General features: G+C 61.7%; 42 protein-coding genes. 20 read left to right on the top strand and 22 right to left on the bottom strand.

Going from position 1 to position 45,761, the window contains the following annotated elements; translation table 11 throughout:
- Positions 1-81 precede the first annotated feature (81 nt).
- From rho to AC1RQ9_RS13805, 3 genes are all read right to left on the bottom strand, one after another.
- The gene (gene rho / locus AC1RQ9_RS13815) at positions 82-1,392 is read right to left on the bottom strand and encodes a transcription termination factor Rho (protein WP_217319360.1); all 1,311 of its coding nucleotides are present in this window, start codon (positions 1,390-1,392) and stop codon (positions 82-84) included.
- 376 nt (positions 1,393-1,768) lie between these two features.
- A complete protein-coding gene (locus AC1RQ9_RS13810) occupies positions 1,769-3,082 on the bottom strand; it encodes an outer membrane beta-barrel protein (protein ID WP_485987437.1) in 1,314 nt (437 codons plus the stop codon).
- A 174-nt stretch (positions 3,083-3,256) separates the two neighbouring features.
- Positions 3,257-4,222 (bottom strand): magnesium transporter CorA family protein, encoded by a 966-nt coding sequence (locus AC1RQ9_RS13805; protein ID WP_193733141.1) that lies wholly within the window; start codon positions 4,220-4,222, stop codon positions 3,257-3,259.
- A 197-nt stretch (positions 4,223-4,419) separates the two neighbouring features.
- Between AC1RQ9_RS13805 and trpB the strand changes: the two genes are divergently transcribed.
- The 4 genes from trpB (at position 4,420) to AC1RQ9_RS13785 (ending at position 8,913) form a co-directional block, all read left to right on the top strand.
- Entirely contained in the window at positions 4,420-5,649 is a 1,230-nt protein-coding gene (gene trpB / locus AC1RQ9_RS13800) for a tryptophan synthase subunit beta (RefSeq protein WP_193733140.1), read from the top strand.
- Positions 5,646-6,482, top strand: coding sequence for a tryptophan synthase subunit alpha (gene trpA, locus AC1RQ9_RS13795; RefSeq protein WP_485987436.1), 837 nt, complete (start codon positions 5,646-5,648; stop codon positions 6,480-6,482). The genes trpB and trpA overlap by 4 nt, the downstream gene beginning before the upstream one ends.
- Positions 6,483-6,699: 217 nt before the next feature.
- Positions 6,700-7,569 carry an acetyl-CoA carboxylase, carboxyltransferase subunit beta gene (accD, locus tag AC1RQ9_RS13790; protein WP_485987435.1) on the top strand — a complete coding sequence of 290 codons (870 nt, stop codon included), beginning with the start codon at positions 6,700-6,702 and terminating at the stop codon, positions 7,567-7,569.
- A gap of 21 nt (positions 7,570-7,590) precedes the next feature.
- Positions 7,591-8,913: a bifunctional folylpolyglutamate synthase/dihydrofolate synthase gene (locus tag AC1RQ9_RS13785; protein ID WP_485987434.1), complete on the top strand. Its 1,323-nt coding sequence runs from the start codon at positions 7,591-7,593 to the stop codon at positions 8,911-8,913.
- Positions 8,914-9,242: 329 nt separating this feature from the next.
- Here AC1RQ9_RS13785 and AC1RQ9_RS13780 read toward each other — a convergent pair whose 3' ends face one another.
- The 5 genes from AC1RQ9_RS13780 to AC1RQ9_RS13760 all read right to left on the bottom strand — a co-directional run bounded on the left by AC1RQ9_RS13780 (position 9,243) and on the right by AC1RQ9_RS13760 (position 12,583).
- Entirely contained in the window at positions 9,243-10,658 is a 1,416-nt protein-coding gene (locus tag AC1RQ9_RS13780) for a sugar porter family MFS transporter (RefSeq protein WP_485987433.1), read from the bottom strand.
- Positions 10,659-10,702: 44 nt separating this feature from the next.
- Entirely contained in the window at positions 10,703-11,224 is a 522-nt protein-coding gene (locus AC1RQ9_RS13775; RefSeq protein WP_485987440.1) for a hypothetical protein, read from the bottom strand.
- Positions 11,225-11,303: 79 nt separating this feature from the next.
- Positions 11,304-11,801, bottom strand: coding sequence for a transcriptional repressor (locus AC1RQ9_RS13770; RefSeq protein ID WP_193733135.1), 498 nt, complete (start codon positions 11,799-11,801; stop codon positions 11,304-11,306).
- Positions 11,802-11,863: 62 nt separating this feature from the next.
- Entirely contained in the window at positions 11,864-12,004 is a 141-nt protein-coding gene (locus AC1RQ9_RS13765; RefSeq protein ID WP_227672680.1) for a hypothetical protein, read from the bottom strand.
- An 84-nt stretch (positions 12,005-12,088) separates the two neighbouring features.
- Positions 12,089-12,583 carry a flavin reductase gene (locus AC1RQ9_RS13760; RefSeq protein WP_193733133.1) on the bottom strand — a complete coding sequence of 165 codons (495 nt, stop codon included), beginning with the start codon at positions 12,581-12,583 and terminating at the stop codon, positions 12,089-12,091.
- 123 nt (positions 12,584-12,706) lie between these two features.
- Here AC1RQ9_RS13760 and AC1RQ9_RS13755 point away from each other — a divergent pair, with 123 nt between their 5' ends.
- From AC1RQ9_RS13755 to AC1RQ9_RS13745, 3 genes are all read left to right on the top strand, one after another.
- Positions 12,707-13,762 carry an enoyl-CoA hydratase/isomerase family protein gene (locus tag AC1RQ9_RS13755; RefSeq protein ID WP_485987432.1) on the top strand — a complete coding sequence of 352 codons (1,056 nt, stop codon included), beginning with the start codon at positions 12,707-12,709 and terminating at the stop codon, positions 13,760-13,762.
- Positions 13,763-13,793: 31 nt separating this feature from the next.
- On the top strand, positions 13,794-15,224 hold the full coding sequence (locus AC1RQ9_RS13750; RefSeq protein ID WP_485987431.1) for a protein adenylyltransferase SelO family protein: 1,431 nt from the start codon (positions 13,794-13,796) through the stop codon (positions 15,222-15,224).
- A 109-nt stretch (positions 15,225-15,333) separates the two neighbouring features.
- The gene (locus tag AC1RQ9_RS13745) at positions 15,334-16,770 is read left to right on the top strand and encodes a sugar porter family MFS transporter (RefSeq protein WP_485987438.1); all 1,437 of its coding nucleotides are present in this window, start codon (positions 15,334-15,336) and stop codon (positions 16,768-16,770) included.
- Positions 16,771-16,945: 175 nt separating this feature from the next.
- On the opposite strand, the gene AC1RQ9_RS13740 is transcribed toward AC1RQ9_RS13745, so the two are convergent.
- A complete protein-coding gene (locus AC1RQ9_RS13740; RefSeq protein WP_485987429.1) occupies positions 16,946-18,943 on the bottom strand; it encodes a S9 family peptidase in 1,998 nt (665 codons plus the stop codon).
- Here AC1RQ9_RS13740 and AC1RQ9_RS13735 point away from each other — a divergent pair.
- A complete protein-coding gene (locus tag AC1RQ9_RS13735; RefSeq protein ID WP_485987427.1) occupies positions 18,942-19,709 on the top strand; it encodes a DedA family protein in 768 nt (255 codons plus the stop codon). The two genes, AC1RQ9_RS13740 and AC1RQ9_RS13735, sit on opposite strands and share 2 nt — an antisense overlap.
- On the top strand, positions 19,706-20,647 hold the full coding sequence (locus AC1RQ9_RS13730) for an SDR family oxidoreductase (RefSeq protein WP_485987425.1): 942 nt from the start codon (positions 19,706-19,708) through the stop codon (positions 20,645-20,647). Before AC1RQ9_RS13735 ends, AC1RQ9_RS13730 begins: the two co-directional genes overlap by 4 nt.
- A gap of 93 nt (positions 20,648-20,740) precedes the next feature.
- Here AC1RQ9_RS13730 and trmB read toward each other — a convergent pair whose 3' ends face one another.
- The 6 genes from trmB to AC1RQ9_RS13700 form a co-directional block, all read right to left on the bottom strand.
- Positions 20,741-21,445 (bottom strand): tRNA (guanine(46)-N(7))-methyltransferase TrmB, encoded by a 705-nt coding sequence (trmB, locus tag AC1RQ9_RS13725; RefSeq protein ID WP_485987423.1) that lies wholly within the window; start codon positions 21,443-21,445, stop codon positions 20,741-20,743.
- A 257-nt stretch (positions 21,446-21,702) separates the two neighbouring features.
- Positions 21,703-22,890, bottom strand: a complete 1,188-nt coding sequence (gene metK / locus AC1RQ9_RS13720) for a methionine adenosyltransferase (RefSeq protein ID WP_193733126.1) — start codon at positions 22,888-22,890, stop codon at positions 21,703-21,705.
- A gap of 147 nt (positions 22,891-23,037) precedes the next feature.
- On the bottom strand, positions 23,038-23,829 hold the full coding sequence (dapB, locus tag AC1RQ9_RS13715) for a 4-hydroxy-tetrahydrodipicolinate reductase (RefSeq protein WP_485987422.1): 792 nt from the start codon (positions 23,827-23,829) through the stop codon (positions 23,038-23,040).
- Between the two features lie 182 nt (positions 23,830-24,011).
- A complete protein-coding gene (gene dnaJ, locus AC1RQ9_RS13710) occupies positions 24,012-25,139 on the bottom strand; it encodes a molecular chaperone DnaJ (RefSeq protein ID WP_193733124.1) in 1,128 nt (375 codons plus the stop codon).
- A 189-nt stretch (positions 25,140-25,328) separates the two neighbouring features.
- Positions 25,329-27,242 (bottom strand): molecular chaperone DnaK, encoded by a 1,914-nt coding sequence (gene dnaK / locus AC1RQ9_RS13705; RefSeq protein ID WP_485987421.1) that lies wholly within the window; start codon positions 27,240-27,242, stop codon positions 25,329-25,331.
- 187 nt (positions 27,243-27,429) lie between these two features.
- Positions 27,430-28,035, bottom strand: a complete 606-nt coding sequence (locus tag AC1RQ9_RS13700; protein WP_485987420.1) for a nucleotide exchange factor GrpE — start codon at positions 28,033-28,035, stop codon at positions 27,430-27,432.
- Positions 28,036-28,279: 244 nt separating this feature from the next.
- Between AC1RQ9_RS13700 and AC1RQ9_RS13695 the strand changes: the two genes are divergently transcribed.
- Positions 28,280-28,990 carry a response regulator transcription factor gene (locus tag AC1RQ9_RS13695; protein WP_010508610.1) on the top strand — a complete coding sequence of 237 codons (711 nt, stop codon included), beginning with the start codon at positions 28,280-28,282 and terminating at the stop codon, positions 28,988-28,990.
- Positions 28,991-28,999: 9 nt separating this feature from the next.
- A complete protein-coding gene (locus tag AC1RQ9_RS13690; protein ID WP_193733121.1) occupies positions 29,000-30,778 on the top strand; it encodes a stimulus-sensing domain-containing protein in 1,779 nt (592 codons plus the stop codon).
- On the opposite strand, the gene pqqE is transcribed toward AC1RQ9_RS13690, so the two are convergent.
- From pqqE to pqqA, 5 genes are read right to left on the bottom strand one after another with little or no spacing between them, the layout of a single operon-like run.
- Complete coding sequence (gene pqqE / locus AC1RQ9_RS13685) at positions 30,759-31,865, bottom strand: pyrroloquinoline quinone biosynthesis protein PqqE (RefSeq protein ID WP_485987419.1); 1,107 nt, start codon at positions 31,863-31,865, stop codon at positions 30,759-30,761. The two genes, AC1RQ9_RS13690 and pqqE, sit on opposite strands and share 20 nt — an antisense overlap.
- Positions 31,862-32,146, bottom strand: coding sequence for a pyrroloquinoline quinone biosynthesis peptide chaperone PqqD (gene pqqD / locus AC1RQ9_RS13680; RefSeq protein ID WP_193733119.1), 285 nt, complete (start codon positions 32,144-32,146; stop codon positions 31,862-31,864). Before pqqD ends, pqqE begins: the two co-directional genes overlap by 4 nt.
- The gene (pqqC, locus tag AC1RQ9_RS13675) at positions 32,143-32,880 is read right to left on the bottom strand and encodes a pyrroloquinoline-quinone synthase PqqC (RefSeq protein ID WP_193733118.1); all 738 of its coding nucleotides are present in this window, start codon (positions 32,878-32,880) and stop codon (positions 32,143-32,145) included. The genes pqqD and pqqC overlap by 4 nt, the downstream gene beginning before the upstream one ends.
- The gene (pqqB, locus tag AC1RQ9_RS13670) at positions 32,877-33,800 is read right to left on the bottom strand and encodes a pyrroloquinoline quinone biosynthesis protein PqqB (RefSeq protein ID WP_485987418.1); all 924 of its coding nucleotides are present in this window, start codon (positions 33,798-33,800) and stop codon (positions 32,877-32,879) included. The genes pqqC and pqqB overlap by 4 nt, the downstream gene beginning before the upstream one ends.
- A gap of 55 nt (positions 33,801-33,855) precedes the next feature.
- Positions 33,856-33,936: a pyrroloquinoline quinone precursor peptide PqqA gene (pqqA, locus tag AC1RQ9_RS13665; protein ID WP_010508617.1), complete on the bottom strand. Its 81-nt coding sequence runs from the start codon at positions 33,934-33,936 to the stop codon at positions 33,856-33,858.
- 296 nt (positions 33,937-34,232) lie between these two features.
- On the opposite strand from pqqA, the gene AC1RQ9_RS13660 reads away from it, so the two are divergent.
- Entirely contained in the window at positions 34,233-35,495 is a 1,263-nt protein-coding gene (locus AC1RQ9_RS13660; RefSeq protein WP_485987417.1) for an AI-2E family transporter, read from the top strand.
- On the opposite strand, the gene AC1RQ9_RS13655 is transcribed toward AC1RQ9_RS13660, so the two are convergent.
- Positions 35,492-36,259: a Crp/Fnr family transcriptional regulator gene (locus tag AC1RQ9_RS13655; protein WP_485987416.1), complete on the bottom strand. Its 768-nt coding sequence runs from the start codon at positions 36,257-36,259 to the stop codon at positions 35,492-35,494. The two genes, AC1RQ9_RS13660 and AC1RQ9_RS13655, sit on opposite strands and share 4 nt — an antisense overlap.
- Before the next feature lie 229 nt (positions 36,260-36,488).
- Between AC1RQ9_RS13655 and AC1RQ9_RS13650 the strand changes: the two genes are divergently transcribed.
- The 7 genes from AC1RQ9_RS13650 to AC1RQ9_RS13620 all read left to right on the top strand — a co-directional run bounded on the left by AC1RQ9_RS13650 (position 36,489) and on the right by AC1RQ9_RS13620 (position 43,476).
- Positions 36,489-36,953, top strand: coding sequence for a hypothetical protein (locus AC1RQ9_RS13650; RefSeq protein ID WP_485987415.1), 465 nt, complete (start codon positions 36,489-36,491; stop codon positions 36,951-36,953).
- A gap of 119 nt (positions 36,954-37,072) precedes the next feature.
- The gene (locus tag AC1RQ9_RS13645) at positions 37,073-37,858 is read left to right on the top strand and encodes an OmpW/AlkL family protein (RefSeq protein WP_485987413.1); all 786 of its coding nucleotides are present in this window, start codon (positions 37,073-37,075) and stop codon (positions 37,856-37,858) included.
- A gap of 4 nt (positions 37,859-37,862) precedes the next feature.
- Positions 37,863-39,230, top strand: a complete 1,368-nt coding sequence (gene hemN / locus AC1RQ9_RS13640) for an oxygen-independent coproporphyrinogen III oxidase (RefSeq protein ID WP_485987411.1) — start codon at positions 37,863-37,865, stop codon at positions 39,228-39,230.
- Between the two features lie 54 nt (positions 39,231-39,284).
- Complete coding sequence (locus tag AC1RQ9_RS13635; RefSeq protein WP_485987410.1) at positions 39,285-39,926, top strand: 2OG-Fe(II) oxygenase; 642 nt, start codon at positions 39,285-39,287, stop codon at positions 39,924-39,926.
- Positions 39,927-40,072: 146 nt separating this feature from the next.
- Positions 40,073-41,713, top strand: coding sequence for an electron transfer flavoprotein-ubiquinone oxidoreductase (locus AC1RQ9_RS13630; protein ID WP_485987408.1), 1,641 nt, complete (start codon positions 40,073-40,075; stop codon positions 41,711-41,713).
- 72 nt (positions 41,714-41,785) lie between these two features.
- Positions 41,786-42,535: an electron transfer flavoprotein subunit beta/FixA family protein gene (locus AC1RQ9_RS13625; RefSeq protein WP_485987407.1), complete on the top strand. Its 750-nt coding sequence runs from the start codon at positions 41,786-41,788 to the stop codon at positions 42,533-42,535.
- Positions 42,536-42,537: 2 nt separating this feature from the next.
- Complete coding sequence (locus tag AC1RQ9_RS13620) at positions 42,538-43,476, top strand: electron transfer flavoprotein subunit alpha/FixB family protein (protein WP_485987406.1); 939 nt, start codon at positions 42,538-42,540, stop codon at positions 43,474-43,476.
- Positions 43,477-43,547: 71 nt separating this feature from the next.
- Here the strand turns inward: AC1RQ9_RS13620 and AC1RQ9_RS13615 are convergent, their stop codons facing one another.
- Positions 43,548-43,751: a hypothetical protein gene (locus tag AC1RQ9_RS13615; RefSeq protein ID WP_193733108.1), complete on the bottom strand. Its 204-nt coding sequence runs from the start codon at positions 43,749-43,751 to the stop codon at positions 43,548-43,550.
- 523 nt (positions 43,752-44,274) lie between these two features.
- On the opposite strand from AC1RQ9_RS13615, the gene AC1RQ9_RS13610 reads away from it, so the two are divergent.
- On the top strand, positions 44,275-45,708 hold the full coding sequence (locus AC1RQ9_RS13610; protein WP_485987405.1) for an MATE family efflux transporter: 1,434 nt from the start codon (positions 44,275-44,277) through the stop codon (positions 45,706-45,708).
- Positions 45,709-45,761: the final 53 nt, after the last annotated feature.

Raw genomic sequence — 45,761 nt, 5'->3', positions numbered from 1 at the left:
CCCAAAAAACTTCTCCTTTCAAAAACAAAAAACCCCGGCTTTGCAGCCGGGGTTTTTTTAATCCGTCACGAAACAACCCGGTCAGGTATTCATCGCGTCGAAGAAGTCGTGGTTGGTCTTGCTGTATTTCAGCTTGTCCAGCAGGAAGTCCATCGCATCCATGGTACCCATCGGGGCAAGGATACGGCGCAGAACCCACATCTTGGCCAGATCGGCCCGATCGACCAGCAGTTCTTCCTTACGCGTGCCGCTCTTGGTGATGTCGATGGCGGGGAACGTACGCTTGTCAGCCAGCTTGCGGTCAAGGATCAGTTCGGAGTTGCCCGTGCCCTTGAACTCTTCAAAGATGACTTCATCCATACGGCTGCCGGTATCGATCAGCGCGGTCGCGATGATGGTCAGCGAACCGCCTTCCTCGATATTACGGGCCGCACCGAAAAAGCGCTTGGGACGCTGCAGCGCATTGGCGTCCACACCACCTGTCAGCACCTTGCCCGATGAGGGCACGACAGTGTTGTAGGCACGGGCCAGACGCGTAATGGAATCCAGCAGGATCACGACATCGCGCTTGTGCTCGACCAGGCGCTTGGCCTTTTCCAGCACCATTTCGGTGACCTGCACATGACGGGTCGCGGGTTCGTCAAAGGTGGAGGACACGACCTCACCCCGCACGGAACGCGCCATGTCCGTCACTTCTTCCGGCCGCTCGTCAATCAGCAGCACGATCAGGAACACTTCGGGATGATTTGCGGAAATGGAGGACGCGATGCTCTGCAGCATCACGGTCTTGCCGGTACGCGGCGGGGCGACGATCAGCGCGCGCTGGCCCATGCCGATGGGCGAGACAAGGTCGATTACACGGGACGTGAAATCACGGTTCGGGGTCTTGCCCTTCCCCTTTCCATTGGCGGGCGGCTCCGCAGCGCCCCCCACAGCCGAATTCTCGACTTCCATCTTCAGGCGGCGTTCAGGGTAGAGCGGCGTCAGGTTATCGAAGTTGATCCGCTGGCGCACGGCCTCGGGCGGTTCGAAATTGATCGCGTTGACCTTCAGCAGGGCGAAATACCGCTCCCCGTCGCGCGGGGCGCGGATCTGACCCTCGACCGTATCACCGGTACGCAGGCCGAAGCGGCGGACCTGACTGGGGGAGATATAGATGTCATCGGGGCCCGGCAGGTAATTGGCTTCCGGTGAACGGAGGAAGCCAAATCCGTCAGACAGAATTTCAAGCGTACCGTCCCCATAGATGGCCTGATCATTGTCAGCCAGCGTCTTGAGGATCGTGAACATCAACTCCTGCTTGCGAAGAGAAGATGCGTTTTCAATGTTCAGACTTTCAGCATAAGCCAGAAGATCTGCTGGGGATTTGGCCTTGAGTTCGGCGAGTTGCATGCAGGATATGCCTATAAGTGGGCAGTTCACGAAAGGAAAGAGAAGCCAGCAATCAGTGTGAGAAGGCGCGCCGATAAGGGGCCTCTGACCATATTCTGATGAAACGGTTTGATGCAGCTTAACTGAGAGGTGGGAATCCCGGGGCCGCCATGAAATGGCATGCTCTGGAATGCGCAGACCATATGCCTTTAATCACGTGGCGTCAAGCATACGCACGCCCCTATGCCACGGAATCCCGGCATCATCGCGATGATTATACTGTCATCGCCCCTGTAACGCGCCATGATGTCAAAATATTCGCATGCCCCCTACCGGGGCTGACCGCGTCTGCACTGATGGATGCATGCGTTCACGATACTGCCTGAAGGCTGCGTGTTCAGAACCCGATGACCGCATCCCCACCAAAGGTGAACATGCCATTGTTGCGTCCGCCATTGAACGGCATGGTGCCATTCAGCGCCCGGTCAAACCGTATTTCGGGACGCAGCATGAAAACCCCGACATGATGGCCAAGCTGGGGACGGTAACTGACGCCCAGCGTCATTTCGCCATATGTCGTGCCATGGCTGGAGGCCGATGGCCCGGGCACGACCGCCCCCCCCGTTCCGGCCAGTGCCTCCATGTAGGAATTGTTTCCGCGGAAGGTCGCAACCATGGCGTTGTTGTTGTCGCGGTATATTTCGCCACGGTAATTGAAGGTCAGGTCGCGGTTGATGCGGTAGCTGAGGAAGCTTACGAAACTTTCCGCATCCACCCCCGCGAACTGCCCGCGCGCGCCGATGCCACGCGTGCCCTCGTCATGCAGGTAATTGAATTCCGCCGTCAGGCTCAACCGGTCATTCACCTGATAATAGGCGCTGATATCATTCCAGAACCGCTGGGTATGATCGGCTTCATAATGGCCAATGGCGCGCCACGAATTTTCCGGCCCGACACGGCTCAGTTCCACAATACGCAGTTTGCCATGCGCAAGGTTATTCAGGTTGAAACCGAAATATCCGGCTGGCGCGCTGTTGTTGTCCGCATGCCCGAATGATGTCTGGTTGCCGGTATCAATGCCGAATGTCACATCCACCATGGGTGTCACATGCCAGTTGAACATCGCGCCCACATGTTCAAACGGCACGGAATATTCGGATGTATAGGCCAGCGTGTAAAAGGGCCGGGATGTCGGATCCAGTCCTTCCACCCCCATCGGGGCCTGCAGGATCCCCGCCTGCATGTCCAGCCCGCCATGCGTCAGCCACGGCAGATGGACATCCATGTGCGCCTGCGCGGGGATCAGCTGGTAGCGTGCGTTCCATTCCCGGTCACTGATGCCCAGGACCTGATAATAGCGTGCGTCCGACCCGTACATGCCCTCCAGCGTGAAACCGACCTGGTATGTGTTCCGGTGCGGATCGATCGCCTTGTTCAGCGTGAATTCGGCCTGGTTCAGTTGGACCTGATTGGCATGATCGGCAAGGAAGTCACCATAGTTGTAACCGGGCTGGGGACGTGCGGGATTGGCCATGATCCCGCCTTCGACCTGCGCACTCAGGGTAATGTCACCCAGCCACCGGGCAAAGCCCGTGTTGCCGTCATGCCGCAGGCTGGAAAAGACATGAACCTGCGCACGCGCCACGGTGGGCAGTCCACCCAGCAGCCCGGTGAGGACCACAAAACATCCCAGCGTACGGTTCGGTTTCATGATGGTCTTTATTCCTCCCCGGCATCGGCATACCCGGGCAGGCACCGATTATCCGCGCGCGCTCCGGCATTCATGAATTTTCTTTTATTTTGTTTCCCTCATCATTGAAACCTAAATCATTGAAATGATTCGATAATATAATAATCATGAAGACGATATGTCAGGAAATGATGCCTATTTTCCCAGCCACCCACGCCGCCAGAACCAGATCAGCGGCAACACCACCGTGGCTGCCATCAGGGCAAGGGAATACCAGTAACCGTATTTCCAGTTCAGTTCGGGTATATCATGGAAGTTCATGCCATAGATGCCCGCTACCAGCGTGGGAGCCACGCCAATAAAGCTGACCACGGTCAGTATCTTCATGCCATTATTCTGTTCGATGCTGATAAATCCAAGCGTCGCATCCAGCAGGAACTGCACCTTGTTGGCCGTCTGGGATACGAAGTCGTTCAGTGAACGGATATCGCGCCCTACCGTGGCCAGCCGCGACTGCAGCCGTTCAGACAGATCATGGCGCTTGTTTTCCCCCAAGAAGATGGAAATCCGTTCCAGCCCCAGCAGGCTGTCGCGCACGGATGAACTCAGGTCACCCGACCGGCCAACCCGGCGCAGCATGTTGCGCAGCAGCGCGCCCGCCTGCGCCTGGCTTGGTTCCTCGGACTGGAATACATCCTTGGACATGCCATCAAGCGCCTGCCCCAGATGTTCCAGGATATCGGCCAGCCGGTCCACGATGGCTTCCAGCAGCATGATCCCCGCCTCGTTGGCGGCCAGGGGTTCAGCCTGTCCCGCCACGTCCCGCGCAACCACGTCAAACGCGCTGAACCCGGTATAACGGATGGTCAGGAGCCGACCGGGCATGAGTACGAAACCCACGGGGGATACGAAAAAGTCATCCGGCGTCTTGCGCACCAGTGGCGTGGAAAGATAGACGCCAGTCCCTTCGGTAAAGAGGCGTGATGAACTTTCGATCTCATCCAGCTGCGCACGGGTGGGCACACGCAGGCCCGTTACCTCGGCGGCAAGGGCCTCCTCCTCCTCGGTGGGACTGAGCAGGTCCAGCCAAGCCGCACCTGTTGCATCCTCCGCAGTCGTAACGGTCCGGGCCGGCGCACCGGGACGATGGGCTAGAAACATGGGCGGTCTTTCTGTGGTTCGGGTCGTTGTTCATCCATCATGCGACAGCAAACATGTCAAATCATGACATGCCCCACGATATGGCAGGGGGCTGGTATTTTACCGCCATCCGGTCCAGAACCGCCTGATACGCGGCCCGGGACGGCTGCATGATGATACCATTGAGCCACGCACCTATTTCTTGCGGAGTAGCGAAGTTGAGCGCAACAGACACACAGGCAGGCGCCAACAGCCTGCGCAGCGGACCGGACGGTCGCGGCCGTTTTGGAATTTTTGGCGGCCGTTTTGTCGCCGAAACCCTGATGCCGCTCCTGCTGGAGCTGGACGGCGCGTACAAGGCGGCGCAGGCGGACCCCGAATTCCGGCGGGAACTGGATTATTACCTCAAGGATTATGTCGGTCGTCCCAGTCCGCTGTGGTTCGCGCGCCGCATGACCGAACAGCTTGGCGGCGCGAAAATCTACATGAAGCGCGAGGAGCTGAACCACACCGGTTCCCACAAGCTCAACAACGTCATGGGGCAGATCCTTCTGGCCCGCCGCATGGGCCGCACCCGCATCGTGGCCGAAACCGGCGCGGGCCAGCATGGCGTGGCCACCGCGACCGTGTGCGCGCTGTTCGGCATGAAATGCGCGATCTACATGGGTGCCACCGATGTCGAGCGCCAGAAGCCCAACGTGTTCCGCATGCGGCTGCTGGGTGCCGAAGTCGTGCCCGTTACCGCAGGTGCCGGCACGCTGAAGGACGCGATGAACGAAGCCATGCGCGACTGGGTGACCAACGTGCATGACACCTATTTCCTTGTCGGCACGGTGGCGGGGCCGCATCCCTATCCGCAGATGGTGCGTGATTTCCAGTCCATCATCGGCGTGGAAACCAAAGAACAGATCATGGCCGCCGAAGGCCGCCTGCCTGATACGATCGTGGCGGCGATCGGTGGCGGGTCGAATGCCATGGGCATCTTCCATCCCTTCCTTGATGACCCCGAAGTCCGGCTGATCGGTGTCGAGGCCGCGGGCTGCGGGCTGGACAGCGGACGCACCGCCGCCTCCATCGAACGCGGCAAGCCCGGCGTGCTGCACGGCAACCGCACCTATCTTCTGCAGGATGAAGACGGGCAGATCACCGAAGCCCATTCCATCAGCGCCGGTCTGGACTATCCCGGCGTTGGTCCCGAACATTCATGGCTCAGTGACATCGGGCGCGCCGAATATGTGGGGGCAACCGATGAAGAGGCGCTGGACGCCTTCCAGCTGTGCACCCGGACCGAGGGTATCATCCCCGCACTGGAAAGTGCCCACGCCATTGCCTACGCCGCGAAGATCGCGCCCGAGATGGGCAGGGACAAGATCATTGTCATCAACATTTCCGGCCGGGGGGACAAGGATATCTTCACCGTCGCCGAACATCTGGGAGTGAAACTGTGAGCCGCATCGCCCGCCGCTTCGCCACCCTGCGCCAGCAGGGCCGTGGCGCCCTGATCCCCTATGTCGAGGCCTGCGACCCGGATTACGACACGTCGCTTGCCATCCTGCGCGGCATGCCCGGTGCGGGTGCGGACCTGATCGAGGTAGGGGTGCCCTTCTCCGACCCGTCAGCCGATGGCCCGACCATCCAGAAGGCCGCGCTGCGCGGGCTGAGGGGTGGTTCTTCCATGAAGCGCGTGCTGGAAATGGTCGCGGCCTTCCGCGCAGGCGATGACGAAACCCCGATCATCCTGATGGGCTATACCAACCCCATCGAGGCCTACGGCCCCGAACGCTTCTGCGTGGATGCGAAAGCCGCGGGCGTGGACGGCCTGATCGTCGTGGACATGCCGCCGGAGGAAGCCGACCTGCTGGCTGGGCCTGCGGCTGCGGTCGGTCTGGACATCATCCGCCTTGTCGCCCCCACCACGCCGGACGACCGGCTGCCGGTGGTGTTCAATGGCGCGTCGGGCTTTGTCTATTATGTCAGCATCACCGGGGTGACGGGCACGCGCACCGCCAGTACCGATGAACTGGCCCATGCCCTGCCCCGCCTGCGCCGTGCCACCGACCTGCCCATCGCCATCGGCTTTGGCATCCGCACGCCCGAACTGGCCGCAAACGCCGTGCGCGCGGCTGACGCTGCCGTCGTGGCCTCCGCCCTGCTCAACACGCTTGAGGGCACGCTGGATCCGGATGGCCGGGCGACAGCCCGCACCGTACCTGCGGTACTGGAACAGCTGCGCGGGCTGGCGGATGCGGTGCATGCTGTAAGCAAACCGGGCTCAAAATAATACATTGATGAAAAACAGAAGTTTTTGGGTGCCGTCTTTTTTCAGAAAGATGGCGCCTTCTGAAGCTTTTTGAAAAAAGCTTCACCAGAAACTTTCTTATGGTTTGCAGGGTGTTTCACGGATGGCTTTCCGCGACACCCCCTGCAATGACAATCTGGCCCAATCGTTCATCTGCCTGTATGGAACAGGCCTCCAGAAAGCTTAAGGGAGAGGCAACATGAGCTGGCTGACCGAATATGTCCGTCCCAAGATCCGCGGCCTGCTCAAGCGGGAAGTGCCGGACAACCTGTGGACCAACTGCGAATCGTGCGAGCAGATGATCCTGACCAAGGACCTGCACAAGGCGATGAATGTGTGCCCGCATTGCGGCTACCACATGCGCGCCACCGTGCCCGAACGGCTGGAATGGACGTTTGACAACGGGGAATATACCCGCATCGAACTGCCCAGGGTGCCGGTTGACCCCCTCTCCTTCCGTGACCGCAAACGCTACACGGACCGGCTGAAGGATGAACGCGCCAAATCCCAGCTTGATGAATCCATGGCCGTGGCCCATGGGCAGATCGGCGGACATAACGCGGTTGTCGCCGTCATGGCGTTCGAATTCATCGCGGGCACGATGGGTGCGGCACTGGGTGAGGCCTTTCTGGCTGCCGCCCGCCTTGCCATCCTGCAGCAGTCGCCGCTGATCGTCTTTACCGCATCCGGTGGCGCACGCATGCAGGAAGGCATGATCAGCCTCATGCAGATGCCGCGCACCACCGTGGGGGTACAGATGCTCAAGGAAGCGGGGCTGCCCTATTTCGTCGTGCTGACCAACCCGACCACGGGGGGCGTTTCCGCATCCTTCGCCATGCTGGGTGATGTGCAGATTGCCGAACCCAATGCCCTGATCGGCTTTGCCGGGCAGCGCGTGATCGAGGACACGGTGCGCGAAAAGCTGCCCGAAGGTTTCCAGCGTGCGGAATACCTGCTGGAACACGGCATGCTGGACATGGTGGTCAAACGCGGCAACCTGCCCGCAACCCTTGGGCAGCTGATCGGGCAGCTCAACTACCGCCACATCGCGCCGCGACCCGCGGCCTGACCCCGAACAAGGGCGCACCCCATGAATGCTCCCGCGCTCGGGCCGGAATTCGTTGGCCGGACAGGGCAGATACTTGAACGGCTGAACCGTCTGTATCCGGCCCTGATCGACCTGTCGCTGGCCCGGCTGGAAACGCTGCTGGCGCGCCTTGGCCACCCCGAACGCCACCTGCCACCTGTCGTGCATGTGGCAGGCACGAACGGGAAAGGCAGCACCTGCGCCCTGATGCGCGCCATAGCCGAAGCAGCGGGATGGCGGGGGCATGTGCTGACATCGCCGCATCTGGTGCATGTGACCGAACGCTTCCGCATTGCGGACAAGATCGTGACGGAACGCGAACTGGCAGGCGTTCTGGAAGAAATCGAACAGGTCAATGCGGGCGCGCCCATTACGGTGTTCGAAGTCCTGACGGCGGCAGGTTTCATGCTGTGCGCGCGCCACCCCGCCGACCTTGCGATTGTCGAGGTCGGGCTGGGCGGACGTCATGACGCCACCAATGTGCTTGAACGTCCGGCGGCATGTGCGATCACAGCCATCTCGATGGATCACGAGGCCTTCCTTGGCAATACGCTGGGGGCCATCGCGACCGAGAAGGCAGGCATCATCAAACCGGGTATTCCCGTCACCACCGGCCGCCAGCCAGCCGAGGTCATGGACGTACTCGTGCGCACGGCCCACGCGCACGGCAGCCCCCTGTGGCGGCGTGACCATGAATGGTCCATTACCCCCGCGCCAGATGGCGGCAGCCTGCGTTACCATGACCGTCATGGTGCGCTGGACCTGCCCCTGCCCGGCCTGCGGGGTGCCCACCAGGTCGACAATGCCGGTCTTGCCATCGCTACCCTGCGCGCCAGTGGCCTGCCCTTGCCACAACAGGCATGGGCGGGGATTGCACAGGCCCGCTGGCCCGCACGGATGCAGCGCCTGTCTGGCGATCTGGCAAGCCTGCTGCCTTTGGACTGGGAATTATGGCTTGATGGCGGCCACAATCCCGGTGCGGGCGAAGTGCTGGCACAGGTGATGGGAGAATGGACGGACCGTCCCACGCATTTGATCATAGGCATGAAGCAGACCAAGGACGCCACCGGCTTCCTGTCGCCCCTGCTGCCACGTGCGGCCTCCATTCAGGCCGTGGCGGAAAAGGACCAGCATCTGGCGCAGCCTGTGGCGGACATTATCGCGGCGGCTGGTGGCCGGGCCGAGGCTGGTCCCACCCTGCATGCCGCCCTGACGCATCTGGCAGCCACCGCGGGGCCGGATGCCCCACCCGCCCGCGTCATCATATGTGGCAGCCTGTATCTGGCCGGTGTTGCCCTGCAACTTGATGGCTGGCAGCCCGACTGACGGACCAGCCCCTGCAGACGCAGCCCCTCCGCAATAGAAACCGTGTTGAAAAGGGTATCTGCCTGCGGGTTGATGCCGGACGGACCGGTCACGAAAGCTTCACCAGAATATAAAGAAGTTTTTGGTGAAGCTTTTTTCAAAAAGCTTCGAAGAACGTCGTCTTTTTGAAAAAAGGGGGGCATCCAAAGACTTTTATTCCGAAATCATTTCCACTTATCCAGTACCACAGGCCGCTGTGCCGGTACGGACAGACAATAAAAAACGGGTGCAGCCATGAAGGCTGCACCCGTGCACCATATCGACCACGGTACAGATGCCATCCGGCCTGCTTACTTGCTGTCAGGCAGCGGCCTGCCCTGCCCGATTTCACGCAGCGGCAGGCCCGCCATAAGACGCTGCTCGATCTTTTCCAGGGACATGCCACGTGTCTCCGGGATGAAGCGCCACGTCACCAGCACGAAAAACAGGTTGAATACGGCAAACAGCCAGAAGGTCGGCCCATTCCCCATCCATTGCAGCAGCGACAGGAAGCTTGCCCCCACGATCATGTTGGCGATCCAGTTGGTCAGCGTGGAGATGGAAATACCCAGGTCACGTCCCTGAAGCGGCTGAACCTCCGAACACAGCACCCAGATCAGGGGACCGGCGGACATGGCAAAGCCGGAAATATAGATCAGCAGCATGAAGACCGAGATGATCTGTTCCGTCTGCCCCAGATTGTGCCGGTTCAGCATGAAACCAAGGCAGCCCATGCCCACGGCCATGATGATGAAGCCGGTATACAGGATGGGCTTGCGCCCCCAGCGGTCCACCAGGCCAATGGCGATAAAGGTGGCCAGCATGTTCACCAGCCCCACCATGGCGGTGCACCACAGCTGCGCAGGCCCGACGTAACCGGCCAGCGCGAAGATCTTGGGGGCGTAGTACATCACCACATTCACACCCGCGAGCTGCTGCATGACCTGCAGCGTCATGCCCAGAAAGATGGAGCGGCGGAAATTACGGTTGTTGCGCAGCAGGCTCCAGCCGCGCTGCTTCTGCTGAAGCTGGCGGCTGATATTCTGGATTTCCTGCATGGCGGCGCTACGGTCGTCACGCAAATCCACCAGTACTTCCAGCGCTTCCTTACGCCGGCCACGCATCATGAGCCAGCGCGGGCTGTAAGGCAGGAACAGCACACCGATCAGGAACAGCACGCCCGGCACGGCGGCAATGGCGAACATGCCGCGCCAGTTACCGGAATAACTGAACATGGTATTGCTGAGGAACGCGATGAAAATACCCGCCGTGATCATGAGCTGATACGTTGAGATCATGGCGCCACGCGCCTGCTCACTGGCGATTTCGGACAGGTACAGGGGGGCCGTGAATGCCGCCACCCCGATCGCCAGCCCCATGATCAGTCGCCCCACGATCATGGTTGGGATCGACCATGCCAGCGCGCAGGCCAGTGACCCCACCACAAACACCGCAGCCCCCACCAGCAATGCATGCTTGCGCCCGATCTGGTGCGACATCCAGCCACCGCACAGGGACCCTACCGCCGCGCCACCCATCATGGCGCTGACAATCCATTCCTGCTGCATCGTGCTGGCATGGAATGTCTGGGCCAACAGATCCAGCGCACCGGAGATGACCCCGATATCCAGCCCGGCCATAAGGCCGGCAAGCGCCGCAAGGCAGCCAATGATGAGATTACGCAGACGCGCCGTGTCGAATCCGGTCGCTGCGGGCTGATTTTCCATGAAAGCCGGTCCTTTGATATTGTTCTTGTTTGCCGGTGATCAGATTATTCCTGCCGGTTAAGGCCGGTCAGTAGAAAGAACGATACACCATATCTTCGCGTCCGGTCAGGATCATGTTCCAGCAATTCATCCATTACAAATCGTTTTACCCTAAAAACGACCGGAATATCCGCTATATGCCCTGCCATATCGTCCGCTTCCATGACTTCCATCATGTTTGCAAGCCATAGTGCCACGCCGGGACGCTCCGTCAGCACCAGTGGCGCGCGCGGTGAAAACACGATGGTGCCCCGGGCCCGGATCGTTTCCAGGTCCGCCTGCGTCGTGACATGGTACAGATATGCATCCGCACCCTCACCCGCCCGTAACTGGCGCACGTCCACCGTGGCCAGGCCAATCGCCGCGATATCAAGATAGGTCAGCACATGCCGGATGCCGGGCATGGGTGCAGCAAACATGTCAGGCTGGTCCGTAGCCGACGGGACGGCCGGGGCATCGGTCGTGCGTCGCGACGTCCTGCCGGGCTTCCGACTGCGTGTGAGGGCGGCAAAGGGCAGTTCGGCCATCCGGCCTTTTCGGCGTTGCACCATGTCCGTGCCCCATCCATGACGGGCCGTTACGGCCTGTTGTGGTCAATCCGGTCCTTCACGCGCATGCCGCGCACAGGCCCTCCGCCTCTATGGTGGTCTGGCGGACTGAAAAACCACGCGCCCGCGTAACCTCCAGCAGCGCCTTGAGGATATGGGGATCATCCAGTTCCGTCACACGGCCGCATTTGCTGCAGATCAGGAACTGCGCGGCATGGACATGCCCATGACAGCCATGCCCCGATTCCAGCATGTGCCGGCAACCGGCAAAGGCGGACAGGCGTTCGATCTTGTGAATCAGCCCCTGTTCCATCAGGAAGTCCAGCGCCCGGTACACCGTGGGCGGCGCCACGGGCCTGCCACGGGTCGTGCGGATCTGTTCCAGCAGGTCATAGGCCCCCAGTGGCCGGTCCGCCGCCAGAACCAGCCCCAGCACCAGCCTGCGGATTTCCGTCAGCCTGACGGCGCGCGCCAGACATACAGCCGCCGCCTGATCAAGCAGGGTTTCCACCCCATCGGGCAGACCGGTTCCGGCCGTCTGTATCGTGCGGGCCACTTCTGGTGCTCCTGTGTCCGGTTACCGGCATGCTCCCCGCGCCCGATCTCAGCCGGGCCGGATCAGTCCGGCAGATGATCCGCCCACATGGCCATAAGCGCCACGAAAAGGGCAAGGCCAGCATGTATCCAGATCAGCCCACGCAGCGTCAAGACAGGAACCCGGTCCGTACGCATGCCTGCCCTGCCGGGTGTATCCTCCATGCCGTCGCCTCCCTGCGCCTGTCGGTCCATCCGGTCCGTCATGGCGCAAAAGACTGGATTTTTCATTAATCCGGAACGTGCGGCCTATTTATCATCATCATGGGGCAACATGTGGTAGGTACGGTTGAAATAGACCAGCCCACCGCGCGGGCTGCTGTTACGCAGGCTTTCCACCGCGCCAAACATGACGCTGTGGGTGCCCACTTCCACAATGCGTTCGATCCGGCAGTCCAGTGACAGCACGGCCTCATCCAGCACCGGCGCGCCGGTGGTCAGCGTGTCCCAGTGGCCGGAACGGAAGCGTTCCGCCTGTTCCAGCGGGCTTGCGAACACACCGGATATGTCCTGCTGGTCGGCGGCAAGCACGTTGATGCACATGGCCGCATCGACACGAAAACGATCACGCACCCGTGAACTTCGGTTCAGGCAGACCAGCACGGTCGGCGGCGTATCGGTGACCGAACAGACGGCCGATGCCGTAAAACCCGCCGGATCATCAAGTGTTCCGGTCGTGACAACGTTTACCGCCGCGCCAAGCCGCGCCATGGCGTTGCGAAAGGTGAGGGCGTCAATCCCCATGGTGCTTATGCCTCAGTAGCTGTTGCATGCCTGTGGTCCGCACGCAGCCGTGACGCCGGACGTTAGCGGGGGTAGCGCATTCTGTACCGGTTGAACACAGCAAACAGCACAAGGAGGCACCATATGGACACCGGACTGATCCACATAAACCATACCGGCCGGCTGGGACGCATCACACTCAACCGGCCCTCGGCACTCAATGCCCTGAACATGGACATGCTGGCATGCCTTGATACCTGCCTGCGCGCATGGCGCGATGACCCGGCTATCGAGACCGTGCTGATCGACAGCGCAAGCCCGCGCGCCTTCTGCGCAGGGGGCGATATCCGCGCCATCCGCGACCGGCTGGAAACAGGGGGGCTGGAAGACGGGGCCATGCCATTCCGGCGCAGCTACCGCCTTGCCTCCGTGCTGGCCGGGTATCCCAAGCCGGTGGTGTCCTTCATGGATGGCATCGCCATGGGGGGCGGTATCGGGCTGGGCGGGCATGTCCGCTACAGGGTCGTGACCGAACGCGCCATCCTTGCCATGCCCGAAACCGCCATTGCGCTGACGCCGGATGCGGGCGGGTCCTACCTGCTGTCCCGCGCACCGGGATTGAGTGGCCTGCGCCTTGCGCTGACGGGGGGACGAATGAACGCGACACAGGCCATTGACGCGGGCTTTGCCGACCGGATGGCCCCTTCCGGCATGCTGGACACCATAAGGCAGGCCCTGACCCACCTGCCTGCGGGACGGGTGATGGACAGCCTGCCGCCATGCCCACCCATGGACGCAGGACCGGATACGGCGACCATTGCTGCGGTATATAATGCCCCTGACATGCCCGAACTGCTGCGCAGGCTGCAGGCCCATCCGGCCGCATGGGCACGCGATGATCTGGCCGCCCTGGGCCGTGCGTGCCCGTTTTCGCTGTGCCTGACCCTGGCTGCCTGGCATGCCGCCCGCGTCCTGCCGGACCTGGACCATGTGCTGGAGCAGGAATTCCAGCTGGTCTGCCACCTGCTGCAACGCCCGGATTTTACCGAGGGCGTACGTGCCCGCCTGATTGACAAGGATAATGCCCCCCACTGGATACCCGACCACGTCGATGCCGTTTGTCCGCATGACATTGCGGCCTGCCTGCATGACCATGCCTGTCTGTCGCTTGGGCTGGTGACCGCCAGTCCGGATCGGTAATAATTAATTATCACACGTAAAGTATATGAAAATGCCATTTTCCGATCATTACACACCCCTTGCCCATCACAGCCGACTGGGGGATGAATTCTATGACGTGGTGCAAGCCGCAACTTTCCCTGCCCACATCCTGCGCTACCGTAATGATGACGTGTCGCCCCGCATCGGTCTGGACACGCTGACCGATGCCGAATGGGTGCGCCATTTCGGGTATTTCGATCCCCTGCCCGGATCGCTGCCACAGCCACTGGCCCTACGCTATCATGGCCATCAGTTCCGGTCGTACAACCCCGACCTTGGCGATGGGCGGGGCTTCCTGTTCGCGCCGCTTGGGGACAGTGTTGACAGCCGTGTGCTGGACATCGGGACCAAGGGCAGCGGCACCACGCCATGGTCACGCGGCGGCGATGGCCGCCTGACACTGAAGGGGGGCATACGCGAAATACTGGCCAGTGAACGGCTGGATGCGGCAGGCGTGCGCACGTCACGCACGCTGAGCGTGGTGGAAACGGGTGAAAACCTGCATCGTGGGGATGAACCATCCCCCACGCGATCATGCGTGCTGGCCCGCCTGAGCCATTCCCACATCCGCATCGGTACGTTCCAGCGCCTTGTCGCCAATGACGACCGCGCAAGCCTGACCCGGCTGGTGGAATACGTGATCGAAACCTATTACCCCCACCTGACGGACGCAGCCGACCCCGCCGCCGCACTGTATGACGCCGCCACAACCCGCATTGCCGAAATGACCGCGCAGTGGATGACCGCGGGCTTCGTGCATGGCGTGCTCAACACCGATAACATCAATATTACCGGCGAGAGTTTCGATTACGGCCCCTGGCGGTTCGTGCCCACGTTCAACCCGACCTTCACCGCCGCCTATTTTGATCATTCCGGCCTGTATGCCTATGGCCGCCAGCCCGAGGCGATGATGTGGAACGTGGCCCGTCTGGGGGAATGTCTGCTTTCCCTTTCCACACTTGAGAAAATCCAAAGTATTTTTGATGACTTCTGGGAACGATATGAACGTTTTCTTGATATTTCAGTGCTTAATCGGCTTGGACTGAAGGAGATTTCAAGAAAATCCTCCACCGATCTGCGTGAATGTCTTTTTTCTTTCATGGATAAAAGCCAGATTGGATTTGAATTTCCGTTTTTTGACTGGTATGGTGGCGAACAGAGCCAGAAACGTGCCATAGCAGGACCGCGTGGAGACTTTTATGGGCAGGACAGTTTCCGTCCCCTGCACGACCGGATCATGCAACATGAACCGGCACGGGGCGTGGACCTGTCACAGCCATATTTCCACAATGGGGCCGCGTGCGTGATGTCTGTCGAGACGGTGGAAGCCATCTGGCAACCCATCGCGGCAACAGATGACTGGTGCCGCCTGCATGACGCTATGCGTCAGGTTGCCAGCATGAAAGCCGCCCTGCAGGTCCATCACACCCGGGACGGTTGACGCCACCCCGGGAACCCGGCCGTTACGGACGAATTATAAGAAGAAGGAAGGAACAGGCACCCGCATGAATAACCAGACCCCATCCGTACAGCACCCCACGCCACAGGCAATGGAACCGTTGCCTGACATGTCCCAGATCGATATTTCCCCCAACGCGCGCAAGACCTTATGGCTCGCAGCCATCGTGGCCGCAATATGCGGCGGCCTCTATGGTTACGATACCGGGATCGTCTCGGGCGCGCTGCTGCTGATCACGCGTGATTTCCACCTCAGCAGCTTCTACCAGGAGATGGTGGCCTCCGCCATTCTGGCTGGCGCCGTGATGGGTTCGTTGCTGACCGGGTGGATGTCCGAACATTATGGACGCCGCAAATCCATCATGATCGTCACGGCCATTTTCGTGCTGGGCGCGCTGGCCTGCGCCTTTTCGCCCGATGTGTACATGCTGATCATCTCACGCGTGTTCCTGGGGCTGGCGGTTGGCGGGTCCACGCAGGTGGTGCCCATGTACATCTCGGAACTGGCGCCAGCGCACAAGCGCGGGCACATGGTCACGATGTTCAACATCGCCATCGGCATCGGCATCTTTGCCGCCAACATCATCGGCTTTGCCGCGCGTGATGCATGGGGCTGGCGACCGATGGTGGCCATTGCCGCCATTCCCGCCGCCGTCGTGTTCGTTTCCATGTTCTTCCTGCCCAAAAGCCCGCGCTGGGCAGCGGAACATGAAAGCCTGGATTCCGCGCTGGAGCAGTTGCAGCGTATCCGAACCTCCGAACGCGACATCCGCCGCGAAATGCGCCGTATTCACGCCAACGCGAACGAGGAAACCGACCCGCGCGACATCGGCTGGCGCGGCCTGCGCCAGCCCTGGGTGCGTCCCGCACTTGTGGCTGCCCTTGGCGTCGCCTTCTTTACGCAGGCGGGTGGTCTGGAAATGATGATCTACTACGCACCGACCTTCCTGTCGGATGCGGGGTTTGGCAGTTCATCCGCGTTGATGGCCAGTATCGGCATCTCGATCATCTATCTGGTCATGACGGTGCTGGGGTCGAACATTGTTGACCGCATCGGCCGCCGCAGGCTGGTGCTGGTGATGGGGCCGGGCAGCGTGGTCAGCCTGATCGGGCTTGGCATCATGTTCCTGCTGCACCCGCAGCCCGGCAGCATGGGCAGTTGGCTGATCATCGCCTTCATGCTGCTGTTCATGGTGTTCAACGCCGGTGGCATCCAGGTCGTGGGCTGGCTGCTGGGGGCGGAGATGTTCCCGCTGTCCATGCGCGGCAACGCCACCAGCCTGCATTCGGCCATGCTGTGGGGCAGCGACCTGCTGGTGACCAGCACGGCGCTGACGCTGGTGACCAAGATCACGCTGGGCGGGACGATGTGGTTCTATGCCGGCGTCAACCTGCTGTCAGTCCTGTTCGTGTATTTCATGGTACCCGAAACACGCGGGGCCTCGCTGGAAGATATCGAGGAAGCCCTGCGCGAAGGCCGCTTCCGCCCGACACGCGGCAATACCGCCATTGTCGAGGAAGAAGAATAATATCCAACGCCGCCACATACGGCTGGCACCATTAAAAAAACGGGCGTTCCGGTCAGGGAACGCCCGTTTTGCAGCAAGTCTGAAATGATAAAAGTTTTTGGGTGCCGCCTTTTTTCAAAAAGGCAGCGTTCCCTGGAGCTTTTTGAAAAAAGCTTCACCAAAAACTTCCTTCCGTTCAAACGGCTTTTACGGATTGCGGGGCCGTCAGGTCCACATGCGGGGCAGGGGAGACAGGTAGCTTGAGTACCTGCTGATAGAACGCCAGTTCCAGCTCCCATGCCCTGCGTATGGTGGTTTCCTGACGGAAGCCGTGACCCTCACCTTCAAATTCATACAACGCACAGGGCACCCCGCGCCCACGCAGCGCCGCGACCATCGTTTCCGCCTGCGCAGGCGGCACGACCCGGTCATCCAGCCCCTGCAGGAACAGGACCGGCACCCTGATATTCGCCACCTGCGTGATGGGTGAACGGGCAAGATAGGTCGCCTCATCCGCGGGGTAGGGGCCAACCAGCGTATCCAGATAACGTGACTCAAACTTGTGCGTATCCTGCGCCAGCGCACGTAGGTCGGTCACGCCATACAGGCTGGTGCCCGCCGCGAACAGGCGTGAGCGCGCCAGCGCCAGCAGCACGGTCAGGCCACCCGCGCTGCTGCCCCGTATCACAATGCGGGCGGGATCGACCTGCCCGGTCGTGGCAAGGTACTGGCAGGCGGCGATGCAGTCATCCACATCCACCACGCCCCACTGGCGTTCCAGCCGCTGCCGATAGGCACGGCCAAACCCGGTTGAACCGCCATAATTGACATCAACCACGGCAAAGCCCCGGCTGGTCCACCATTGCACCTTGAATGAAAAGGCCGGATTGGCCCGCCCCGTCGGCCCGCCATGCGCGACGACGACCAGCGGCGGCTTTTCCCCCTCCGGCCCATGATAACGGGCACTGGCGGGCGCATAGAAAAAGGCGTGTCCCGTGCCCTCACCATCGGGCAGGGGAAAATGGATCGGGGCAGGGCGGGCAATGTCGGCCGGGGACAGCGGCAGTTCGGTTGCCCGGCGCAGGACCTGCGGCATCTGTCCCGGCTGGCCGCGAACCACGGCGGCCGCGTTATCAGGCGGCGCATCCAGCCATGCGAACCCGTCCCCTTCCACCGGAACGGGACAGCCGGAGGGATGGCCAAGACCCAGCGGGGTCACCTCCCCGTCACGGATGGAAACCATACGGGTATCGCCATCGTTGATGACCATGGCAAGGATGCTGCCATCGGGCAGCGGCACGTAACTGCGCAGGCCGAACACCCAGTGCGGCTGACCGATTTCAGCGTCCATGGGGGCCAGCGCCACGGGAGAGGAGGACGTCGTATCGAACCGGTAAAGATTCCACCACCCGCTGCGATCGGACAGCGCCAGAAGCCGTCCCGCTGCGTCCCAGCATGGTTCGATGACCGATTCCGGCTGCCCGTCGGCGCCTGCGGCACTCCACGGGGCGGCAAGGCGCGGTGGGTCATCACCTTCCTGCAGCAAGGTCGCGACACGCAGGCGGGTGGCGTCCCATGGCATGGCCGGATGGTCCCATTCAATCCAAGCCATATACCGCCCATCGGGCGAGGGACGGGGAGATGACAGGAAATCCGGCCCCATGACCAGCGGCGTGCCACCATTGAAAGCCGGGTCAGCCGTAATGGTGCAGTCCAGCACCACGATGGCGGCGGCAGGTTCCTCGTCTTCCGCGCGATGGTCTTCCCGTACGCAGAACAGGAAACGGCCATCGGGACTGAATGTCAGGTCGGCATACCACAGCCCCGCCCCGGTCGAGAGGCAGCGGGGCTTTCCCCCCTCCACCAGCCACAGGCTGCCGTCGCGGCGGTTGCTGAACGCAATCATCCCCTGGCATACGGCATAGGCCCCGCCGCCATATTCATGCACCCGTGTGCCGACATCAAACGGGGCAGGGGTCACGTCGGCCACCTGTCCCGCGCGGGCACGGACCAGTACACGGCGTCCACCCTCGGCCGGGCGTCCCTCGATCCAGTAGATGTCACGTCCGTCCACCCGCACATCCGACAGGGAGACCGTCTTTCCTGCCACAAGCGCCGCACTGACGGGTGAGGGCCATGTGCCATAGGGACGTGTTCCGGTATTCGTCGTGGCGCTGGTGCCGGACTGGGTCATGTTCTTGCTCCTGCCATTTGTGCGTGCCAATGGTATCGGAATTGCACACACCGCGTTTTACGTTCTGTCGTCCGTAACCTACATACTCTTTTCATTTGTGACAGGTAGTCCGCTGCTTCAGCATCTTGAACATCTTTTCCAGCATTATGGCTATGGCGTGATTGGCGTTATTGTCATGCTGGAAAGCATGGGCATTCCCCTTCCGGCTGAAACCCTCGTCATTTCGGCCGCGATCTACTGCGCCACCACCCACCGGCTGGATATTGCATGGGTGGCGGCAGCCGCCATCATTGGTGCGATTACGGGTGACAATCTTGGCTACCTGATCGGGCGCGGGCTTGGTTACCCGCTGCTGGAACGCCATGGGGCAAAGGTGGGGCTTACGTCACAACGCCTCCAGACCGGGCAGTTCCTGTTCCGGCGGTATGGGGGGATCATTGTATGCGCGGGACGGTTCATTGCCATCCTGCGTGTATTCGTGGCCCTGCTGGCGGGGGCGAGCCACATGCCGTTGCCCCGGTTCCTGATATATAATGCGGTCGGCGGCACAATATGGGCTGGTGGATACGCCTATGCCGCCTATTACCTGGGCCACAGGATCATGCGCATTTCCGGCCCCGTGGGAATAGCCGTCGCAACCGGGGGCGGAATCATGATGGTATGTACCATTATTTTCCTGCGGCGGCATGAAGCGCGCCTGACGGCACAGGTGGAAGCCGAAGCCCGGAAGGCAATGCACCAATCCAGAGAACAGGCGGACACATGACCAGACATTGGACCATCGAACAGGCGCCCCGCATGGACGGACGCCTTGCCCTTGTCACCGGTGCCACGGGCGGCCTTGGTTACCAGACGGCCCTGGGCCTGGCCTCACGCGGGGCACGGGTCATGCTTGCGGGCCGTAATCCCGACAAGGGACTGGCCGCCCTGACCCGCCTGCAACATGATGTGCCGGGGGCGGACGCCACTTTCCGGCTGCTGGATGTCGCAAGCCTTGACTCGATCGCGACCTTCGCACGCGAACTGGCTATGGAAACCGACAGGCTGGACATTCTGGTCAACAATGCCGGTGTCATGGGCACCCCCCGCCGTCTGGAAACCCGCGACGGGTTCGAACTGCAATTCGGCACCAATTTCCTTGGTCCCTTCGCGCTGACGGCACGCCTGCGGCCCCTGCTGTGTGCCACCCCGCATGGTGGGCGCGTGGTCACGGTAGCCAGCCTTGCCGCGCTGACGGGCCAGATCGTGTTTGACGACCTGCAGGGTCGTCACCGCTATGCCCCGTTCCGCGCCTACAGGCAGAGCAAGCTGGCGGACCTGATCCTGGCGCTGGAACTGGACCGGCAGGCCCGCGCCCATGGCTGGCCGCTGCATTCCATTGCCGCCCATCCCGGCTGGGCCATGACCGACATCGCGACCAGCCGCCTGAATACAAAGCAGGGTCTGCACGAACGCCTGACCCGTTTTGGCGCGATCTGGGCCTTCCGCCTGATGGGACAGTCCGCCGCCCATGGCGCACTGCCCATTGAATTCGCCGCCATGGCACCGGAAGCACGCGATGGCGGCTATTACGGACCCGGTGGCCGGGGCGAACGGCGGGGCCATGTGGCTGAAGCCTTCGTTCCGCCCGCCGCCCGTGACCTGACCATTGCGCGACGGCTGTGGCAGGTAGCGGAACGGCTGACCGGCACGTCGCTGTCATAGATGGAAATGATAAACGTTTTTGGGTGCCGCCTTTTTGGAAAAAGGCGGCGTTCCTTGAAGCTTTTTCTTATTGGCTGATTTCTAAAGAACCGCTCAGCGACGGATGAAAGTCCAGTACAACGGCTGGCGTCCCGCCTTCAGCGCCTTGGCTTCGTAACGGGTGGGCGGCCAGCCTTCGGGGCGTACCCTGGCGGGCGGAGCGGTTTCAAACAGGTCCTGCGCCCCCATCACTTCCTCAACCCATGCCTGGTAGGTCGGGTCGTCACTGGCCACGCGCCAGATCGCGCCGGGACGCAGGATCCGCGCCGCCATCCTGACCGTTTCGGGGTGCACGAAACGCCGCTTTGCATGGCGGGACTTGGGCCACGGATCAGGAAACATGAGAAACAGACGGTCAATCGACGCATCGGGCAGGCCGCGCAACAGGATACGCGCGTCCTCATCCCAGATCCGCAGCATGTCGGGGACAGGGGCGGTTGCTTCCTCATCATCCGGCACAACGCGGGACAGCAGGGAACACAGCCCGTTTTCAAAAACCTCACACGCGATATAGCCGACATCCGGATGGGCGGCATGCTGGGCCAGTGAATGTTCGCCGCCACCAAAGCCGACTTCCAGCCAGATCTGTTCGGGCACATGCCCGAAGGCCGATGCCGGGTCCGGTATCGCCGCCTCGGGGAAGCGCATGCGCGGCAGTGTCTGGTCCAGAAGCCGCTGCTGGCGCGGGCGCAGCGGATGGCCGCGCTGGCGTCCGTAAAGCCGGTCAGGAGATGCCTTTACATCCACAGAGGCCGTCATATGTCTGAAAATCCTGCTCCTGCTGCCGTGGCGCACGCCGCACGACATGATTGAAAAACACAGCGGGGGCCGCCACGACCGGCTTTTGCAAGCAGTCACGGCAGGCCCCCAATGGCTCCGGCACGTTATAGGCCAAAGCGGACGGATTCATGAACCCGCCAGATCGCCAAAAAGTTTTTGGTGAAGCTTTTTTCAAAAAGCTTCAAGGAACGCCGTCTTTTTGAAAAAAGGCGGCACCCAAAAACCTTTCCTGTTTTTTAGCGGTTGAACGCGCCACGCAGGGCATCGACCAGATCGGTCTGCTCCCACGTGAAATCGTCCTTCGCCGCGTCCGGCGTGCGGCCAAAGTGACCGTAGGCGGAAGTCTGGGTGTAGATCGGGCGGTTCAGGCGCAGGTGCCTGCGGATACCGCGCGGGGACAGGTCCATGACTTCGCGCAGCACGCGGCCCAGCTTTGCCTCGTCCACGTCTTTGCCGGTGCCATCCAGGTCAACATAGACTGACAGCGGGTGCGACACGCCAATGGCATAAGAAATCTGCAGCGTGCAGCGATCAGCCAGGCCGGCCGCCACGACGTTCTTTGCCAGGTAACGGCAGGCATAGGCTGCCGAACGGTCAACCTTCGTCGGGTCCTTGCCCGAGAACGCACCGCCACCATGCGGCGCCGCACCGCCATAGGTATCCACGATGATCTTGCGCCCGGTCAGGCCGCAGTCACCATCCGGGCCACCGATGACAAAGACACCGGTGGGGTTGACGTAGAATTCATCTTCCGGCGGCATCCAGCCTTCCGGCAGGACATCACGCACGATGCTGCCCAGTTCGTCACGGATAGTGGCCTGGCTGGCCCCTTCAACGTGCTGGGTGGAAATCACGACGGAGGTCGCACCAACCGGCTTGCCATCGACATAACGAAGGGTGACCTGGCTCTTGGCATCGGGCTGCAGGGCGGCTGCGCGCGGGTCACCTGCCTTGCGCAGGTCACGCACGCGGTGAAGGATGTCATGTGCGTAGAACAGCGGCGCCGGCATCAGGCTTTCGGTTTCACGCGTGGCGAAGCCGAACATGATGCCCTGGTCACCAGCGCCCTCGTCCTTCTCGCCCGCGCTGTCCACGCCCACGGCAATATCGGCAGACTGTGCGTGCAGGTAATATTCCACCTCGGCATTGCGCCATGAGAAACCGGCCTGATCGTAGCCGATGTCCTTCACCGCGTCGCGCGCGCCCTGAATCAGCAGATCAGGGGTGACAGAAGCCGGGCCACGGACTTCACCAGCCAGAATGATGCGGTTGGTGGTGACCATCGTTTCACACGCAACGCGCGATTCACCGTCTGCGGTCAGGAATGCATCAAGAACGGTATCACTGATCCGGTCAGCGACCTTGTCGGGATGCCCTTCGGATACCGATTCCGATGTAAACAGAAAATCGCCTTTATTACGCATGATGGTCCTGTCTGCCTCGTATGGAGTAGGAGAAATAACGCCTGCGAAACCCGGCGTACGATCGCATGCGTTTGGCGGAAACCAGATCAGGCGTCAAGCCATTTCCCTGAATACCACCCTCCCGAGACACGGGTCCGGTACACCCGGTTATGCCGGACGTTCCAGCCCCAGTACATGTTCCATATTATAAAGACCCGCCACGCGTCCCTGCAGCCAGCGCGCCGCCCGCACGGCCCCGGTGGCATAGACCCGGCGGTCAAAAGACCGGTGGGTCAGGCTGATCTGTTCATGCCCCGATGTAAAAATGACGGAATGCTCACCCACGATCTGCCCGCCACGCAGGGCGGCAAATCCGATGGCCCCGTCCGCACGCGGGCCGGTATGGCCGTCGCGACCGCTTTCGATATGATCTTCCAGCCGGATGCCCCGGCCTTCGGCCACCGCACGGCCCATGGCCAATGCCGTGCCCGACGGGGCATCGACCTTCTGCCGGTGGTGCATTTCCAGTATTTCGGCATCATATTCGCTGCCGGGCAGGACGGCGGCCATCTGCCGGGCCAGACGGGTGACCAGTGTTACACCAGGGGAGAAATTGGCCGCCTGCACGATCCCGATCTTTTTCGCGGCCGCATCGACCGCCTGCTGTTGGACCGGTGACAGGCCAGTCGTGCCCAGCACCCATGCGGTCCCGCTTCCAGCCAGTGCGGTGGCATGCGGAATGACCGTATCGGCATGGGTGAAATCGATCACGACATCGCAATGGCGCGCAAGTTCGGCAATATCGGCATAAACGGGACAGTCCATACCAGCGACCGACTGACCATTACGTGTCGTGCCCCCGGCCAGCACGGCGCCACCCGATGGCACTTCTTCCGCCAGAAGGCGACCGACACGCCCATTCAGGCCCGCGATCCCGATACGCAATGGCTGCGCGTTCATTCAGCGTTCTCCACCAGTGTCCAGATATAGAAATAGCGGCGCGACCGGGGGATCGCGCCGCCTGAACCTATCCATGGTGCAAGTTGGGGGGATTCACCATGAATAGTGTGATGACCCTACACCTGAATAATCAGTCATTTCAACTACCGCCCTGTCATGACAGGGCGGGGGAAAGGACAGGCTTACAGCTTGCCTTCAAAAAAATCCTTCACCTTGCTGAAGAAACCGGTGCTTTCGGGGCTGCCCTTGGCATGGCCCGCGGCGTCGCCCTCGAATTCCTCCAGCAGTTCACGCTGGCGCTTGGTCAGGTGGCGCGGTGTTTCCACCACGACCTGAATATACATGTCTCCACGCGCGGAAGACCGCAGGACCGAGAAACCCTTGCCACGCAGACGGAAATGTTCGCCCGTCTGGGTCCCCGCCGGGATCTTAACCTTGGTGCGTGACCCGTCCACGACCGGCACCTCGATCTCGGTTCCCAGGGCTGCCTGCGCCATGCGCACGGGCACGCGGCAGTAGATATTAGCGCCATCACGCTGGAAGATCGCGTGCTGTTCAACCGATACATGGACATACAGGTCGCCCGCGGGCACGCCCTTACCGCCGGATTCCCCCTCGCCGGAGATACGGATACGGGTGCCATCTTCCACACCGGCGGGGATCGCGACCTCGATGGTACGGTTCTTTTCCACCGTGCCGGTGCCGTGGCATTCCTTGCACGGGTTGCGGATCAGGTGGCCCGAGCCATGGCAGGTGGGGCAGGGACGTTCAACAAAGAAGAAGCCCTGCTGCGCGCGCACCTTGCCCGCGCCATGGCACGAAGGACAGGTTTCGGGCTTCGCATCCTTGTCCGCCGAGCCGGTGCCGTCACAGCTTTCGCAGGTGACACGGGTGGGAACGGTGATCTTTTTCTTAACGCCGGCAAAGGCTTCGGCAAAGGTAATGGTGACCTGCACCTGCAGGTCGGCGCCCGAACGGCGGCCACCACGCCGGCCGCCCATCATGTCGCCAAACATCTGTTCAAAGATGTCACCCAGGCCACCACCGCCGAAGTCGAAGCCGCCAGCACCGGGGCCGCCGCCCTCGAACGCCGCATGGCCGAACCGGTCATAGGCCGCGCGCTTCTGGTCATCCTTCAGCACGTCGTAGGCTTCGTTGATTTCCTTGAACCTGTTTTCCGCATCCGTATCCCCGGGGTTCCGGTCGGGATGGTACTTCATGGCCAGCTTGCGATACGCCCGCTTGATCTCGTCACCATTAGCATCGCGAGAAACTTCAAGGACTGCGTAATAATCTATCTTGGTGGCCATGTGGGTCCTCTAGCAAACGCGCTCGCCCGGTATCCTCGCGGCACGATCTTCGCGTTCCAGAATAGTGTTGCTGGGCAGAATATGAAAAGCGCCCGTCTTCACAGAAGCACGGGCGCCACCCTGGTGGAAAGGTCGGGCGGACCCGAAGGTCCGCCCCCATTCCGGAGCCTGTATGACGCCTTGCGGCGATCAGGACTTCTTGGAGTCGTCCACGTCTTCGAAGTCGGCGTCGACAACCTTTTCGTCCTTCGGTGCGCCGCCCGGTGCGGCACCAGCAGCACCCGGTGCGCCTTCGGCCTGGCCTGCCTTGTAGACGGCTTCACCAACCTTCATGGCAACCTGCGTCAGGCGATCAGTCGCCGTCTTCAGGGCTTCGGCATCGGTACCTTCCAGTGCCTTGCGCACGTCGGCAATCGCTGCTTCCGCTTCGGTCTTGTCAGCCGCCGGGACCTTGTCGCCTGCTTCACTCAGGGACTTTTCGACCTGGTGGGTCAGACCTTCGGCCTGGTTACGGGCCTCGACCTGTTCCTTCTTCACCTTGTCGGCGGCGGCGTTGGCTTCGGCGTCCTTCACCATCTTTTCGATGTCGGACTCGGACAGACCACCAGAAGCCTGGATCTTGATCTGCTGTTCCTTGCCGGTCGCCTTGTCCTTGGCCGAGACAGACACGATGCCGTTGGCGTCAATGTCGAAGGTTACCTCGATCTGCGGCACACCACGCGGTGCGGGGGCGATACCGGTCAGGTCGAATGTGCCCAGCAGCTTGTTGTCAGCCGCCATTTCACGCTCGCCCTGATAGACCTTGATGGTCACGGCGTTCTGGTTGTCTTCCGCGGTCGAGAAGGTCTGGCTCTTCTTCGTCGGGATCGTCGTGTTGCGGTCGATCAGGCGGGTGAACACGCCACCCAGCGTCTCGATACCCAGCGACAGCGGCGTCACGTCGAGCAGCAGCACGTCCTTGACGTCACCCTGCAGCACCGCGCCCTGAACCGCGGCGCCAATGGCGACCACTTCGTCGGGGTTCACGTTGCGGGCGGGTTCCTTGCCGAAGAACTCCTTAACGGCCTCGATCACCTTGGGCATACGGGTCATGCCGCCGACCAGGATGACTTCATCAATCTCACCCGCGGAAACCGACGCGTCCTTCATTGCGGCGCGGCAGGGTTCCAGCGTGCGCTGGATCAGGTCGTCCACCAGGCTTTCCAGCTTCGCACGGGTCAGCTTGACCACAAGGTGCTTCGGACCGGATGCATCAGCGGTGATGAACGGCAGGTTGATCTCGGTTTCCTTGGAGGAGGACAGCTCGATCTTTGCCTTTTCGGCCGCTTCCTTCAGGCGCTGCAGGGCCAGCTTGTCCTGACGCAGGTCGATGCCCTGCTCACGCTTGAACTCATCAGCCAGGAAGCCGATGATTCGGGCGTCAAAGTCTTCACCGCCGAGGAACGTGTCACCGTTGGTGGACTTCACCTCGATCACGCCGTCGGAGATCTCGAGGACGGACACGTCGAACGTGCCACCGCCAAGGTCATAGACCGCAACCGTGCCGCCGTTCTTCTTCTGCAGGCCATAGGCCAGTGCGGCAGCCGTCGGTTCGTTGATGATGCGCAGGACTTCCAGACCGGCGATACGGCCGGCATCCTTGGTGGCCTGACGCTGTGCGTCGTTGAAGTACGCGGGCACCGTAATGACGGCCTGCGTAACCTTTTCACCCAGATAGGATTCGGCGGTTTCCTTCATCTTGCCCAGGATGAAGGCGGAAATCTGCGCGGGGGCGTATTTCTTGCCCTGTGCCTCGACCCATGCATCGCCGTTGTCACCCTTCACGATGGCATAGGGGACCAGTTCCTTGTCCTTCGCCACGGTGGGGTCGTCATAACGGCGGCCGATCAGGCGCTTGACCGCATACAGGGTGTTGGACGGGTTGGTGACCGCCTGGCGCTTCGCTGCCTGACCGACCAGCATTTCGCCGTTGTCGGTGAACGCAACCATGGACGGCGTGGTGCGTGCGCCTTCGCTGTTCTCGATAACCCGCGTCTCGTCGCCTTCGCGCACGGCAACGCAGGAATTGGTCGTACCAAGGTCGATACCGATAACCTTGCTCATTCAGATACTCTCCTTTTCAGCGGCCTGTCCTGACCCGAAGCATCGGGACAGACCCTTTCTTTCATATCGTCCGGTGATGGGATGGACTGTCTGTTTTCACATCCACCCGGCAACACCGCTGTTACCATCCGATGTAGGCAGCCCCCGCGCAGCTTTCAAGGGCCTGAAGGCGTGCGCGGAAACGATTTCACCCTGCCTGCGCCGGTCCCTTTGACACGACAACCATGGCCGGCTTGAGCAGCCGCCCGTGCAGCGTCCATGCGGGGGTCCATGCCTCCATCACGGTGCCATGCGCGTGTTCGTCGCTGTGCTGTTCCGCCATGGCCTGATGGTGGTTGGCGTCAAAGGGCTTGCCCTTCGCGTCTTCCGCCTTGATGCCATTGCGTTCCAGGATGCCGATGAACGACCGCTCGGTGCTTTCGATCCCTTCGCGCATGCGGGTCAGGATGCTGTCCTCGCCCTCGGTGGGCTGGGGCAGGCTGGCCACCGCGCGCTTGAGGTTGTCAGCCGCCTCGACCACATCCTTGGCGAATTTCTGCACGGCGTACTGCCGGGCGTCTTCCACCTCACGCTTGGCGCGGTTGCGGACGTTCTGGGTCTCGGCTTCCGCGCGGACCCATTTGTCACGCAGGGTCGCGACCTCGGCCTCCAGTTCGGCCACGCGCGGATCGACTGCGTCGTGCCCGGCTTCGGCCTCCGGCGCATGGCCGGAATGCTCACCAGTCGCGGGATTGGGTGTGCCGTCGCCGGTTGCGGCATTGGCAAAGGGGTTGGGGTCTGTGTTCTCGCTCATGCTCTTACAAGTAGGTAACGGCTGGCCAATGGACAAGGCATTGCGTTCCCGGCAGGCATGCCGTTTTTGCGCAACTTGTCCTGATCCGACGGAACAGCCGGAACGCCAGCGGCGTTCCAGTGAAGCAGGATGCCCGCATCCCCTCATGACATGCGGGCGGATATGACGCTATGGTACATACGTGCGCCGGACAAGGGACCGGCAGACATGCCCCCATCGGCAGAGGAGCGAAAAGAGAGCCCCCATGGAGCCAACGAAACAGACGATCGTGCTGGTTGACGATGACAGGAACATCCTGACCTCCGTGCAGATGACACTGGAGGCGGAGGGATTCATTGTCCGCACCTATACCGATGGCGAAAGCGCGCTGCACGGTCTGTCGTCACGCCCGGCGGATCTGGCGGTGCTGGATATCAAGATGCCGCGCATGGACGGGATGGAACTGCTCCAGCGCCTGCGCGCGCGTTCGCAGCTGCCGGTGATCTTCCTGTCATCCAAGGATGAGGAAGTAGACCAGCTCATGGGCCTGCGGCTGGGGGCGGATGACTACATCACCAAGCCCTTTTCCCAGCGCCTGCTGCTGGAACGCATCCGCGCGCTGCTGCGCCGCAACGAAGTCAGCCGCAGCGAGGCCGCGGGGGTCAGCCCCACCGGCACCATGGTGCGCGGCGGGCTGTCGCTGGACGAAACACGCCACCAGTGCCTGTGGCACGGGCGTGACATCCAGCTTACGGTGACCGAATTCCTGCTGGTCAAGGCGCTGGCGGCGCGCCCGGGGCTGGTCAAGTCGCGCGACCAGCTGATCGATGCGGCATATGGCGAGAACATCTATGTCGATGACCGTACGATTGACAGCCACATCAAGCGCGTGCGCAAGAAATTCCGCCAGGTGGATGAGGAATTCAACCAGATCGAGACCCTGTACGGGATCGGCTACCGCTACAAGGAAGAATGATACAGCCGGATGCCGCATCCCGTTCTTTCCCTTACATCTGCAGTACCGCCCCGACTGCGCCGCCTGATCCCGCGCCGGTGGAGCGGGGAGGGCAGGAACGCGGTCGCGGAATTCATGGAATACCGTACGCGTCTGGTCTCGCCGCTCATGCGGCGCATCCTGCTGGTCAATACGCTTCCGCTGGGACTGCTGGCGCTGACGCTGCTGTACCTGACGCAGTTCCAGAACAGCCTGCTGGAAGCCGAGGTCTCGGCACTGCGTGAACAGGCGCGGATCTATGCCGGCGCGCTGGGACAGAGCGCCGTCATCATTTCCCGCCGTGATGTCACGCTGGAACCCACGCTTGCCCGCCCGCTGCTGCTGCGCCTGACGGAACCAAGCCCCAGCGCGCATGCCCGCCTGTTCGCCCCAGACGGACAGGTCGTGGCCGACAGCCGCGTGGAACAGGCCGACCACCATGGCGATGCGGGCAGGCAGGCCCCGCCACCGGCGGAAGAGGACGAGCATTCGCCCCTGTACCCCCCATCGGTCAACATGGGCGAACGGCTGTACAACTGGCTGCTGGCGCAACTGCCCACCCTGTCGGGTGAGCGGATCATGACGCTGGACACGCCGGATTCCGATCCCTCAATCCAGCCCGTGACCCAGCCCGATGGCACACGGGTCATGGAAATTCCGCCCTATATCCGCCGCAACGCCAACCACCAGCTTATGGTCACGGTGGCCGAACCCGTCATGCATGACGGGCGGACGACGGTGGGCATCATCCAGCTTACGCGTGAAGCGCGCGACGTGGACCGTTCGCTGTTTGCCGTGCGGTCATCCATCCTGTCGCTGTTCCTCATGGCGCTGGCGCTGACCATCCTGCTGTCATGGTACCTGTCGCTGACCATTGCACGCCCGCTGCTGCGGCTGGCGGCGTCGGCCCATACCATGCGCGAATCCTCCAACCGGACGGACATGGTGCCCGAACGCCTGCTGGCGCGACGCGATGAAATCGGGGAAGTCGCCCGCGCGCTGCAGGACAGCGCCAGCGCGCTATGGGCCCGCATGGACGCCATCGAACGGTTTGCGGCCGATGTCAGCCATGAAATCAAGAACCCGCTGTCCTCCATCCGCTCGGCCATTGAAAGCCTGCTGCGCATCGACGATCCCGAACGCCAGCGACGCCTGCTGTCGATCATCAATGACGACGTGCGCAGGCTTGACCGCCTGATTACCGATATTTCCGACGCCAGCCGCGTGGATGCGGAACTGTCGCGCGCCCGGGCCGAACCGATTGCCATCGTGCCATTGCTGTCGGTACTGACGGAAATACACCAAGCGACCCGCCAGCCGGGACAGCCCTACATGGCCGTGGCCAGCAGTGGCGATAGTCCCGAACGGCGGCTGACCGTCCTTGCGGTGGAAGACAGGCTGGTGCAGGTGCTGCGCAACCTGATCGGCAACGCGATTTCCTTCTCCCCACCCGATGGCAAGATCCTGCTCAGCGCGGTACCGGCGGGCAGCATGGTGGAAATCGCGGTCAGTGATGACGGCCCTGGCATTCCGCAGGCCAAGCTGGACAACATTTTTGACCGTTTTTATTCCGAACGTCCCAGCAGCGAGAATTTCGGGCAGCATTCAGGCCTTGGCCTGTCCATAAGCAAGCAGATCATCGAAGCCCTGCGCGGTAACATCAGTGCGGAAAACCGTATTGATGCCGATGGTCACATACTGGGTGCGCGCTTCGTGATCTGCCTGCCGCGGGTAGATGTAAAGGCGGAGGTCAGCCGACCTCATCCGTAGCACGCGTGTAACGACGATACCGGAAGGGTGGCGGGTCGGCAGGCAGGGTTTCCAGCACCCTGACAACCCGTTCATGGTCGGGCGCGCGGCTGCAGACGGGATCGGTCGCCGCAGCATCCCCTGCCAGCGCCAGCGCCTGACAACGGCAGCCACCCCAGTCCTTTTCCCGCTGGTCACAGCTACGGCAGGGCTGCGGCATCCAGTCCGTGCCACGGAACATGGTGAATAGCGGGGAATCGCGCCAGATATGCGCCAGCGTATCGTGCCGCACATCGGGAAAGGCGACATTGGGGATCGTTTCGGCCGCATGACAGGGCAGCACCCGGCCGGACGGGGAGATATTGATGAACCGGCGTCCCCAGCCCCCCATGCACGGCTTGGGACGGTCGGCATAATAATCCGGCGTCACGTAATCTATGGCCAGGCGGCCCGTGTATTTTTCACGCGCGGCCTCCACGGCCTGCGTGGTCTGTTCAAGCTGCTGCGCCGTGGGCATGAGGGCCGCGCGATTGGCCAGCCCCCAGCCATAATACTGCGTATGCGCGATCTCGACCCGGCGGGCACCCATTTCCACCGCGGCTTCGAGCATCTGCGGCACGCGGGCGGCGTTTTCGCGGTAAATAACGAAATTCAGCGTCAGCGGCATGCCATCCGCCACCACCAGCCTTGCCGCTTCCATCTTGCGTGTCTGGGCACCCTTCATACCGCCCACATGTTCGGCATTGGCGGTGTCGATATCCTGAAAGGACAGCTGGACATGGTCCAGCCCGGCTTCCACCAGTGCCGGAAACGTCTTTTCGTTCAGCAGCACGCCAGAGGTGATGAGGTTGGTGTACAGCCCCAGCCCCACCGCATGCCGGATCAGGTCCGGCAGGTCCGGGCGGCTCATGGGTTCCCCGCCGGAGAAATGGACCTGCAGCACGCCCATTTCGGCAGCCTGGTCCAGCACGCTGATCCAGTCCTGCGTGGACAGTTCATTACGGCGGGGTTCAAGTGCGATCGGGTTGGAACAGTACGGACACTGCAACGGGCAGCGATGCGTCAGTTCCGCCAGAAGGCTCATGGGGGAAAGAATGGTTTCTGTCATGCCACCAGCACCTGCCGGGTAATAAGGTCACTGACCATGACATGGACATCGTGACCGATCACATCAACCGGGGCGGCAAACCGGGTGGCCAGTTCGGACACGATCTGGCCCAGCGTGCGGGTGCCATCGACCAGTTTCAGCACCTCGGCTGCAATGGGATCAGGTATGAAGGCCCGTTCCGGGGCCTGTATGATCCACCGTTCGCGCACGCGGTCATGCTGCAGCCGGACCCCGCGCACGAAACGGATGATACTGTCGTCTGTCAGGTCCGTGGTGGTCATGCCGCATCCGGACGGAAGGCGCCGGGGGGAATACGGGCAGGATTGACGTAGGCATATTCCAGTTCATCCAGCATGGCCCACAGGACGCCGCACTTGAACTTTAGCGCATCCAGCACCGCTTTCTGCTGTTCGGGTGTGCGGGCATGTTCTTTCACGTAACCAAGCGCGAAATCGGAATCCCGCGGGGCCTGTGTCAGGCGCGGTTGGAAATAGGCCAGCGTCTCAGGCGTAATGAAGTCATAATGCCGCAGCATGCCAGCCACGCGCTCGCTTATGATGGTGGGTGAGAACAGTTCGGTCAGGGACGAGGCAATGGCTTCCAGGATGGAACGGTCGCGCACGAAGGCTACATAGGCATCCACCGCGAAACGGGTGGCGGGCAGCAGCCCCTCCAGCGACTCCACGTAGGCGCGGTCCAGCCCCAGCCCGTCGGTCAGCTTGAGCCAGCGCGCCACACCGCCGGTGCCTGGTGCATCACCATCATGGTCCACCAGCCGCCTGCGCCATTCGCGCCGCAGTTCCGCCGTGGGCAGGCGGGCCAGCAGGGTTGCGTCCTTGGCCGGAATGCTGGCCTGATAATAATAGCGGTTCAGCGCCCAGGCCTGCACCTGCGCACGGTTGAGCCTGCCGTCGTGCAGGGCACGATGGAAGGGGTGCAAGTTATGGTAGCGTTCCGCCCCGATGGCGCGCAGTGCGGTTTCAAGTTCATCGGGGGAAAGCAGTTTTCCGCTCATGCCGTAATCCTCATCCCGTCATGGGAGATTTCCCACCCCGCCGCCTCGACGGCGGCGCGTTCGGGCGAATCCGCCAGCAGAACGGGGTTGGAATTGTTGATGTGTATGAAAATCCTGCGTTTGATGCCCAGGTCACGCAGGGCGGCGATGGTGCCGTCCATGCCATCCATGGACATGTGACCCATGCGGCGGCCGGTCTTTTCACCCAGGCCCGCGCGCACCATTTCGTCATCCACCCACAGCGTGCCGTCAAAGAACACAGCATCCGCCCCACGCAGGCGCACCCGCAGGTTATCGGTCATGCGCGCACAGCCCGGCACGAAACAGACACGATGTTTGCCGTCGGATATTTCCAGCCCGACCGTTTCACCATTTTCACAGATTGCAGCCGGATCAGGCCCGGATTCGGCATAAAGCGGCACCTTGCCCGGCACCGCGAACGGCACGATGGTCAGGCCCGCGGGGGTGCCATCGGTCAGCTTCAGCGCCAGTGGCGTGTCGAGTCCCATGGGCGTGCGGGTTACGACCGCGCGGTTCAGGGCTTCAAAAATGGGATTGGCATCCAGCATGGACAGCACTTCTGGCGTGGCCAGCAGGGTAAAGGGCTGGCGTTCACGCAGGGTGAGCAGCCCGGTAATGGTATCCACCTCACCACCCGTCAGGATGACACCGGCGATGGGCGTTGAACGCAGGCCTTCGCTTGGGTGCAGGGCAGGTGTCTGGTTTATCTGGGTCCGCAGGTCAGGGGAAGCGTTGACCACGAACCAGTTCTTTCCATTCCCACTTATGGCAATGGAAGCCTGTGTGCGGGGCAGGGCTGCCGGATCGCCGGCCCTGGCCCGCCTGCAACCGGGAGCATTGGAATTCCATTGCGGAAATCCGCCACCCGCCGCCGCGCCGAGAACGATAATGTCGATCATGGACGCAGACTGTAAAAGAAAATCGCCGCCTGTGCGAGACAGGCGGCGATGTTCCTTACTTCTTTTCGCCGCAGACGTAGCTGTTGATCTCGGCGCCCAGGGGGACTTCAACGATCTTGGGGGTATTCCAGGCCATGGGACTCTCCATTGGTTTATGGTGCCAGAAGGCCGCAGCCTCCGTGTTGAGGTATTTGAGCCCTGTCCAATCGTGCTTTCAAGTGCCGTCTTCCGCCATATGGGTCCCAAAAATTCACGTTACCGTGTACGTGCAGCCTCCCCCTGCAATGGTTGCGTAGCGGGAATGTGCCAAAAACCTTGGTCCTGCCTTCCATATGCCGCCATAAGGAACGGATTGGTACGATACGAATGAAGCGGGCACAGGAACGCCAAACCCCGTTGGGGCCACGCCAGCACGACCTCAGGACCTGATTGATGCCGCCCGAGACAGAGCCAACCCCACCACAGCCCTCTTATGAACAGATACAGCAGCAGCGTGCCATCGAGGTCATGCGCCACAGCCGCATCGACACACGCACCGCCTGCCTGCTGCTGCTGAGTGTACTGGCGGTTTTCTATACCCTGTATTTCGCATCCGCCATCATCCTGCCCATGATCCTCGCGCTGGTGGTGAACCTGCTGCTGTCCACGCCGCTGCGCTTCCTGCATACGCGCCTGCATCTGCCCAAGCCGCTGGCGGCACTGTGCCTGATCCTGTGTGTATTCGGTGTTGTCGGCGCGGTGGGCACCGCCATTTCCGTGCCCGCCACCGGCTGGCTGGAACGCGCGCCCGAGGCGATCAATACGCTACAGGAACGGCTGGCCTTCCTGCGCGGTCCGTTCCAGCTGATGAACAGCGCATCCGACCGCATCCACAATTTCATGACCATTGCGGGCGGCCATGTGGACCACCCGACATCCGTGACCGATACGCCCGACGGGCATGTGATTGTGGTCTCGAACCCCGGGGGGGGCGGGCTGGACCGGTTCAGTTCCTCCATCCTGCTGGGCACGCAGGCATTCATGGGCCAGTTCTTCACCATGATCCTGATGCTGTTCTTCCTGCTGGCGCAGGGGGACAGCCTGCTGCGCCGCTTTGTGGAGATCATGCCCACCTTTGCCGACAAGCGTCGCACGGTACAGATCGCCTATCAGATCGAACGCAATGTCTCGCAGTACCTGGCCACCATCACCATCATCAACAGCCTGGTCGGGCTGGTGAACATGGTGCAGTGCTGGCTGCTGGGCATGCCCAACCCGCTGCTGTGGGGGGTCATGGCGTTCCTGCTGAACTACATTCCCATTATCGGGCCGATGATGGGGATCATCATCTATTTTCTCGTAGGGCTGTTCATTTACCCGTCCGCGTGGCAGGCGCTGCTGCCACCCGCCATCTATCTGTGCATCCACCTGACGGAAGGTGAAACGATCACCCCCATGGTGCTGGCGCGGCGTTTCACGCTCAACCCGGTTCTGGTCATGGCGTCACTGATGTTCTGGGACTGGCTGTGGGGTATTTTCGGGGCGTTCCTGTCGGTGCCCCTGCTGGCGGTGTTCAAGATCATCTGTGACCATGTGGAGATCCTGACCCCGATCGGCCACATCGTGGGGGGGCCGGCACGCACCACCCCACCCAAACCGCTCTTTACGGATACATCCGACCTGTCCGATGACAGGCCGACGGAACACGATGATTAGGTATTGCCCGCGGCCAGCACATCAAGCTTCGCCACCGACAGGATGGTGATGGCATAGCCCTTGCCCACTTCGATCATGCCCTGGCTGCGCATCCAGCTCAGCGTGCGGCTGACGGTTTCGATGGTCAGGCCAAGGTAGTCGGCAATATCACCCCGCGTCATGGGCAGGTGCAGGCGACCGCCATTACCTTCCTGCCCGGGCAGCTGGCTTGCATGCATCTGGTCCAGCAGGAAGCTGGCCACGCGTTCACGCGCGGTCTTGCGCCCCAGCAGCAGCATCTGGTTCTGGGCTGCGACCAGTTCATTGGACGCCTCTTCCAGCAGTCGGCGTTCCAGCTTGGGGAAATCGTCCAGCAGGTCGGCCATCTTGTCGCGTGAAAAACGGCATACCCGCACCGTATCCACCGCTTCCGCGCCAAAGGCGTAATTGTCCGATACCGCAAGGCCAAGGAAATGCCCCGGCGAGGCGAAACCCGTGATCTGGCGCCGTCCATCGGGCAGCGCCTTGAACAGCTTGACCGTGCCGGATGTGACATTGAAAAAGTCGGTCGCCGGGGCGCCTTCCTCGATAAAGCCACGACCGGGGGGAATGATGGTTTCCACCGCCGCGTCCGACAGGCGGGAAATGTCATCCGGCCCGATCACGCTGCATACGCTGGTGGGGCGGACGCTGCACGTCGTGCAGAAATCGGTCTGTGCACCACCCGCGCCGATGACGATACGCCGAGGCCTCGATTCAAACTGACACGAAGGCATATCCGACATAATTATTCCTAATCACTTTCAGGCGCCTGCGTTCCGGCGCCGAAGTAACCGGACATGCCTGGCTCCCTAGAAATACACTAATGCATTTGCCAAGAGCGCCGAGTATGGCGGATGGTTTGATGTAAATCAATGCGTCCCGCCGGGAAATATCAGGTAAACAGACACGTATCATAGAAAAAATCCCCAAGCCTTGAGGAAAATCCGACGCGTGCAGGCCGTCCCCCCGCCCATGGTCCGACGACTGGACCGAACAGATGTGCCGCTCCTTTATCCCCTGATCCGGATATCGCTGCCGCATATCTCGCTGCGGGACTGGATACGCATCGGACGCAGGATGACGCGGTCGGGGACCCGCGTGCATGAGGGCATCCTGGTCGCCCATTACGGCCCCGGCCGGCCGCCATGCGCCATGGCCACCTTCCGCCGCGGGTTCGACCTGTATTCGGGCGACACGCTGACGGCGGATTACATCCTGACCCTGTCCTATACCCAACAGCAGACGATCATTGATGCGCTGCTGCCCGCCATGGAAACGCTGGCACGGGAAATGGGGTGTGATGCAATTCGTACGTTTTCTCATAGTAACCGGGTGCTAAATCAGGACAGCCCGGTCCGGAAACTGTGTTCAACAAGCCACATTACCGAAAGAACAGTCAGGCTGGACCCTAATAAGGAAATACTTCATCCATCCTGATTGATTCACATCAAAGCCGAATGTTAGGTGGGCGTGATTTCTGCACCTGACAAATCAAATTGAACATTCTTAACGATCCCGCCTGCACGCCAGCCGGAATAAACTAGGGTCTGCTCACGATGAAGAACATCCGTAAACTCGCCATGTCGGCTGCACTGGGCGCCACGGCACTGGCCCCCGTCGCGGTCCATGCGCAGACGACAGCGCCCTCCACCTACGTCAACGCACCGCTGGCGCAGCCCGTACCCGTGGCACAGCCCAAGGGTCACTGCGGTATCTTCCAGACCTGCTCCACCACCAAGATCGGCCTGGGCAAGGGTGACTTCATGATCCGCCTGTCCGCCGTTGGCGTGCTGCCGGAAGATCGCGACAGCCGCGTCTGGGCCAACGGCGCGCCGCTGGCTGGCACCCGGATCAAGACCACCAACCAGGTCATGCCGGAACTGACGTTCGAATACTTCGTGACCGACAACATCTCGCTGGACCTGATCGCGACCAGCACCCGTCATGAAGTGGCGGCTGAAGGCGGCGCCGTGGGCGGCAAGCTTGACGTGGGCAGCGCATGGGTGCTGCCGCCGACGGTAACCGTCGCGTGGCATTTCCGTCCGCACAAGCGCCTGAACCCGTATGTGGGTGTTGGCGGCACGTTCATGTGGTTCCACAACATGAGTGCTGCGAACAACGGCCTGACCAGCAAGCTTAACTCCGGCTTCACCGGTGGCCCGTCCATCAATGCCGGTGTGGATTACCAGCTGGTTGGCAACTGGTTCTTCAACTTCGACGTGAAGCAGATGTTCGTGCGCATGCATGCATGGGCTGAAAACTCCAGCGAAAGCGTGCATGTCACGGCCCACGACTCGCTGGACCCGACCGTCGTTTCCGCCGGTATCGCCTACCGGTTCTAATGGCATGAACGCGGCGGACAGTTCCCTGCTTTCCCGTTATGGGGGCAACCTGCCGCGTTATACCAGCTACCCCACCGCAGCGCAGTTCAGTGATGCGGTGGGGCCGGAAGACAGCCGCACATGGCTGTCCTCCCTCCCGGCGGACCAGCCGGTTTCCCTGTACCTGCATGTTCCCTTCTGTGACACGCTGTGCCGGTTCTGCGGGTGCAATACCGCCGTGCTGCGCAATGCGGATGCCCGGGCCGCCTATGCCGCCCTGCTGCATGAGGAACTGCGCCGCATCATCGCCCTGATCGGCCCCAGTCGCCGCGTTACTCACCTGCAATGGGGTGGCGGCACGCCCACGACCCTGCCGGGCAGCGCCATGCGCCGCGTGATGCAGGCCATCCGCCGGGATTTCGACATTGCCCCGGATGCTGAAATCAGCATCGAAGTCGATCCCCGCCACCTTCCGTCCGACTACCCGGCCCTGCTGCATGAACTCGGGTTCAACCGCGCCAGCATGGGCGTGCAGGATCTTGATGCGGACGTACAGGATGCCTGTGGCCGGATCCAGAGTTGGGAACAGACCAGCGACTGCCTGAACGCCCTGCGGGCGGCGGGGGTCGACTCCATCAACATCGACCTGATCTATGGCCTGCCACGGCAGGATACGGCGGGCGTGGCGCGGACGGCGCGCGCGGTGGCCAGCCTGCGCCCGGACCGGCTGGCGGTCTTTGGTTACGCGCATGTGCCTTGGAAGCAGAAGCGCCAGACCCTGATGCCGGTGGGCGACCTGCCCGGCCCGCAGGCACGCATCGACCAGCGCGCGGCGATTGACGCGGTCCTGCGTGACGAAGGGTTCCTGCCTGTCGGACTGGATCATTACGTCAGCCCGCGTGACAGCATGGCCCGCGCCCTGGCCACGGGCACACTGCACCGCAATTTCCAGGGCTATACCACCGACAGCGCGCCGAACCTGATCGGGATCGGGGCATCGGCCATTTCCTCGCTGCCCGGCGGCATGACACAGAATGCGGCGTCATCCGCCGCCTATGCCCGGCTTATGGCCGCAAATGCGGATACGCTGCCCGTCGTGCGTGGGGTGCGCCTGGGACCGGACGATCATGTCCGCGCTGCGATCATAGAACAGGTGATGTGCGACATGCAGGTCAATCTGGGACAGGTCTGTGCGCAGCACCACCTGCCTGACAGCCATTTTGTCCCCGAACTGTCCCGTCTTGCCCCCATGGTGGCGGACGGACTGGTCCACATTGCGGGCCAGCAGGTGCAGGTCACGGAAAAGGGGCGTAGTTTCGTACGCCACGTCGCGGCTGTCTTTGACCGTTACCTGACGGCCGACAGCGCCACCCGCCACGCCAGCGCCCTGTAACCACAGGCCGCAATCCCCCGTGGCAAAATAGCCCAAGCAGCAGAATCCCCGTTCATGGAAACGAATTGCGTCATCGCGGCCCTTGCCACCACACCGGTCACGCCACGGCCCTTTCCGCACTGGCAACTGTATGATGTGCTGCCGGCCCCGGTGGCTGCCGCACTGATGGCATGGGTCCCGGATCCCCATTTCATGGGGGGTGACAGTGGTGGACAGCGGGCGGGACGCAACGGACACCGGCTGTTCATCACCCCGGCCCTGCAGGCGGCCAACACAGCGCTGGCGCAACTGGCAGCCCTGTTTGACAATACCCAGACCCGTGCCGCCTTTACCGACATATGCGGCGCACACCTTGAAAACGCGACCCTGCGGCTTGAACTATGCCTTGATACGGATGGGTTCTGGCTGGAACCCCATACCGATATCGGGGCCAAGCGGCTGACGCTGCTGGTCCCGCTGTCCATGGGGGCACAGGCGGCACAATGGGGAACGGACCTCATGACACCGCAGGGCGATCCGGTTGCGCGGGCTTCGGGCCTGTTCAATTCGGGGCTGCTGTTCATTCCGTCCGCGCATTCATGGCACGGCTTCGTCCCCCGCCCGCTGGCAGCCACCCGCAGGACACTGATCGTCAATTACGTTGGCCCCGAATGGCGGGCGACGGAAGAACTGGCCCGTAGGATACAGGCGGTGTAAACGCACCCCCATTGCACGCCCGTAGGGCACGGAATGCGCAACAAGCCTTTATTCGTGCCCCAAACGGTTCTAGGAAGCACAGTTATAAAATGTAATCCCATTCATCCCATGTCATCCCGGTCATGACGCAAGAGGACAACAGAGGTATGAGCGAGACCCCGCGCGAGACTATGGAATTTGATGTCGTTATTGTCGGCGGCGGCCCATCGGGCTTGGCTGCGGCAATCCGGCTGCGACAGGTCGCACCCGATGCCAGCGTCTGCCTGATTGAAAAAGGCAGCGAGATTGGCGCCCATATCCTGTCCGGCGCCGTGATCGAACCGCGCGCGCTGGAGGAACTCCTGCCACACTGGCGCGAGGAAGGGGCCCCGCTGAACACCCCCGTGACAGAGGAGCAGATGCTCTACCTGACACAGAAGGGCAGCCTTGAAATCCCGTTCCTTGACCGCGTGATGCCGCATATGAGCAACCACGGCAACCATATCGTAAGCCTGGGCGATTTCTGCCGCTGGCTTGCGGGCCGGGCCGAGGAACTGGGGGTCGAAATCTATCCCGGTTTTGCCGGTGCGGAAGTGCTGGTGGATGACAGCGGCCGGGTGACCGGTGTCGCCACGGGTGACATGGGGATCGGTCGCGATGGCCAGCCGGGCGACAATTACGCGCCGGGCATGGAACTGCGCGCGAAATACACCCTGTTTGCCGAAGGCTGCCGTGGATCGCTGACCAAGCAGGTCACGGCGATGTATAACCTGCGCAAGGGCGTGGACCCGCAGACCTACGGGCTGGGGATCAAGGAACTGTGGGAAATCCCCAAGGAAATGCATCGTCCCGGCCTGGTGCAGCACAGCTTTGGCTGGCCACTGGATGACCGGACCTATGGCGGCGCGTGGATGTACCATTTCGGGGACAACCTGGTGTCCTACGGCTTTGTCACGGGGCTGGATTATCCCAACACCTGGCTGTCACCATTCGATGAAATGCAACGCGTGAAGCTGCATCCGGCCTTCCGCCCGTATTTCGAGGGCGGACGTCGCATCGCCTATGGCGCGCGTGCGCTGTCCGAGGGGGGGATCCAGTCGATCCCACGCCTGACCTTTCCCGGCGGGGCGCTGATTGGCGATACGGCGGGCTTCCTGAACGTGCCCAAGATCAAGGGCACCCACACGGCCATGAAGTCGGGCATGCTGGCGGCGGAAGCCGTGGCGGAAGCGCTGGCGACAGACCGGGTGGAACCGGGATCCTATACCCGCCGCATCCGGGATTCCTGGCTGTGGACGGAACTGCGTTCGGTGCGCAACATCCGCCCCGCCTTCGCCAAATTCGGCATGAAGGGCGGCGCGCTGTATTCCGGTATCGACGCCATGCTGCTGCGCGGGCGCGCGCCATGGACGCTGCATACGCGCCACAGCGACAACGAAGTGCTGGAACCGGCCTCGATTTCGGAAAAGATCACTTACCCCAAGCCCGATGGCAAGATCACGTTCGATCGCCTGTCATCGGTATTCCTGTCCAACACCAACCATGAAGAAGACCAGCCGGTCCACCTGAAGGTCCGCAACATGTCGCTGTGGAAGACGGTGAACTGGGATGTCTTCCGCGCGCCCGAAAGCCGGTACTGCCCGGCAGCCGTGTATGAAGTGGCGGATGAGGCCACGGACCCGCATCTGCAGATCAATTCGCAGAACTGCGTCCACTGCAAGACATGCGACATCAAGGACCCCGCCCAGAACATCGACTGGGTCACGCCGGAGGGGGCAGGCGGTCCGAACTATCCCGGCGGGATGTAATCATGCGGCGGGTACGGTATGTAGTCCGCCACACCGATTGCCCTTATCCGAAGACAGACAGGCAAATATGCAATGAAGGTTCTTGTACCCGTTAAGCGCGTGATTGATTACAACATCAAGCCGCGAGTGAAAGCCGATGGTTCCGGTGTTGAAACCGCCGGCGTCAAGATGTCCATGAATCCGTTTGATGAAATCGCGGTCGAGGAAGCCGTACGCCTGAAGGAAAAAGGCGTGGTGAGCGAAATCATCGCGGTTTCGATTGGTGAGCCCAAGGCGCAGGACACGCTGCGCACGGCCATGGCCATGGGCGCCGACCGTTCCATCCTGGTGGAAACCGATGTGGTGACCGAGCCGCTATCGGTGGCCAAGGTGCTCAAAGCACTGGTGGAAAAGGAAAAGCCCGACCTGGTCATTCTTGGCAAGCAGGCCATTGATGATGACATGAACGCCACCGGGCAGATGCTGGCCGGGCTGCTGGGCCGCCCGCAGGCCACCTTTGCATCCAAGGTGGACGTGGCTGACGGCGCTGTCACGGTCACGCGCGAGATTGATGGCGGATCCCAGACCGTAAAGCTGGCGCTGCCGGCCATCATCACCGCCGACCTGCGTCTGAATGAACCGCGCTATGCCTCGCTGCCCAACATCATGAAGGCGCGCAAGAAGCCGATGGAAAAGATCACGCCTGCCGACCTGGGCGTGGACATGACGCCGCGGCTGAGCGTGGTCTCGGTTGCCGAGCCGCCCGAACGCAAGGCGGGGATCAAGCTCGACTCGGCAGCGGAACTGGTGTCGCGTCTGCGTAACGAAGCAAAGGTGATCTGATCATGACCGTACTCGTTTATCTGGATCATGAAGGCGGGGCGATCCGCCAGGCATCGCGTTCCGCCATTGCCGCGGCCAGCAGGCTGGGTGATGTCGATGTGCTGGTCACCGGGCCGGACGCGGCTGCCGCTGCAAAATCCGCTGCCGCCATTCCGGGCGTGAAGAAGGTGCTGCAGGTGACCGACACCACCGGCAACAGCGAACTGGCGGAACCGGTAGCAGCCCTGCTGGCGGAACTGGCGGCGGGTTACACGCATATCCTGGCGGCGTCTTCCGCCACGGCGAAGAACGTCCTGCCGCGCACGGCCGCCCTGCTGGATGTGCAGCCGATCCCCGATATCGTCGCCATCAACGACGCTGACACCTTTGTCCGTCCCATTTATGCCGGCAGCGCGCTGGCGACGGTCAAATCGGCGGATGCGAAGAAAATCATCACGGTCCGTGCGTCCTCCTTCGACCCGGTCGCAAGCGAAGGCGGCACTGCAACGATCGAGGAAGTGACCCTGCCCGCGGGGCCGGGTGGATCGACCTTCATCGCCACTGAACTGTCGAAATCCGAACGGCCCGAACTGGAATCCGCCCGCGTGGTCGTATCGGGTGGCAACGGCATGCTGAACGGTGAAAACTTCAAGCTGCTGGAACCGCTAGCCGACCGTCTGGGTGCCGCCATTGGCGCATCGCGCGCGGCCGTGGACAAGGGCTTCGTTTCAAACGAATACCAGGTGGGCCAGACCGGCAAGATCGTGGCGCCGGAACTGTATATCGCCATGGGGATTTCGGGCCAGATCCAGCATCTGGCCGGGATGAAGGACAGCAAGGTCATCGTTGCGGTCAACAAGGACCCCGAAGCGCCAATTTTCCAGGTGGCGGATTACGGGATCGTGGGCGACCTGTTCACCATCCTGCCGCAGCTTGAAGCGGAACTGGACAAGGCGGGCTGAAGCCTGAACGCTTCATAAAGCACGCCGAAGGGGCGCGGAGGGAAACTTCCGCGCCCCTTTTTCATGCGAAGCTATTCGTCTTCCAGCACGGCATGGGCACGGGCGACCACGGTATCGTATTCCTGCTGTGTCAGGTCACCGCGATGCAGCATTTCACTGGCACGGGCCAGCGCGTCACGCGCGTGGGTTGCATCCGGTATCGGATAACGCCGCCCCGGCAGGGCAAAGGCTGAATCCGGCAAGGCGTTGCGTTCGGCCGCAGTCAGTCTGGACATTGGTATTCCTCCCTAAACGGAATGGCTTCCACAGGCGTGGAAACCAGCGACAGGGTAGAGAAAGCCAATGGCGACAAGATACGTAAAAGACGGATGGCACCCCATTATTTTATGCCATACGCAAAAAAAACAGGGTCCCCCCGTTATAAGGGGGACCCTGTCAGTGGAATGCTGACACTGGGGGTGTTGCATCCATTTCGGTATTTTTACCGAGTGTTCTTTGTATTTATGGAAGCCTGATCGCTTCGTGTGATTCTGTATGCCATGCTTATTTTAACTGGTCAACATAAATATAAATAAAAATGAAATTTTACTTTTTTTGCACTGCACAATCATTCTGTTTATTTTGCACCGCACAATGCGCTGACAATATAGACACGACATCACAAGATTTTTTCAGGCTACATGGAAAAGGCAGGCATGACATGGCTCTTGTGCCAGATTTCATTGGCCCGCATCATGCACCCAGAGATCGCGGCAGCTCTGGCCTGACCGTATGAACGCCAGCAGACAGGACACCCGAATGGGGGGACATACCGCAACCCGACCAAAAGCCGCCTTCTGCACGGGGCACATTGTCCGCCACGTCGTTGTCATGGCGGGGACCGGGGCCATCGGGCTCATGGCTGTCTTCATTGTTGACCTGCTGAACCTTTTCTACATCTCCTGGCTGGGGGATCCCGCACTGACCGCGGCCATCGGGTTTTCGGGCGTAATCAGCTATGTGCAGATTGCCGTGTCCATTGGCCTGTCCATCGGCATCGGGGCCATTACCGGGCGGCTGATCGGCGCAGGCAGGATGGAGCAGGCGCAGCGGGTCGCGTCCTCCTTCGGGATTTTCATGATCGGCGTGTGTCTGGTGATCGGTATGTTCACGGCATGGCTGGCGGCACCGCTGCTTGCGCTGCTGGGGGCAAAGGGGGAAGCAGCCCGTCAGGCCACCCTTTTCCTTGAAATCATATCACCCGGCCTGCCGCTGATCGCGGCGGGCATGGGGTGTTCGGGCCTGCTGCGCGCCATCGGGGCGGCACGCATTTCCATGAACGTGACCCTGATGGGGGCCATGATCTCGGCCATTACCGATCCGCTGCTGATCGTGGTGATGGGGCTTGGGCTGAAGGGGGCGGCGATCAGCACCATCCTGTCGCGCCTGGCTGTAGCGGTTGCGGGTTTCCTGTGCGCGCACCGTCACGGATTGCTGGCGCTGCCGGTGCGCACCCATGTCATCACGGACACCCGGCTGGTGGCGCAGGTGGCCATGCCCGCCATCCTGACCAATCTGGCAACCCCCGTCGGCGGTGTGTTCGTCACCCATGCCATGGCCAGCTTTGGCCTGGCCGCCGTGGCGGGACAGGCGACGATTGACCGGATCGTGCCGGTGGCGTTCGCCTTCGTCTTTGCCCTGACGGGATCGGTGGGACCGATCATGTCGCAGAACCTGGGGGCCGGAAAGCTGGACCGGGTGCGCGCCACGCTGGTGGCGTCCCTGTGGCTGGTGGCGTTATGCGTGGCGATTACATGGATTGTCCTGTTCCTGACCCAGAACATGGTTGTGCGGGTCTTTTCGGCGCAGGGTACGGCGGCGATGCTGATCCACCTGTTCTGTAACTGGACCATTGCCGGTTATGTCTTTATCGGCATGCTGTTTGTCGCCAATTCCGCGTTCAACAATCTGGGTTTCCCACTTTATTCCACCCTGTTCAACTGGGGTCGGGCGACACTGGGCACCATTCCGTTTGTCTGGTTCGGAATGAAATTCGGTCCCGCGGGGGTGCAGGTGGGACAGGTGCTGGGGTGTGTCCTGTTCGGATCCTGCGCGGTCATGACCGCCTTTGGCGTGGTACGCAGGCTGCATCCGGGTGACAGGGCAACGGAACAGGCCATGCCGGTTATCCCGCCCGCCCAGACGGGGGAAGCTGGCATGATCGAACTCGACGAACTTGATCATTCCACCTGACAAGCCGACACCCCCGGGACAGTAAAGAAAAGAAGTTCTGGTGGAACTTTGTT

This window comes from Komagataeibacter ossonobensis (assembly GCF_057359305.1).
This window is presented reverse-complemented; position numbering and strand designations above follow the sequence as displayed.

Bases quoted from the DNA above. Each gene is read 5' to 3' on its own strand.
- AC1RQ9_RS13645 (WP_485987413.1), top strand. From the start codon at position 37,073: ATGAAGAACATCCGTAAACTCGCCATGTCGGCTGCACTGGGCGCCACG.
- AC1RQ9_RS13810 (WP_485987437.1), bottom strand. From the start codon at position 3,082: ATGAAACCGAACCGTACGCTGGGATGTTTTGTGGTCCTCACCGGGCTG.
- AC1RQ9_RS13745 (WP_485987438.1), top strand. From the start codon at position 15,334: ATGGAACCGTTGCCTGACATGTCCCAGATCGATATTTCCCCCAACGCG.
- accD (WP_485987435.1), top strand. From the start codon at position 6,700: ATGAGCTGGCTGACCGAATATGTCCGTCCCAAGATCCGCGGCCTGCTC.
- dnaK (WP_485987421.1), bottom strand. From the start codon at position 27,242: ATGAGCAAGGTTATCGGTATCGACCTTGGTACGACCAATTCCTGCGTT.
- AC1RQ9_RS13620 (WP_485987406.1), top strand. From the start codon at position 42,538: ATGACCGTACTCGTTTATCTGGATCATGAAGGCGGGGCGATCCGCCAG.
- AC1RQ9_RS13750 (WP_485987431.1), top strand. From the start codon at position 13,794: ATGCCATTTTCCGATCATTACACACCCCTTGCCCATCACAGCCGACTG.
- pqqD (WP_193733119.1), bottom strand. From the start codon at position 32,146: ATGACCACCACGGACCTGACAGACGACAGTATCATCCGTTTCGTGCGC.
- AC1RQ9_RS13650 (WP_485987415.1), top strand. From the start codon at position 36,489: ATGGTCCGACGACTGGACCGAACAGATGTGCCGCTCCTTTATCCCCTG.
- AC1RQ9_RS13755 (WP_485987432.1), top strand. From the start codon at position 12,707: ATGGACACCGGACTGATCCACATAAACCATACCGGCCGGCTGGGACGC.
- AC1RQ9_RS13735 (WP_485987427.1), top strand. From the start codon at position 18,942: ATGTTCTTGCTCCTGCCATTTGTGCGTGCCAATGGTATCGGAATTGCA.
- AC1RQ9_RS13730 (WP_485987425.1), top strand. From the start codon at position 19,706: ATGACCAGACATTGGACCATCGAACAGGCGCCCCGCATGGACGGACGC.
- pqqC (WP_193733118.1), bottom strand. From the start codon at position 32,880: ATGAGCGGAAAACTGCTTTCCCCCGATGAACTTGAAACCGCACTGCGC.
- AC1RQ9_RS13610 (WP_485987405.1), top strand. From the start codon at position 44,275: ATGGGGGGACATACCGCAACCCGACCAAAAGCCGCCTTCTGCACGGGG.
- AC1RQ9_RS13630 (WP_485987408.1), top strand. From the start codon at position 40,073: ATGAGCGAGACCCCGCGCGAGACTATGGAATTTGATGTCGTTATTGTC.
- AC1RQ9_RS13615 (WP_193733108.1), bottom strand. From the start codon at position 43,751: ATGTCCAGACTGACTGCGGCCGAACGCAACGCCTTGCCGGATTCAGCC.
- AC1RQ9_RS13660 (WP_485987417.1), top strand. From the start codon at position 34,233: ATGCCGCCCGAGACAGAGCCAACCCCACCACAGCCCTCTTATGAACAG.
- AC1RQ9_RS13760 (WP_193733133.1), bottom strand. From the start codon at position 12,583: ATGGGGATTGACGCCCTCACCTTTCGCAACGCCATGGCGCGGCTTGGC.
- rho (WP_217319360.1), bottom strand. From the start codon at position 1,392: ATGCAACTCGCCGAACTCAAGGCCAAATCCCCAGCAGATCTTCTGGCT.
- dapB (WP_485987422.1), bottom strand. From the start codon at position 23,829: ATGAACGCGCAGCCATTGCGTATCGGGATCGCGGGCCTGAATGGGCGT.
- dnaJ (WP_193733124.1), bottom strand. From the start codon at position 25,139: ATGGCCACCAAGATAGATTATTACGCAGTCCTTGAAGTTTCTCGCGAT.
- AC1RQ9_RS13775 (WP_485987440.1), bottom strand. From the start codon at position 11,224: ATGGCCGAACTGCCCTTTGCCGCCCTCACACGCAGTCGGAAGCCCGGC.
- pqqB (WP_485987418.1), bottom strand. From the start codon at position 33,800: ATGATCGACATTATCGTTCTCGGCGCGGCGGCGGGTGGCGGATTTCCG.
- AC1RQ9_RS13625 (WP_485987407.1), top strand. From the start codon at position 41,786: ATGAAGGTTCTTGTACCCGTTAAGCGCGTGATTGATTACAACATCAAG.
- trmB (WP_485987423.1), bottom strand. From the start codon at position 21,445: ATGACGGCCTCTGTGGATGTAAAGGCATCTCCTGACCGGCTTTACGGA.
- AC1RQ9_RS13740 (WP_485987429.1), bottom strand. From the start codon at position 18,943: ATGACCCAGTCCGGCACCAGCGCCACGACGAATACCGGAACACGTCCC.
- AC1RQ9_RS13780 (WP_485987433.1), bottom strand. From the start codon at position 10,658: ATGGAAAATCAGCCCGCAGCGACCGGATTCGACACGGCGCGTCTGCGT.
- AC1RQ9_RS13690 (WP_193733121.1), top strand. From the start codon at position 29,000: ATGCCGCATCCCGTTCTTTCCCTTACATCTGCAGTACCGCCCCGACTG.
- AC1RQ9_RS13765 (WP_227672680.1), bottom strand. From the start codon at position 12,004: ATGGAGGATACACCCGGCAGGGCAGGCATGCGTACGGACCGGGTTCCT.
- AC1RQ9_RS13635 (WP_485987410.1), top strand. From the start codon at position 39,285: ATGGAAACGAATTGCGTCATCGCGGCCCTTGCCACCACACCGGTCACG.
- AC1RQ9_RS13655 (WP_485987416.1), bottom strand. From the start codon at position 36,259: ATGTCGGATATGCCTTCGTGTCAGTTTGAATCGAGGCCTCGGCGTATC.
- AC1RQ9_RS13785 (WP_485987434.1), top strand. From the start codon at position 7,591: ATGAATGCTCCCGCGCTCGGGCCGGAATTCGTTGGCCGGACAGGGCAG.
- AC1RQ9_RS13700 (WP_485987420.1), bottom strand. From the start codon at position 28,035: ATGAGCGAGAACACAGACCCCAACCCCTTTGCCAATGCCGCAACCGGC.
- AC1RQ9_RS13695 (WP_010508610.1), top strand. From the start codon at position 28,280: ATGGAGCCAACGAAACAGACGATCGTGCTGGTTGACGATGACAGGAAC.
- metK (WP_193733126.1), bottom strand. From the start codon at position 22,890: ATGCGTAATAAAGGCGATTTTCTGTTTACATCGGAATCGGTATCCGAA.
- pqqA (WP_010508617.1), bottom strand. From the start codon at position 33,936: ATGGCCTGGAATACCCCCAAGATCGTTGAAGTCCCCCTGGGCGCCGAG.
- hemN (WP_485987411.1), top strand. From the start codon at position 37,863: ATGAACGCGGCGGACAGTTCCCTGCTTTCCCGTTATGGGGGCAACCTG.
- pqqE (WP_485987419.1), bottom strand. From the start codon at position 31,865: ATGACAGAAACCATTCTTTCCCCCATGAGCCTTCTGGCGGAACTGACG.
- AC1RQ9_RS13805 (WP_193733141.1), bottom strand. From the start codon at position 4,222: ATGTTTCTAGCCCATCGTCCCGGTGCGCCGGCCCGGACCGTTACGACT.